This window comes from Paeniglutamicibacter sp. NPDC091659 (assembly GCF_044756805.1).
In the GTDB taxonomy this organism is placed as follows: domain Bacteria; phylum Actinomycetota; class Actinomycetes; order Actinomycetales; family Micrococcaceae; genus Paeniglutamicibacter.
In genome coordinates this window covers 1-47,893 of sequence record NZ_JBIVTO010000019.1, presented here as the reverse complement: position 1 = coordinate 47,893, position 47,893 = coordinate 1, and the positions used below count along the sequence as shown (strand labels likewise).

Genomic DNA, 47,893 nt, shown 5'->3' with positions numbered 1-47,893 from the left:
ACCGCGGCGATCTGGCACAACCTGAACACCGGCCGTCATCCGCTGCGCTCACTGACCGCCTATGACCACTGAGCCCTTGGAATCAATCATCTAGGGGTAGGGCAGAGCAAAGCGTGGGTAGCGGACGTATCCTTATGTAGAACTAAATTTCTATAAATTGGGGTGCAATGATGACTGTGCAGAATATAAGTTCCATAGATGGTGACAGCGACCAAACCATGCTGCCGGTCGCCGAGACCTCCGTCGCCGCCGGGTACCCCAGCCCGGCCCAAGACTACTTCCTTGGGTCCATCAACCTCAGCGAACACCTCATCCACGACAGCACCAGCACCTTCATCGTTCGCGTCTCCGGCCATTCCATGCAGGGCGCCGGAATCGCGGACGGCGATGAACTCATCGTGAACCGCGCCCGCAAACCCGTTGACGGATCCGTGGTGGTGGCCATCCTGGACGGCGAAATGACCGTCAAGCGCCTACGCCTCACTCCGCAAGGCGTCGTCCTGCAGGCCGAAAGCCTGGACTACCCGGATCTGGCCGTGGGGGAGTTGGCTTCCCTGACGGTGTGGGGAGTTGCCGAAACATGTCTACACCGCCTGTAAACGGCGCTATTGCATCCGATGCGGGATCTTGCGGGAGCCCGGAAGAGTACATTGCGCACGTGGACGTGAACAGCTTCTATGTGAGCTGCGAACGGGCCTTTGACCCGATGCTCATCGGGCGGCCGGTCATCGTGTTGAGCAACAACGACGGCTGCGCCGTCGCACGCTCCGAGGAGGCCAAGGTCCTGGGTGTGGAAATGGGTGCACCCTGGTTCAAGCTGGAAACAGACGCAACCTTCCGCGGGGCGGGACTGGTCGCAAGATCGAGTAACTACGAGCTCTACGGCGACCTCAGTTCCCGCGTGATGCAGCTGCTGGGCCGGCACTCGGCATGGGTCGAGGTCTACAGCCTCGATGAGGCATTTCTCGGTCTCCGGGGCACGCTGCCCGAGCTGCGGCGGCTGGCCCGGCGCATGAAGCAAGACGTGATGGACCACCTGGGGCTGCAGTCTGCGTGGGCATTGCCAAGACCAAGACCCTGGCCAAGCTGGTCAACCGTTGCGCGAAGAAATTTCAGAATCTCGAGGGTGTCTGCGTGTGGGAATCCGTCACCCCGGCCGACCGCGAGCAGCTGCTCGGCCGGCTGAGCATCGTGGAGACGTGGGGGATAGGTCCGCGGTTGACCAAGCGTCTGAACGGCTTGGGGATCTGGACCATGAAAGACCTTCGAGATGCTGACGCGGTCATGCTGCGCAACCGCTTTTCGATCGTCATGATGCGCACCATCCTGGAATTGCGCGGCATCCCGTGCATTCCGATGGAGGAGGACCGTGAAATCAAGGACCAGCTGATTTTCAGCCGTTCCTTCTCCACGCCCATCACCGACACCCACGGCATGGAACAGGTCCTGGGGATCTATGCACAACAGGCCTCGGCACGCCTGCACAAGCACCAGCGCCAAGCCAAGGTGTTGAGCGCCTGGGCGATGACCAGCCACTACAACACCAGTGACAACCACCAGCCGGCCGTCACCGTTGCCCTGCCCGGCCCCACCGCGGATCCGCTGTTGTTGACCCGGGCTGCCAAGGAACTGCTTCCCCGGATCATTGAGGGCATCAAGTACGCACGTGCCGGAATCGTGGTGACCGACCTTCGCCCGACCGGAGCCCAGGAAACGTTCGAGCCGTTCGTGAACCCGCACGAGGCCAAGGACATCGGCCCCCTGATCCAGAAGATCAAGCAGCGCCACGGCGTCAATGCCGTGGGCTTGGGGCTGGCCGGGATGAAGGCCGGCCCCGAGTGGACGATGCGCCGGGACATGATGTCACCGCGCTACACCACGCACTGGGACGAACTGCTGATCGTCAAAGCCAGCTAACGGCCCGTGCCTCGGGCGGGTGCTTTTGGGTACCACGGACGGTTTCGCGCCCCCAGATCGCGGTGAAACCGCGTTTTTTACTCACGCAGTTCCGTGAGTTGTGGCCTCGCGGTGTCTCTGCCGGAGGCCGTGTCCGTGAAGACCCGGTCCAGAACCTGGAGGTCGAGCTGGCGTTTTTCGTTCTGGTCCAGCGTGCTTACGTTCCCCGGATCTCATTGAGAACTAGCAGCCACCGGCTTCGGGCCAGCGGCGCCTACAATGCAGGACGCCAAACCTCGCTCCTTCCCCACCGTCTTGACTCGCAGCCCGAGGATCACGGTTTACTGCTGTTCGGACATATCGCTGAGTTTCCCTATCATGCTGCTCGTGTTGGGCCTTGACGCAAATCAGGATTTCAGTAACCGATCCGTATTAATACGGATCACTGGGCGGCTCGGAGCGTGCAACCTAGTATTCAACCGGCTTGTGTGCCGGAAGGTTACGACAGAGAGCTGATACTAATGCGCTTCATCCTGATGTCCGAATGCGGCACGCTCCCAGGAACGACCCACCATCGACGCTACTTCGACATGATAGAGGAGGCTGTGTTCGCGGAAAAGATGGGGTTCTACGGCTGGGGCACCTCTGAGCACCATTTCTTCAACGACTTAGCAGTGACACCGTCTCCGGAGGCTTTGTACACCGCTGTGGCTCTCAATACGCATAAGATCAAGCTGCGCTACATGAGCCGCCTCGTCTCGGTGATCCACCCGGTGCTCATCGCCGAACAGACCGCGACGACCGACATCCTCTCTAACGGGCGCATCGAACTCGCGACTGCCCGCGGCAACACCCTTCTTCAGTTGGACGCGTTCGGCGTCTCGCTGGAAGACACGAAGGGCCGTTCAGAGGAGGCCCTCGAGCTCATCGTCCGTGCGCTGAGCAACGATACCTTCAGCCACGACGGCAAGCATTGGGGCAAGATCCCCGAGCGCCGGCTGACTCCAAAGGGTGTCCAAGAGCCGCATCCGCCGCTCTACAAGGTCGTTCAAGGCGAAGAGTCCGCAGCCGACGCGCGCCGCCGCGGACTGGGCATGTTTACCTCCGACCTTTACCTAGGCTGGGACGTTCTCCAGTCCTACCTTGACGGATACAACAATGTATGCGAATCGGAGGTTAAGCCCGTGGGCGCATTCGCTGTGAAGTCCGCTGGCGCTTCCGTGATGACCGCGCGTTGCGCGAAGACTAACGACGAGGCCATGGCCCATGCGGAGCGGGACTTGCTTAATTTTGCTCGCCTGATCATTAATGACGTCTACGTGCAGCTAGCGGAGCGTTCGCCGGAGCAGTACGGCGGCTTCAGCCGCTTTGCGGAGCTGCGGGATCACGTCGACGATGCTGCATGGCTGCGCGACTGCGGCCCGACGATCCTGGTCGGTGACCCGGAGTATTGCATCGGCCAAGTGCAACGCCTAGCGGATGCCGGAGCGGACGAGGTCATTCTGCGCATTGACGGTGGGACCCATGATGAGATCATGCAGTCCATCGAGAACTTTGGCCGCTATGTGATCCCTTATTTCTCCAATCCTGCGGGCGTCGTGCGCTCCGGCCCGGTCGGCCTTCTCCCTGGAGATCCGCGCCAGCGGGCGAGCTACGAGGTGGCACAATGACACTGACACCGCATTGGCTGGCTTCCGTGCACCGGGCGGTGGTGCGCGCCATCGAGGAGCAGGATGCGGCAGGGTTTGCGGCTTTGTACACGCAAGATGGCACCCTGATGATGCCGGATGGCCAGATCGTCTCCGGCAGGGAAGCCATCGAGCGAAAGTTCGCCGCATGGCTCGACGCGGGCTTCGTCCGCCAGGATGTGGCGGTGACAGACTTCGTCCACAGCGAGGATCTTGCCATCGAGGTCGGGAACGCGGCCGGTACGTTCCAGACGGTGGAAGGCATGAGTGTCTCCCGGAGCAACTACCTGATCGTGCACCGACGTGACAAAGACGGAACTTGGGGGATTTACCGCGATATCTGGACTGCGGTATCCGGCGAGCAAGGAAGCGAGGCGAGTTACTAGTGCTAACGCCTGAAGAATATGCTGCCCAGGACGCAGTTGGTCTGGCAACGCTGATCCGCGATGGGGCAATTAAAGCCGCGGAAGCCCAGCAGGCTGCTCTTACTGCGATTCGGGACCTCGACCCCATTCTGGGCGCCGTGGTCGAGGGGCCGTTCGATCCGCCGTTGGCGTGGTCCCAGGACGGCGAACTCGCCGGAGTACCGATTGTCCTGAAAGATGTGATCGCGCACGCGACGGGGATCCCGGTCCACGCAGGATCGGGCGCGTTCGCGGAGGGGCTTGTATATGAAACCGACTCGACCTTGGTTAAAAGATTTCGCGAGGCGGGTCTAGCTATCGTCGCGACGACTAAGACGCCGGAGCTGGCGCTCAGTGTGTCCACCGAACCGCGCTGGGGCGGGCCGGTGCATAATCCGTGGGATACCTCGCGGGGGGCCGGCGGCTCGAGCGGCGGTTCAGCCGCGCTGGTGGCGGCAGGCGCCGTTCCCATCGGGCACGCGAGTGACGGCGCCGGGTCCATTCGCATCCCCGCGGCGCACAACGGCCTGGTCGGGCTGAAGCCCAGCCGCGGGAGGGTCCCGCTCGGCCCGGGACAGCAGGAGCTCTTTTATGGCAACGCCGTCGAGCTCGCGGTTACACGTAGTGTAAGGGATACGGCGTATCTGCTGGATCTGGTCCACGGGGGTGCTCCGGGCGAGAAATATACCGCGCCGCCTCCGCGACGGCAGTTTAAAGATGAACTGGAAGCAGCATCAACGCCGCTGAGGATTGCGGTGTCTATCGAGACATGGGGTGGCGAAGCGGTGCATCCGGAGGTACGTGCCTCACTCGAATCCGTAGCGCGCACTCTGGAGGATTTGGGCCATCACGTCGAATTCGTTCACCCCGACCTCGATTGGGATAGCTTCCTGAATGCCTTGACGACTATGTGGTGCGCGGGTACGTCTGCAGGGGTGACCCCGTTGCTGCAGGGAGAGGGCGATGAAAGCCGGTTCGAAGCGACCACGTTAACTTGCGCGGCAGCAGGCGCGACGCTGACCCCCGCGGATCTCGGGCATGCCTTCTCGGTAAATAACTTGGTCTCCCGCAAGATGGGGTCCTTCTTTGGCATCTGGGATGTCTGGATAACCCCGACGGCAAATCAGCTGGCGCCTCTGCTGGGTCGCTTCGACGCCGATGACCCGGGTTGTTCGGCTGAGGATTGGGTCCGCCGCTGCGTAGCAGCGTATCCGACCTGCGCCCTGTACAACGTTACCGGCGGCCCTGCGGTGAGCCTGCCGCTGGCGGTCAGTACAACGGGCCTGCCCATCGGCATTCAGCTCGGTGCGGATCTGAATCGCGAGGATATCCTCGTGCGTCTCGCCGCAGAGCTCGAGCGTGCTCTGCCTTGGGCCGGCCGACGGCCGGCGATTCACGCGTCGCATCGGGGGGTGCCGGCGTGATCATTCGGCTCATCCGAAACGAGAACGACAGACCGAGCTACCTGGTCGAGGCCCTCTACGATCTGAAGAGGCTGGCCGTGGCCAGTGATGAAAGTGCGGAGTGGATTGGCGAGGCTGTCGCGTCGCTGAACCTTGGAGAGCGAGACGCAGAACACGTTTGGCTGTCAGCTACAGTTCTTGAAGAGCATGGCCCCCCGGACCCACAATGGCACCGCAACTTCAAGTCGATGATCGACTATGCAGCTCGCAACGGCTGGGTTTCGGAAGTGGGGTGGGTGCGGGCCCACATCATTCCGCCCACCTAGCCCGGAGGAACCAAGGCTCACGTCAGGGCAGGTCGCGCCGCCGCGACCTGCCCTCGCTCTCTCCGGAACTGACGGTCTCACCGCCCGGCTCTACCGGAGATTTGGCGAGGAACGCGGCTACCTCCGAACGGCGCCGAACACCGAACTTCGCGAGAACGCTTGCCACGTGTGAGTCGACGGTTCGACGCCCGATGACCAAAGTGCCGGCGATCTCCTGGTTCGTCAGACCCTTTCCAACCAGCCCGGCGATCTCACGCTCCCGCCGGGTTAGCGTTTCCCACCCCAAATAGGCCTTCCGCCCGGACTTTCTGGCTCCATCCGGCAGATCGAGGGGAAGGACCTCGTGACCGAACAATCCTGAAGCTAGCCCAGATGGGCCGGCCTGGGCGAGCTTCCGGCCAGCGTCCTCCGCGCGCAGCCTATCGGCGGGACGCACGTTCGCTTGGAGCTCGGCCATGGACAGCACCCGTTCATGCACGAGCCTTTCGAACCCGAGGAGTGTTTTGCCGGTCAGGTTCCAGTAGCAACCGGTCGCCGTCAGTGCAGTGAGCGCATCCAAGGGATCGCTCACACGAGTCGCCCATGCGAGCAGCTCGCACGTGAGAGTCGAACCTAAATCGTCCTGAAGCTGGACCATGAGCTGCAGCGCGTCGCGGGCCAAGAGCTTTGCGGATTCCATGTCGCCGCGGAAGTAGGCGCATAGCGACCGAACCCACAGTGTGTAGGCCAGGCACCAGCGGTCACCTTGGGATTCACAGATTGCAGCGCTCTCGGCGCTCATCCGCTCTGCCTCCTCAAGCTCGCCATACACGCTGAGAATCTCGGCCCGGTGCACGAGCAGCATTGCCAGCATGCACGAGTCGCCGCTCCTACGCGCCAGGCGAATGGCAACGTCGTAGTGTTCCGTGCACGCTTGAGTGTTTCCGGCAAATCCGCAAAGTGCACCGAGGAACGCCTGCGCTAGCGCATCCGCGCCCTCGTCTCCATCGCGCTCGGCCAAGGAGGCGCCGGCCATTAGCTGCCGCTCCGCCTCGCCGGGGTCGCCGGTGACGAGCAAGACCCAGCCGCGGATGCACAGGAAGCGGGCGGTGGGAAGCCGGTCGATTGCAGCAAGGCGGGCCGCAGCCTTCTCAAGCCACATGCGGCCTTCTTCGAGATGACCGGAGCCTACCCAGTAGAACCACAGATCAGCCAGGGCCATAGCCGCCGCATGGATCTGCTCATCATCGCGCAGCCCGTTCTCCAGCGCAAGGCGGATGTTGGCCATTTCCTCTCCGATATCCGCGCTAATCTCCGTCTGCTTGCTGCCGAACCACTCACGATCGGCGTCCGCGACGAGTTGGAGGAAGTATGCGGAATGTCGACGACGAAGGTCTGCCACAATTGCGTCGCTGCGCTCACCCTCGATCGAGTGCAACATGAGAGTGCCGAACTCACGAATGGTGTCCAGCATCTTGTAACGAGAACTCTTCCCGGCGGTCGTGCGGCTAAGAACCGAACGCTGCACGAGAGACTCGATGAGATCCATGGCCTGTGCGGGCTCCATCCCGGTGATGCGGGCGATCGCGTCCAGAGAGGCGGAGCCGGCGAAAACAGCAATGCGCGACCAAAGTTCCTGCTCCCCGGGTGGGCACTGTTCCCAGCTCCAATGCAATAGGGCCTGAAGACTCTGGTGGTGCACAGGAATATCGCGCTGGCCACCGCGCAGGAGCTCGAAACGCGCCGCCAGACCGGTCAGGATTTCTGGAACACTCAGGATTCGTGTACGTAGCGCGGCCAGCTCGATAGCGAGGGGTAGTCCTTCCAGACGCGTGCAAAGTTCTATCACTTCGGGCGCGCCTACCTCCAGATGTGCGCGGCTGTCGAGGGCCATGACACGGTCGCGAAAGAGGGCAACGGCCTCCGAAACCACTCCGGGTGCCGGCGAGGAAACGCTCAGCGGCGAGACGGCGTACACATGCTCTGCGGTGACATCAAGAGCCTTTCGTGTGGTTGCGATGACCTTCAATTCGGGGCAGCTACCGAGCAGGTCCATGACCATGCGTCCGACGGCGGGGCCCACTCGGTCGCAGTTGTCCATGATGACGAGCATTGCCCGCTTACCGATTTGGTCCGCAAGCGATGCGGTCCCTAATGGGCCAGGAAAGGCGTCCCGAAGGGACTGCTCAATGACATCGGTATCTGACATCCCGGTTAGGTCCACCAGCCAGACACCGTCGGAAAATGCCCGCCGCAAGTCGTATCCAGCGGCGCGTGCCAGACGCGTCTTTCCGACCCCACCTACTCCTGTCAGGGACAGGAGCCGCGCACCTGACATAAGGGCACGAATCGTACGTAGCTCTTCGCTACGCCCGACGAACGTCGACGTCTCTGCTGGAAGGTTGTCTGGCACTGTTTATCATTCCTACGGCTCGATGCTCACGCTGAGGGAGCGGGATGTGGCGGCATGAACTTAATCGGACCGTCGCCGGCCTTGGGACCTCGCATCTCCGTAATCGATTCAGTAATTTGACCGATCCGCGAAGCCATTGCGGTAACGATACTTCATCTTACGAGGTCGCGTTTGCGGCTTCACAATTCGATGGAGTTGAAAATGGATCTCAGGGATGCACCCTTCGAACACACCGCACTCCGAGCCTTCTACGGACATGTTCCGTCGGCGGTGCTCGCGTTAGCTGCCGAGCGCTCGGGCGAGAGAATCGTCATGGCCGTCAGCTCGTTCACGACCGTTTCTCTGGCGCCGCCGCTATTAACGGTGTCTATCCGCCGAGAGTCGGAGACCTGGCCAGCCTTAAGGGAGGGGCGCATCGGCGGATCACTCCTTGGTTGCGAACAGGCTGAACTAGCCCGCGCCATTGCCAGTGGGCCGATGCAGCGGCGGCTGGACAACGTTCCAGCTGTGACTGCTGACAGCGGTGCAATCTTCATGGCCGGTGCCACCTCATGGTTCGAGGGAGAGCTTGTCGAGGAGTTCCCCGCCGGCGATCACCTCTTGGCTTTGATCCGGTTGCAGGCTATCGCCCAGGAGCCCTCGGTGCCTCCACTCATCTTCCACCGAAGCGTTTTCGGAGCCGTTCACGCAGTGTGAACGGGAGTCGCATCGTAGCCAAGCAAACCAGAGAAAGGAAAAGCAGATCATGGACACAACTGCAGACCAACATGTAGAGCGAGTAAGGGCGGTTCTTGAAAACCACCGCGAGGACATCTCCCGGACCCTCGGTGATCTCATCGAAGTACCGAGCGTCAACCCCAACTATCCAGGAGCTGATCACGACGCGTATATCGGGTACGAGTCCGAGGCGAACCTCCTGCTTAAGGAGAGGTTCAGTTCGTACTTCGATAAAGCGGAAACGCTGTCCTCTGTGGCACGCCGGGAGAACTTCGCTGGACGGATCAATGGCAGTGGCAACGGGCGATCCCTCATCCTCAACGGCCATGTGGATGTTGTGCCCCCAGGAGACGAAGGCAACTGGGAGCGTCAGCCTTTCGCCCCCGAGATCCAGGATGGAAAGATCTTCGGTCGGGGAGCTTCCGATATGAAGTCCGGTGTTGTTTCCGCCTTCTGGGCTGTTCGCGCCCTCCAAGAGGCGGGCGTTCCACTCAAGGGAGACCTCATCGTTCAGTCAGTCGCCGGAGAGGAGCTCGGCGAGCACGAGGTCGGGACCTCAAACGTACTAGCAGCTGGCTACACAGCAGACGCGGCCATTGTGCTCGAACCGTCGGCGAGCTTCTCGACGCCGTTGAACATAAACCCCACGGCGGCCTCCCTATTGTGGGGCCAGGTGCGAGTGGAAGGCCTGGCGGGACACATCGGGCTGCGTCGGGAGCTCGTCCGGGCGGGAGGGGCAGGAGACGCCGCGGGCGTCAACGCGATCGACAAAGGCTATATCGTCCTGCAGGCTCTTTACCAACTCGAGCACAACTGGGGGATCGAGAAACAGGCACCGCTATTCCCCGCAGGGCATTTTTCGATCATGCCAGGCGTGATTAATGGCCAAGGCCGTGATATCAACATCCCCTTCATCTTCTCCGAATACTGCGACATCGACTTCTGCGCGTGGTATCCGCCCTTCGTCGATCCCGAGCAGGTCAAGGCGGAGATCCAAGACTTTATTATGCGGTACGTCTCTCACGACCGGTGGCTAACGGAGCATCCGCCTATTTTCACTTGGAAGCTTGATTTCCCCGGATACCAAACTCCCGTCGAGCATCCCATCGTTGGCGCGCTTGGACATGGCCACCAGCAGGCGACCGGCAGAAACGCGACCATTGAGGCATTTCCCGCCGCATGTGATGCCACTTGGATCGCTAGCAGCGGAATTCCTGTCGTCAACTACGGACCCGGTCACTTGGCAAACGCACACAAAGCAAACGAATGGTGCTCACTGAGCGAGGTACACGATGCAGCGCTGTCTCTCGCCCTGACAGCCATGGACTGGTGTGGCGTCGCGGACTGAGCTGAAGCAACGAATCCGACTGGAGCCTCTAATGAAATCGCCTGAAGCTACTGCTTCTCACAAGGAAAGCACTGTCTTGCGGTACGTCGACTACTACGCCACTTTGTCCCTAAAGGACTTCATAGACCTTGTTGAATCGGGATGGAAGGGTGGCGTCTATGACATCAGTTCCCGAACGCACTAACACGAAGTCAGGTGTGTCAGGCTACCGTGGCCGGGGTGCGGGTGACCTGATAGCCGAGGGCGTTGAGGCGTTTGACGGCGTTATTTTCGGCTTTGGCCGGGTCGCGTCGGGTGGAGAAGTTGACTCCTTCCATCCTCGCCGGACGGCGACGCTCTTGTAGCGGGTGGCGAGGTAACAGCCCTGGGCCTACCGGCGATTGACATCGCCGCCATGCCCAGGGCTGCCTTGAGGTAGGGATTCCCCGGCCGGGTGCGCATTGAATTGGCTCTGACGGCGGATTCGTTGGATCCGGAGTTTGCACTGGATGAAGGAAGGCTATGAGCATCGAAAACCCATTGCCAGACGTTACCGCGCCCAGTGCAGAGACGTCAGGGCTCATCCCCGGCCACACAACAGTCGTTGCGGTTGTCATCGAATGGCGAGGAAAGATAGCTCTGTTCAAGCGAAGCCAACACCTCCACCACGACAGAGGCTTGTGGCACTGCATCACGGGTTACCTCGAACCCGGCGTAACGCCGAAGCAGCAGGCACTTGACGAACTCTTGGAAGAAACGGGTATTCACCCGACAAATCTCCTCGACCTCCGGGCGGGGCCTGATTTAGTCATCAGTGATGATGACGGACAGCCCTGGTTGGTTCACACCTTCACGGCCGTCACCTCCAAACGCCGGCTTCACATCGACTGGGAGCATGATTCCTACCGCTGGACAGCCCCAGGCAAGATGAAACGCTTTGCTAACCGCGTCGCTTGGCTCGACCTCGTGCTTCAGGCAACACTCCCTCACTCCGAGCCTTCAATCTCAGGAAGGGAGCCACCTCCAGAAAGCTGACACGGTATCGGCACGAATAGGAATTGCACACAACGTGGTACCGCTCCAGCCTGACACGTAGGGGCTCCGCCGACGAAGGGAATCAAGTTTAAGAGGGGACTTGCGATGGTGGCACATGTTCCGAGTGCTGTGCGAATCTTCTTTCCCGTCTCCCTTTTAGAAGGCAGAGCTTCGGACAAGCAAGCGAAGAATTCCTGGGTCAGGGAGGCAACGTCACTGGTGGCCCACGGCGTGAAACGGGCTATGACCCATTTGAAGTCCTTGCAATCGAGCTGTTCATTAATCAGGGAAATAATCGATGATATCCCGCTGCCCCATGCGCCAGTGAGTCCGAATACGATACTGGTATCCCAGGAGTGCGCCGCATTAATCAAGCTGGCCCCATGCCAATGTCTCAAAAAGCCTTCGATTTATGGGACATGGGATGGGCTGTGACCGAAGCGAATGCTTCTGTTCGTCGACGGGTTCCTGTTGAACGTCAAATTCGGGCATTCAAACTGGCGTTGCGTCGTCGATCCGGATGCCTCGTATCCCTCGAAAACCCTGTCCAGTTCGAGATGCTGCGCGACGGAAAGCTCCCTCTCACAGCATGCATGCAGCGGCCGCCGCCAGAACGCCCGCCTCAGAAAAAACGTCCCGAGAAGAAACGATCCGGGTAAAGGGCACGGCCCCGGACTACCCCGGCATCCTTCGGACCATGAACTAGGATTATTCACAGACTAATCCAAGTGATTGATAAACCAGTTGGGGGCTCCTCATTAAATCTTCGTCGAATCCAAGGCGTAGCATCCAGCGCGCGTCGCGGACCCGGTCCCTTTTGGCTTTCGGGGTTGCCTGCACCGTGATGTCCCTCGGGCTGACCTCCTGCATGCCTTTGTCCCCGCCGACTGCCGTGCAGCCCTCGAGCGCAGCGGCATCCCCGGCACCGGTGACTGTTCCCCTGGTGTGGGCCGATGGCACCAGGGTCACCGCCCATGTCCAAGGTATCGAGCATGCCCGTGCGGCAACCAAAGACGAGGACTTCACCGAAGAATCCTCGACGCGTGGCCTCGTGAACTCGAAAACGGCGTTCCTGGTCCAGGCGGTGGACTCCTCCGGAGCCTTGGTGGGAATCTATGGACCTCGCCAATCGGTTCAGGAGCAGGAGAAAAACGGATATGTCATCGATCCGGAATCCCAGCGCCTCGGGCGCTACGTTTCGGGGTCCCTTGAGCCGTTCACCGTCGCGGGACCTTCAAGGAAGGATTATCTGCCGCAAGAAATTTCCGGTATGACGGTTACCGATGCAGGGATAATTTGGGGCGAAATCCATTCCGAGAATGCCTCGAGCAGGGGATGGAAAATCCTCAGCGTCTCTCCGGGAAGCACCGAGGTCCGGGTGCTGGCAACGCGTTCATGGAAAAAGGGTCCCAACGATATCTATGAACACACGATGCTCCGCTCTCCCGTACTGGTCGACGGCAGGGTCTATTGGAACTTCGAGCGCAGTAACACCGAGGATGACTTCTATGAAGAGAAACTGTTTTCCGTCGACCTTGAAGACCCCGGCACCGTGCGGGACGAATTCGATCCGACCCTCATCGATGAGAAGCCGCCGACAGGTCCCCTGTATGTGTGGGAAGACAGGGTACTGGCTGCGGTCGATGTCCCGAACGACAGCGAAAAGGGCTATACGGAAACGATCAGTTCCTACGTGCCGGGAGGAAAACGGGATGAAATCCTTCGCGTGGCAGAGGACTCCACCGCGGAATATGCCATGTGGTTGTGGGGCTCCGATGAACGTGGGTTCGCGGTGGAATACGACAAAAACCTTTACCTCGTTGACCCCCGCACCCGCCAAACAGAGATGTTCCAAACTCCCGAAGATGCTGAAATTTCGTGGCTGACCCAATGCGGTCCCCTGATTTCGTGGACGTACCAGGGTGGATCCGAAGACCTCGCCACCAAACACTACGTGTACGACCGCGACTCTAGGGACCTGTCGGTGGTGGCAGCTTCGCAGGGCCAAAACATGGACTATTGCTCCGGGGACTACCTGAGTTGGTCCACGGGTGACCCCAAGGACCGCGAAGCCGATTCGGGGGACGTCGTTGTCCGCTGGAAGAACTAGCTTCCCGGCGGGTTGTCGGTGTCGTCCCCGGTTATGTGGGGCAGTTTTCCGTGCCGGGGCGGCCTCGATCTCGCAGTCGACCCTTTCGCTGGCGGCGCGAACGAAAATCTTGCGGATCGCCTAGCCCTTTGTTCACGTCCTTCTCCGGGTCACGGAGATTCTCTGGAAGGGGTTTTGGGTCTGGGTGCGCATCGCACGAGCCAACGGTCGGTGGTTCGAGACAACACACGTGGAATTCTGATACGAGTTTCGGTCGCGTTTGCACCGTCGGCGGCCACCTGTTCCGGGACAGCGACCCCGCGATTCCTGCGACATTTATCGCTGGCAAGAATGCGACATTTAGCGGGTTCTGGCACAAATTTCGTGAATGGTGAGGGACTGTCGCTTCGGTGGGATCGTTGTGACTGTGTGAGGAATTGCTGCGGGTGGTGTTCCCGTATTTGAACGACGTGCTGGTGGAACGTGTCAGCCGGCTGGATGGAACGGTCCAGGTCTCGGCCCGGACCCGCGAGGATAGTGTGTTTCCTTGCCCGGGCTGCGGGGTGCTGTCGCGACGGGTGCATAGCCGTTACCGGCGCCGGATCGCCGATACTGCCATCGGCGGGCAACCGGTTCTCATCGAGCTGTCGGTGCGGCGCCTGTTCTGCGACGAGTCGGGTTGCCCCCGGCATACCTTCTGCGAGCAGGCCGACGGCATGAGCATCCGCTATGGAAGGCGTACCCCGACCTTGCTGAAGGTTCTCCAGGCTGTCGGACTGGCCTTGGCCGGGCGGGCCGGGGCTAGGCTAACCACCGTCCTGGGTGCCACGGTGAGCAGGATGACCCTGCTTCGCGTGGTGATGCGGTTGCCCGCACCCACTCCGGTCGGTGCCCCAAACGTGCTGGGGGTGGATGACTTCGCGCTACGCAAACGTGAGGTCTATGGCACGGTCCTGGTGGACTGCGGTGCCCGGCGTCCCATTGATTTGTTGCCGGACCGGCAAGCCGGCACTTTTGCCCGATGGCTGCATGAGCACCCGGGCGCACGGTTCATCTGCCGCGACCGGGCAGGGGCCTATGCGGAGGGTGCCCGTACCGGAGCGCCGGAAGCGGTGCAGGTCGCGGATCGCTGGCACCTGTGGCACAACCTGGGCGAACACGTGGAAATGGAGGTCGCGCGGCACCGGTTGTGTCTGCCCGGACCTACCGTGCACCCCAGTACCGATGACCAGCCAGAGCCTTCCATGGAGTTCGCCGCCGCCCATGCCGCGGCCTACGCAGCCGGCCACGTCCTGCCCGAGCGGACGCACGCGCGCTACCGGCGCGTGCACGAGCTCCTGGCGCAGGGCGCCAGCATGCATGAAGCCGCACGCGAACTGGGCCTGTGCTACAACACGGTGCGCAAGTATGCGCGGGCCGACAGCGCGGACACGCTGACCGGAGCGTCCTGGGCCAACCGGGGGACGATCCTCGATGCCTACAAGCCCTACCTGCATCAGCGGCTGGGCGAGGGGCCGGCCAGCACCGCCGCGCTGCACCGGCAGATCACCGCGAGGGGCTACCGGGGCAGCTACGGCACGGTCTTGGCCTACCTGCGGGCGATCCGGGCCACCGGAATCGTCCCCGCCCCGGGCCCCGCACCGCCGACGGTACGGCAGGTGGCTGGGTGGATCATGTCTGATCCCGCCGTGCTGGGCGAAGAGGTGCGGGCCAAACTCAAGGCCGTGCTGGCCAACTGCCCGGAGCTGGAGCCCCTCACCGCGCACGTCCGCGGCTTCGCCGCCATGCTCACAGAGCTGCGCGGCGACCGGCTCCGGGACTGGCTCGGCAAGATCTACATCGATACCCTGCCGAGCCTGCACTCCTTCGCCAACGGCATCGACCGGGACCGTGACGCGGTGATCGCCGGACTGAGCCTGCCCTACAGCTCCGGCGTCGTTGAAGGGAACATCAACCGGATCAAAATGCTCAAACGCCAGATGTACGGCAGGGCAGGCTTCCCGCTCCTCAGGCAGAGAGTCCTGCTCTCATGACCGCAACCATGGCCGATTCTCGATTCACGAAATGTGTGCCAGAACCATTTATCGTCAAAAACCACAGACTGCGGTTTTCCGCGGTCCATTCTGTTGTTGGGAAAGTGTCTCACGAACGATCGTTATCGGACGCTAAGCAGGCTCAGTGTCGGATTTTCGACGAATTCACCAACCGCCCTAGGTAGTCCGCTAACGGCCAGCTACAAACGATCATTTTCGGTGTGCGCTTGGAGGTCTTCGTTGAAATCGAGACACGCCGAAAAATTTCCAACCAAAAACCTGAACCGAAATCTCCCTGAACCCAAAAGGATAGATGCCCGTTTCTGGGAGAACCAAAGTCAGGCCAGAAAGCTCTTTCTAATCCAGGGAACTGTCCAATTATCCAGACACTGTCTGGACCATTGAGCAGGAGCGGTAGCGGCTCCAACTAGTGTTGATGTATGACCCAGCTCGAACCGGAACTTCCCGGAGACTACTCCGAGGCGCTGACAACCTTGAAAGGGCTCGTGCGGGAGGCCCAGCACCGTGCCCAGCGCGTCGTGAACACCTCGATGATCGAGCTGTACTGGAACATCGGCCGCACCATCTTGGAACGACAGATTGACCAGCCGTGGGGAAGCAAAGTCCTGGATCGGATCGCACAGGACCTGCGCTCCGAATTCCCACACATGAAGGGATTCTCCAGGACCAACGTCTACAACATGCGGGCCTTCGCCGCGGCATGGAGCGGCGCGGAACTAATTGTCCAGACGCCGTCTGGACAATTGAGTTGGAGCCACAACGTCGCGCTCCTGAACAAATTGGACGACCAAGAATTGCGTCGATGGTATGCCTCACGAGCCCTCCAACATGGTTGGTCCGTAGCCGTGCTGGAACACCAAATCCGCACCTCGCTGCACACCCGCACCGGCGCTGCTCCAAACAACCTCGAGGCACGGTTGCCGGGCGAAGGCACCGACCTGGCGCGGGAGGTCGCCAAGGACCCTTTGATTCTGGACTTTCTGGGGCTCACCGAGGACGCCCAGGAACATGCCATGGAAGAGGCCATGACGCTGCGACTGGCCCAGACCCTGGCCGAGTTTGGTCCGGGCTTTGCCTTCGTGGGCCGCCAGTACCAGTTCGATGTCGACGGGGATGATTTCTTCATCGATCTGCTGCTGTATCACGTACCTTCGGACCGGTACGTGGTGGTGGAGCTGAAGGCCGGCAAGTTCAAGCCAGAGCATCTGGGGCAGTTGAACTTCTACGTCGCAGCCATCAACGACACCCTCCGGTTGCCAAGGCAGGCCCCGACCGTCGGGATCCTGGTGTGCGGTTCAAAGAACGCTCGCACCGTGCGCTATGCACTGGATGGATCGACCCAGCCCCTGGCCGTGACGTCATACACCTACGATGCGCTTCCCATCGATGAGAAGGCGACCTTGCCGTCCCCGGCTGCTATCACTGCAGCCCTCGAACACGATGCAGGGGAATGAACCGGAAGTACGGTGAGGTGATCTAACCTCTTCCAAGGATGAGCGACGATGCTCGTTCAGTGGAGGTTCCCCCTTTTTTTCGACAAAGCGCACTTCCTGCACTTTGCCTGTTTATCCGGCTTCATATGTGCCATTATCGGCGTTGCTTCTGGATCGTCTATGAAATTCCGCTTCTCACAAAACGGCGGCAATTTGAACCGTCCTGATCGTCACGTCGGCTGGCGCCGATGTTCAGGCCCGCGTGCGCTTGCCGGCGCGTAGTGCGAACTCGTCGAGGGCTTCAATGACGGCAGGTGCGATCCATACCTTGCGGCCCTTGATGTGGCTGCTGGCCTTGAGTGCACCGATGCTTTCCAGCGTGGCAATGTTCCGGTAGGCAGAGCTTGAGGATTGGCCCGTCATCTCGATCAGGGATTCGGCGCTCAGGGCCGGTTCTCGGACCAGATAGCCGATGGTTGCGCGCAGGCTTTCGCTGGGGCTATGGGGGAGAGCGGCATGAATCTCCGACTGGACCTGGTCGATGCTGGCGGCCAGGAGCCTGCCGTTGTCCGTGGCGGCGAAGGTTGATTCCGCGAACATTTCGGTGATTGGTTCCGGGTCGCCCTGCTGGTAGGCGCTCAGCGACTCGAAGTAGGACTTGGTGTTGGCCAGGAGCCCGGAAGAGACGGGGATGGTCACCTTCTGGGTCACGCCCTTGTTCCGCAGCAGCGCGCCGACCAGGGCCCTTCCGGTGCGGCCGTTGCCGTCGGGGAACGGGTGGATCGTTTCGAACTGGGCGTGGGCAATGGCGACCTGGGTCAGGATCGGCATGTCGTCGCGGTGCATGAAGGCCACCAGATCGTTAAGTGCGGCCTCGACCCCTTCATGGCGCGGCGGGACGAAACTGGCCGAATGCGGAGAGTTTCCGCCGATCCACACCGGTGCGGTACGCAGCTTGCCGGCGATGCCCGGGTGCGATGCCTCCAGCAGGGCTCGGTGCATGGCCAGGATGTTGGGCAAGCTCAGGTCATCGGACAGCGCGATCGCAGCGTGCATGGCGGCCACATTGGAAGCGATCAGGGAGGCGTTGGTGCTTGAGTGGTCTCCGAGTTGGGCCAGGGCGATTCGTTTGGCACCGGCGGTGAGGTTCTCGATCTCTGAGCTGGCCACGGACTCGCTGCGCAGCAGCAGTGCCGCGAAGGGGGCCGCGCTCTCGCCCAAATCGCGGTCGAAGCGGACCATGTCAATGGTCGCTTCCTCTGCCAGGGCAAGGACCCGGGTGCTGATGGAGGGACTGCGGCCCGAGATGGCTGGCACGACGGCGGCCTCGTATGGGCCTCGGGCACGCAGGCGCTGCCGGCGGGACTGGCTGGCATCGGGTGCTGCGTCCCATTGGACTTCCTCGAAGCCGATCGAGGGCCATGCGTTCTCTTCGGTGCTCACGGCAGCCCTTCGAGGTCGTTGTCGGTCGGGCGATTGGTTCCGGCGTAGCGGTGGGAAACCGACCGGTCTATTTTCCCAAGAATATCTTATCTTGGGAAAATGCGTTGTTCGGTTTGCCGATGGATCCCCCTTTGCGCTGGTGCGACGGCGTACAGATCTGTGCGGCAGCGCCATCGAATCGGGGCCGGTGCAGGAGAGCGCCGTCTTCCTCCCCCGGGAGGGATCCTGCCGGCGGGTTAGAGGTTGACCTCGCCGTTGACGCAGCTTGTGACATCCCCGCCAACCCAGATTTCGCCGTCCTCAATGTCGAGGTGCACCCGCCCGTGGTATCCGATGGCGGTTCCCTGGGCCGCAACATAGCGCCGATCCGAGATCCCGGCGGCGGACAGCCACCGAGCCAATCCCGCGTTGAGGCTTCCGGTGACCGGATCTTCCCATACCGGATCCCCACCGAGGAAGGCACGCACTTCGAACTGGGTGTCATGCCCCGGCAGGTGCGGTCCGACCACGCCAATGGAGAGCGAGCCCAGGTCCCGTGGGTCCGGCTGCAGCGAGAGCACTTCTTGCGCGGAGGACAATCGGACACCGATCCATTCCGGGCCGTTGACCAGCCACGAGGTATCAATGATGCGCTCCCGGGACACCCCCAATGCCGTGGCGACTCGCTGTACCAGCGGCTCCTCGACGGGTTCAAAGCGGGTCAAGGGCGGTGCCGCGAAGGCAAGGCGTTGGTTCTCCACGCGCACAGTCACCAGCCCTGCACCGCATTCCTGAACGATGGTGCAGTTGTTTTTCGGTGCGCCTCCTGCCTTCAGCCACGCAAAGGCCGATCCCAGGGTCGGGTGGCCGGCGAAAGGGAACTCCTGGGCAGCGGAGAAGATCCGTAGCCGGTAATCGGCTGCGGGATTCGTGGGTTGCAGAAGAAACGTCGTCTCGGCCAGGTTCGTCCATTTTGCGAAGCGTTGCATGTCTTCGCTGGTCAACCCTTCCGCATCGTGAACGACCGCCAACGGGTTGCCGAGGTAGGGCTTTGGGGAAAAAACATCGACTTCGCTGTACTGGTGCATGGTCACGGCACCACCTTAACAGCCACGGGGTATTCCACGCCCTGTCGACCGATAAATCGGGCCATTCAAGGACTAGGAGCGCATCTGTGTATCGCGTGGATCTTCCGGGCAGGTCCGGTAACGGGTGCGTCGCCTCCACGTACTATCCAATCGGATTATCCATTCGGAACCGGGGATATACCGCCACACAAGGAACTAACAGTCACTCGTCGGTTTCGTTGTCGAATGTCATGTAAGCGAACGTCTGCAGCGAGAAATTCGGAGTCCACGGATGTTTGCACGTTGGTGCGAAAGTGCAACACAAGTGCAGTTATCGGCGTTTGGGGCGTTCTTCCCTCCTACAGCAGGGCATGATGAGTGCTCCTAAAAGACACACGAAGAACGAGCAAATCCGGTGTGATTTGATTCCCTCGCACGAGAGTGTGGCGCAGTGCGTGACCGAACGGGGTCTTTATTGCCTGGCGATTGGTTGAAGCGTCTATGATTGGCCGTTCTGACTGATTCTTGTTTCGCTGGGGGAACTTCTCATGAATAATGCCTGGGGGCCTTTGCCCGACCAAAAAACTTCACGCACGCTCAAGTGGTGGCTTGTTGCTGCCGCCGTGGTCATCATGCTGATTCTCTTGGTGGTGTTCGCGCCGCTCCTGGTGTTCCTGTTGAGCATCGTTGCCTTTATCGTGGGCCTAATTGCCTTGGCTTTGGGGCGTGTTCGTTGGGCACGCATCGCCAACCGCAAATCCGCGGCCGGCCTCATCGGCGGGGCCTTTGCCATGTTCATCGTCTCCACCGTCGTCTTTGGACTGAGTTTGCCCACGGAAACCAGCAAGGTCCAACCCTTTGCCGACACCGCGGCTTCGGCTCCCGCTCAGGAACCCACCCTGGCCAGTTTCGTGGACCAGCCCTGCGAAGCAGACCACCTGGTGATGACGCAGGGAGGCGAAAGCAACTACTGCGACAAGAACGACTCCGGGGCTTTCATCTGGGTCGGCCAGACGACGCACGATCAGGCGGTTGCCAAGGCGGCGGAACAAGCAGAAAAGAAAGCCGCTGCGGAAGCCAAGGCCAAGGAAGAGGCCGCGAAAAAGAAAGCTGCGGCGAAAAAAGCCGCACAGGAAAAGGCAGCCACCGAAGCCAAGGCCAAGAAGGAAGCCGAACGGAAGGCAGAGGCAGCTGCGGCAGCGAAGGAGGCTGCTGCCGTGCAAGCGGCAGCCGACGCGGCCGCCAAGGAGCTGGCCGAACAGCAAGCCGAGGCCGAGTCCTTCACCGAGGACACCGCCGGGTCTTCCGCCTACTACGCGAATTGCACCGCAGTTAAGGCGGCCGGCGCCGCCCCGATCCACTCGGGAGACCCCGGGTACAGTCGGAAGCTGGATCGCGACGGAGACGGCGTCGGTTGCGAAAGCTGATCCGCCCACAGGGATCGCAGTTGGTTGTCCTTGGAATCGCTCTCGTGTGGTCCCTATCGGGCTGCGGCGCCCAGAGCACCGCGGCCCCGGCGGCAGAACCGCTGAGCATCCACTCGGAGGTAGCGACCCGCGAACCGATCATCATCTGGTCCGAGGCGCCGACACCCGAGGCTGCGACCGAGCCCCCTCCAGGAACGCCGAGCGGCGGTTCGGGCACGCCTGCACCGACCCCTACTCAGGCCAAGGTCGGAAGCGGTACCGTCTTGGAGCAACTGGAAAACATTGAAGTCAAGGGTCGGGCATCGAAGACCGGGTACGACCGGGATCTCTTCGGGGCAGGGTGGAATGATCCGGACCGCAACGGATGCGATGCGCGCAACGACATTCTCGGCCGCGACCTTCAGAACGTGACCGCGAAACCCGGGACGCAGGGATGCGTCATTACCAGCGGAACACTCCAAGACCCGTTCACCGGCCAGATGATCGACTTCATTCGTGGACAGGGAACCAGCACGAAGGTCCAAATCGACCACCTTGTCGCGTTGTCGGACGCGTGGCAGAAGGGTGCACAACACATGAGCCCGCAGGAACGCCTGGCTTTCGCCAACGATCCGCTCAACCTCTTGGCCGTCGATGGTCCATCCAACGCGTCCAAGGGTGACGGTGACGCCGCGACCTGGCTGCCGCCCAAGAAGGGGTTTCGTTGCGACTATGTCGCCCGGCAAACCGCGGTGAAGGCCAAACACGGGCTATGGATGACGAAGGCAGAACACGACGTGATCCAACGCATCCTCACCATCCAATGCCCCGGTAAAGAGGCCCTCCCCACGACCGGCTGAAAAGCCCGGAAATGCCTTACCGGGATTGGATGCCGTGCATCTTCAACGCGGTTTGGTAGGCCGGAAGATTCACAGCGATGCCCTGTGCATGGGACACGCGCACCGGGTCGTCGTCCAGACCGACGTCCCGGCGGCGCATCCAGAAAGCGTGGCAATGCCCGTGTCCCGCCCCGGCACTGCCGTGCTTGGACGGGAACCGAATGCCCAGTGGATAGGACCCGTCATCCAGCACCTGCTCACGCAGGTAGGAAGCAAGCAGCGTGGTGCTGCGGCGGTCCCCGCCGGTGACCTCCGACAGGGTCAGGGACTCGGGCAGCACACCCTCAGCATGCAGGTCCCGCCCGATGGACTGGTTCAACACTGTAAGGGTTGCCGCATGGGCGATGTCGATCCACCACCCGGCCCCGAACTCCAGGGTGTAGAGCAGGCGTCCCTCGCGCCAGTTCGCCGGGATCCAGCCCGGCACCATGCTGGAGTTGGCCGACCATTCCTCCTCCACGATCCGACGCAACTGGCCCACGGGCAGCCCCATGAACCTGGCCGTCTTTGCCAGGTAGGTGCGGTGGCCGTGGGTCATGCGCGCCCAGGAGAGGGCCTCGATGAAGGCGCTCTCGGGATCGGCCGCGGCATAGAGCGTCCGCCCGGCGGTGTCGAAGCGGTACCAGCCGGCACGGTCCTCGTCCAGGGAACCGCGCTCCTGCGGGTTTAGCGGACCGTAGGATTCCTTGGCCACCCGATAGGCAGTGAGCGGTCCCTCGATGAGGGCCAGGCCCGTTTTCTGGCAGATGCGGTTCAACCGGAGAACCCGTCCTCGACCATGGCCGTGGCGGCCGCGGCGACTTCCTTGAAGCGGTCCTCACGGATCGCATCGATGGGGGAGTCGTGCTCGAGCCAGGGGTTGGAGCCGATGAACCACATGCGGGCCACGTGTTCGCCCTCGGCCTCGGCCACGAGGCTCCACTGGGTGTAGGCGAACTGGAGGCGCTTGACCGCGGCCGGCTTGGGCGTGGGTCCGTCCTGCTGGGCCCAGCCGTAGCTGATCTTGCGGTCCTTGCTTCCGGCCAGGCCGGCCACGAGAGTGGCACCGAGGGCGGCATTGAGCCGCCGGACGACCTCGCGGATCCCCAGCCGTGCCGTACGCGCATGCGCCGCCCCGGCGATCGTGGCAATGCTCATGGGAAGATTCCCTTTCCGTGTGTCCGGATGGTCCGCAAATTTGCGACTGTACTCCCAGACTACCCTGCATGGACACTAAGGAACCTGTATAGAGACTAAAAATAGACAAAAAACCAACTTTTCGCGTGTACGCGGATGGGTCTCGCCCGGCGGGAGGGACACCATCACGAACCGGAACCCCTCAGCGGAGCAGACCTGCACAGCTTGAGGCGATGCAATATGGCCCGTTCATGGGCGTGAAAAACTCGCCGCATGTGCTGTTATCGGCGATTCAACCTAAAAGCTCGGGCAATCCGCCCCGCATAGAGCGGCGGCAGGATTACCGGGACCGTTCCATATCGACATTGAGATCAATAGTGGCCAATAACGCCAAACGCCCGTATTGGAGGGCACTTTGGTGCTTTTTAGCCTGTGCCGATCGGGCCGCCCCCAGCCCGGGGTCCCTACGGCCTCGATGTAGCTGTGGAATACTGCCACTATGGCAGGCAAGGGCAACACGGCAAAGCTTCACCACTACGTTCCGCAGGCGTACCTTCGGGGATTTGCTACCGATAAGGGACGAATCAGTGTCATACCCTTCGACGACTCCCGGAAGCCTTTCATTTCGTCCGTGAAGAACGTGGCTGCGCAGACGCATTTCCACACGATAGATGGGCTGGAGGAACCTGACGAGTTCGAGAAGGCACTGAGCGGGGTCGAAGGTGACGCCATCAGCATTATCAGGAAATTCGAGAGGGGTAAGTTCCCGCCGTCAGAGGCGGACCGCCAAACACTCTCGTTCTACATGGCCTTGCAAAGCGTGCGCGGACCGGACACGCGCAAGACGATGGAACACCTTCACGCAAAGATGATCAGGGTCGAGGTTGGGGCAGGCGGGCGGAGGAACGTAGGTGGTTGGATCAAGAAAAACTATGGAATCGACCCGACCCCCGAGCAAGAAGATCGCATCTGGGAGGAAGCCACGCAGCCTGGCGGCCCCCCAATCACCTTCCCGAACCAAGCCCATATTCAGCACATGGTAAAGACCGCCGAGGAACTGACTCCCTTCATAGCAACCCGCCCATGGATCCTCGTACAGTTCGACCGACGCTCCCTCATCACCTCGGACGCCCCGGTAAGTTTGATTCGCAATCCCGGCAATGAGCCATGGGAGGGAGTGGGCTTCGCAACCGCCTGGGGCATCACGCTCCCGATCACCCGGAAGCTGGGGCTACTCATGAACGATCCCATGGTCATGCTTGAGGGATTAAAACCAGGTGACCCTCGAGTCCAGACGAGAAGAGCCGCCATCCTTCGCGGGGCATGCGACCAGAAGCAAGCGGGCACAACAGCCATGGAGAGGCTCTTCAACGAGCACGCGGTGGGTTCGGCAAGTGAATATGTCTATCATCATCCCGATGACGCGCAATTCGTGCCCGATGATCTTCCGGAACCAAACCTCATTAACATGAGCGTGGGTGGCTTCACGGACGCGGAGTTCGACGGCGAACCGTGGTTTGGGAAGACGGATGGACACGGAAATGGCGCGGAAGATTTTGTTGATTCGTGAGAGATCTCGACGGTATCGCTCCTGTCAAGCATTGTCGCCATCAGCGTGATCACCTGAAAGTGATCAGTCGCGCAACCTGGTGGATTTCAGATTCAGCATCAGCTCTATCGCGAAGGCAGTCTGCCTAGGCGTGGATCAGTCGGATCTTGGGTGTGCACACGTCGTGCCCATCGCTGGAGCTGCTACGAGCATTCCAAATTTCTGGTCGGGCTGTTTCCAGCTGCCCGCTGGAAACATTCGGTAGCCCGTGCTTCTTGCGACTCTACGAAGTTCGGCGATTTCCACACTCTCTAATCCCGATATTGCAAGGAGGCTCGCAAGGGCTCTCGTTGGAAAGCTAAACCGCCAGACTCCTGTTTGTTCGAACCATCTCAACAGAGAATGGGTGAAAGAGTCGTCCGCTCCGCCGGCTTTCCACGATACGATCTTGTCGTATTGCCCGGCCTCGACCGGACCTATGTAACGGAGATTGAATGTACAGGCGAACGGATCTCGAATGGGAGCAGCTACATAACGCGGCCGTGTACCACTTGGTCACCCTTGCTCGGGAACAGAGCAGATGCGACTACACCGAGCTGAACCGAGAACTGACCTTGGCCACCGGGCTGCCCGGATTCGACTACAGCCAGGGGGCCGAGCGTGCGGCTGTTGGTCGATTGTTGGGTGAAATTTCCCGGCAAAGCCACGCAGAACACGGGATCATGCTCTCGGCTCTGGTCACACACAAAGGCTCCAACGATGAAGGTGCCGGGTTCTACAAGCTCGCCGCCGACCTCGGAGAAATGCCTACTCGGCCAACGGCCGACCAGAAACTCCAAGCGATGTCGATCCAAGTGAACAAGGTCTACGCCCACTACCGCCATTGATCGTTTGACTGTCGGACGAGTCAAATCACAGGCGGAGACGGGGCCGCGGCCGGTATCTCATCCGCCCGTCACCGGCGCACAATATTACGCGATCCAGGAGATGCATGGCCCAGGAAAATAGCTCGGTGTCACCTCCCGGTTATGGTCTGACTATGTACAACACAACAGGGCGCCTCAGCAAGGACGTCAAAGACCCCAAAACCTCCATTGGCCAGTACCTGCGCAGCACCTTTCCCAATGTGAAGCCACTCCAAGCCGAATACAAGGCCCTTGTCGGTGACCTCGCCATCGACTCCATGGGAGCCAACGCAGGAAACGTCGGCACAGCCCTCGATCTGATCATTCGGCTGATCATTGAACCTGACGAGACGCCGATGTCGGCCCTCATCCTCTTTCCGTTGAATACGACCTACCACGAGGTTGTCAACGAACTGGCTACAATCGTTGGTCGATCGGTCGACAATGATCTCGCCGCCCGGGCCGCCTGGGGCCTCGCACTCTGCGTCAATGCCTACCGGGCCGGTGCGGCATGGGCGCCTCTCGTCCCGGATTTGGTGTATGGCGGCGAATTCACCGTGGACACGATGCTTGAACAAGCCGATGATGCCGCTGTCATGGAGTTGGTTGCATTGAAGGAGCTCTCAGAGGAACGCCTCATCGCGAAACTCACAGGTCCGTTTAGCCTCGGCCCCACCTTCGATCTCTCCAAGCCCGGCCCCAACCAACGTATCGGCGCGGAAGCTGACCTCGTAGCAGGAGGATTGCTGCTCGACATCAAGACCATCCTCGCTCCCAAGAACAAGGCAGGACTCCGCCCCGATGTGCTGAAACCGGATAACGTCTATCAGCTACTTGGCTACGCACTGCTGGACCACTCAAACCAGTACAACATCGACCGGTTAGGCATCTACTCGGCTCGCTACGGCACGCTGACCGAGTGGCCGCTCGAACAAGTCACTTCGCTGATGTCTGGTCGAAAGTTCGACTTCCCCGCGGCGCGCCAAGAAGTTTGGAACATAATGCAGCAGGATCACGCCTAGCCTGCCACCCAGTGCCTCGAAGCACATGCGACGCCAAACAAACCGATGCCCGGAGGTGCGATACCAGCCGATTCCAGAACACCATCACAAATCGGTGAACTCCGCATACGCATGACCGCACCAAAGGGAGATGTCCAGTCAAAGGATCCTTTGATGAGAACTCGGCATGTCTGTCGCAGGGTGAACCTGAATTGAATTCGAATCGCTGTATCGCGCGAAATTTCGACAAGGCTCAGATTCTCAACAATGTGTCTCAGGTAAGCTTTCTCAGGAAAGTTGAAATTTAACCTTTGATGAGATCTTGGAGTTGGGATTGGCCAGTATCGGATACGCACGCGTCAGCACGGTGGACCAGAATGCCCAGTTGCAGATGGACGCCTTGAAGCAGGCGGGGTGTGAACGGGTCTTCGTTGACCAGGGTGTCAGCGGAACCCGGGCCAGCCGCCCTGAGCTGGACAGGATGCTTGACCACCTGCGCCCGGGCCAGGACGAGGTGGTGGTGTGGAAGTTGGACAGGCTGGGGCGCAACACCCGCAACCTTTTGGCACTCATCGACGACCTGGAATCACGCGGGATCCATTTCCGGTCGCTGACCGAGGGGATCGCCACCACCGGCCCCATGGGCACGGCGATGCTGACGGTGATGTCGGCCTTCGCGCAGCTCGAACGCGACCAGCTGGCCGAACGGACCCGCGCCGGCATGGCTGCGGCGGCCGAACATGGACGGAAGGCCGGACGGCGGGAAGTGACCACCGCGCATGCGAAGGTCAAGCGGACCCGTGAGCTGAAGGACCAGGGGCTTAGGCCTGCCGACATCGGAAAGGTCATCGGGGCAAGCCGCGCCACGGTCTACAGGTACCTGAGCCTGGGTCGGGAATGAACCGCCGGAGCTCCCTCACACAAAATAGCGGCATGACTTCCGGGATGCTTCAATTCCGTCCTCAGCGGTGCTGAGCGTCGTATTGGTTGAACAGTAGAGGTCGAGAACGATGCCGATGAACGGTATTTCAGCACATCCGGTGCTTGGAGACCTCGGTGTGGCGTCCGGACACCGGGCAGGCCATTACCCAAGAGAGATAGAGGGTGGTGTTTGGATATTAATGCGAGACCGGTTCCCAGCCTTCTTTGAGAATGCCGCGGGGGCTGGGCCAGGGAGATCACACTTCGCGCCCAGGGGAAGGGTGTGTCCGGTGGGCCCAGTCCCCGGGGCTGGCCGTGGGACGGCCCAAGAAGTAGCCCTGGCCGGCGTCCATGCCCAGAGCCGTGACCGTGGCGTATTCGGCTGCGGTCTCGATGCCTTCGGCGACAATGACCGCACCGATTTCCCTGGCGAACCCGACCATTGCTGCTCCCAAGGCCCGGTGCGCCGGATCGGTATCAATCCCCGCGATGATGTCCCGATCCAGCTTGATCACCTCTGGTCCCAGTTGAAGTATGTGGCGCATCGAAGCGTACCCGGCCCCGGCATCATCGATGGCGATCCGCACCCCGGCACCACGCAGTGGATCCAGGGCAGCGGCCAGTGGTGCGTAGTCCTGGACCTGATGGCGTTCAGTGACCTCCAGTACGATTCGCCCTGGCTTGATGCCCGAGCCTTCGAGAAGTCCGCTCAGGCGCGGGTCCAGACAGGCCTCTGGAGAAACGTTCAGCGCTATATACAGGGGCTCCGGCAGCATCATGGCCGCTGCGCGCAGCGCGGTGCCCAGCGCGAGGATTTCCAGTTCCACTCCGAGCCCGGCCATGGCCGCCTGTGTGAACCAAGTTTCCGGGGACAGGCCGGATGAACCGGGAAAGCGTGTCAAGGCCTCAGCGCCCAGCACGTTTCCGGACGGCAACGACCTGATGGGCTGGAACACCGTGCTCAGGGATTGTTCGGCGAGCAGGGCGCTGACCCGAGCTTTGGCCTTGTTGATCGCCAGGGTATCCGCGGCACCATTTCCCAGGACGCGGGTCGTTCCCTCAAACCCGGCGTGGTGCCCGGTGGCGTCGTGCAACGGGCGTGCGGAGACTTCCACCGGGATCGGGTGTCCGTCGCAGTGGCGGTAGGTGGTGATCAGGCCGTCCCAGCCTGTTTCTTTTGATGCGCTGCCCACTTCATGCAGCGCGTCAGTCAGATCCTGTTGAGTCATCACCAGATTCACATTCCGGCCCAACAGCTCGACAGGTTCGTAGCCAAGTAGCTCCCGGCTCGCCGGGCTACAGAATGTGAAGCGACTGTCTTGGTCGATGGCCCAGAGAAATTCCCGGCTGGTCGCCAGCACCGTATCCATCAACCCCTTGGTCTTGGATGCGGCGGCCCGGTCCCTGCGCTGCTGGCGCGTCAAGCGCCAGGTGGCATACACGACCACCGGGACCACCAGCAACGCCAGAACCTTCGGAATCCACCACATCCCGCCGAGGGCAGCCCACGGTATCTGGCCGAAGAACAGCGGGCCGCGGATGGACAGCGTCACGACGGCATCGATGCAGATGATAGCCAAGAGCCACCGGGCGGTCCGGGAGGACAGCGTCACCCCACGCCGGGGTGGTGCACTCTTCTTTTTTCTGGGCATACTCCACCTCATCTGGCAGGATGCCTGCCCGCTTTCTGGCTACTTGGTGTTGGAAAATTCCTGCTTTTTACTCCGGGGTAACTTTATTTGCTGGGTTCCGCGCCCCATAGGAGCAATCCACCAATAGCTATGATGTATGCCAATACCACGAGGATAATCATTTTCGCGTTGACAGGATCTTGAGCGGCATTGGCCTCTCCTGTCACGGCATCGGGGAAGGGACTCATGGTGGCTGTCGGGTCCCCACTGGAATCGTGGCCGGGTGTTAGTGAACCGGTGGTGGAGTTTCCCGTTTGCCCCTTTTCGGGGCCAACCGAGAAATTCATTCGAACGCCGGTCTTGCTGGCATGCACGATGCCGGTGGCGCTTTCCGGAGATTGGACTTCTGCCCAAAGGACTGCGTGTTTTTCACCCTCCGAGGCATCTGCCGGAACGTCGATGGTGACCATGGCACGCGCACTATTTCCGGGCTTGATAATTAGTCGTGGCTTGTCCACTGAAGTCCACGTAGTCAGCTCATTGGACAGGTCTCCCGGTGCGTGGGAAAAGGAGCCGTTCTTCACTACTGCGGCAGGGTAAAGCCAAAATTCCCGTGTATGCGCAGTGCCATTGACGATTTCGACTCGTCGTTTAATCGTCTTGCCCGGGTTTATATCTTCGATGATGGATGAAAGAGCATGGGGATCGTTTTGGGCTGCAGCAGGGTTATCTAAACTTCGGAGTCCTATGCCGGATTCCGCAGGAGAGTCTTCCGGGGATCCATTCTCCATATTGATATTAGTCGCTGCAAAGGCTGGGACAGCCGGAAACAAGAAACATATCAGCAGGGCAAAAAACGGTAGCCTGTAGCGCAAAGATAAACCTCTTAACGTGCAATAAATATTGCGATTTTTGCAGCAAAAGTAACGAATTTTTAAGGGCATCGCAACCTACGTGTATGTGATTATTGAAGCAACGAGTGGTCAAGGGCTCCAGGTGCCCTTCGATAACAACCAAGCCGAACGGGACCTGCGGATGATCAAACTCCAACAGAAAATATCGGGGTCCTGGCGCAGCCACGAGGGTGCCGAAGCGTTCCTTGCCGTGCGCTCCTACCTGGCCACAGCCCGAAAACAGGGCAAGAATGCCTTCGATGCGCTTACCGGACTTTTCGGCGGGGACCCTTGGCTACCGACCACCACCTGACCTTCAGCAGTTTTGGTGCGGTCCGGGTGCCAGAAGCAGGGCATGCGGCCATCAAATCTTCTGTGTGTCTTTCACCATTAAGGTGACAGGGTCGGTGCCGACCCTCCTGGGTCGGCACCGACCCTTTAGGTGAGAATCGGCTAGGCTCGGACGCTGGTCTTGGTGCGGATCAGGTCCAGGGCCTGGACGAGGTATCCCTTGAAGACCGGGTAGTTCTCGCTCATCGGGAAGTGCCCGATGGCCTTCATCTCGATGAACTCGGCGTCCGGGATCTGGCTGGCGGTGCGGGCTCCGTCTTCAGGTGTGGTGAGGTAGTCGTACTCGCCGGTCATCAGGACCACCGCGCATTTGTCGGTCTGGATTTCACCGAGTTTGCCGCGCAGGTCGTGGTCCACGGAGTAGAAGTACAGGTCACCCTTGAATGCCTCGGAACCCTGCGTGTAGTAGAACCAGGTTTTCCAGCGGTCTGCCTCCGGTGACTGGGGGGCCATGAGATCCCAGGTGCCGCTGCCGCACACCTGGGCGGCATTGGCGTGGGGGTGCTGCCACCAGTCGAGGTAGAAGCCCGGTGAGTGGTCCGCCCCCTCAACAGGGATGACGGCGTCGAACCTCTCGGGGAAGCGGTGCGCGAGCTGCAGTGCCACGTTGCCGCCGAAGGAGGATCCCATGAAGATGGGGTCAACCAGTTCCAGCGCATCGACCAGGGCGATGATGAAGTTGGCGTAGTGGTCAGCTGTGAGCTGGTATTCCTCGGTCCACCACTGGGTGTTTTCCGGCGGGTCTGATTTGCCGTGCCGGGGGAGGTCGTAGGCGATGACGCGGTAGTTGGCGGTGATCTCCGGGTCCTCCAGCAGGCCGCGCCATTGGTGGTTGTGGGCTCCGGCGGTGTGCTGGCAGACCAGGGGCTGCCCTTGGCCGTTTTCGAGGTAGAAGACCTTGTATTCGAGGCCGTCCACGTCGACGGTGACGTAATGGCCGGTGACGGGGGAAATTTTGCTCATGGCAGGAACTCCTATGGTCTAGACGGGTGCGCCGGTAGAGCGCAGCAGTTCGATCTGGCGGGTGATGCAGCGCAAGTTCTGCATCAGGACCAGGACGTCGCCCTCCAGCTTCATGTCGCGCTGGAAAGAGGCTGCCCAAATGCCGTGGTACATGGGAGCCGGGACGGGCTTACCGAATTCGCTCCAAGTGTGGGCGCTGGCCCGGATGGCGAACTGGTAGGGCACGTCGATGGGGCCCGGGTCCACGGAAATCTGGGCGATGGTACCGGACACCACCCGGACGACAAAGGTGTGCGCCTCCATGTCCAGCAGGTAGGAACAGGTGAAGTACTTTCCGTGGGCCTGGATTTCCGGGTCCTGGTTGTTGGCCTCGGTGAAGCTCTGAACCCAGGCTTCTACAGAAGGGGCACGTGTTGCGACCGTCATGTCGTTGTTCCTCTCATTGGACTCGCGGAGGGTCGGACTTCTCTGTTCGAGCCTCGAAAGCGGGGTTCCTGGAGTGCCTTGGCGGCTGTCTCCGTTGGCAACCTTTCGCTGCTTCCATTGCAGCCCCGGAGGCCCCCTACGGTCCAATACCTGTCCCCTAACCGCCGATAGCCTCAAACTATTGGACCCGGGGTTGTGGCGGAGCTTATAGTTGGCGGATGCACCAGCCACAGCTTGACCTGCGCGTCCTGCAGTACTTCGTCGCTGTTGCGGAAGAACTGCACTTCGGTCGAGCCGCTGCCCGGCTTCACATCGCGCAGCCGTCCCTCAGCGTCCAAATCCGGAAGCTTGAACACTCGCTGGGCACCCCTCTGCTGATCCGGACGAGCCGCAGTGTAGTGCTGACAGGCGCCGGCGATGTCCTGCTGAGCGAAGCCAAGCGCCTCTTATCCGCCGCTCAGCGCGCCGTTTCCTTGACCAGGGAGGCTGCCAGCGGTGTAAGGGGAACCCTGATTGTCGGTTTCCAGGCCAACGCTGCTGCTGAGCTGACGCCGCGGATCCTCGCCGCTTTCAAGAACAACCACCCGGAAATCCACGTCCAGATGAGGTCTTTCGATTTCGCCGATCCCACCGCGGGGCTTGCCGACGGAAGCGCCGACGTGGCATTTGTGCGGCCGCCTCTGCCTGCATCGGACTGGCTCGCCATGGAAACACTGTTCATCGAGCCGCGGGTCCTCGTCGTTGCCAGCAGTTCCCGCTTCGCCGGGCTGTCCGAGGTCTCGGTGGAACAGGTCGTTGATGAGCCTTTCGTCGCCCGCAAGGCCCCGGAGAAGTGGAGGGATTTCTGGCTCGCAACCCATGCCCGCGGCGGCCAGCCGGTCCGTCTGGGCACTCAGGTAGCCACGGTCGAGGAGTGTTTCGAAGCCATCTTGGGCGAGCGGGGCATTGCGTTCACCCAGACCTCCACGCAGCGTTTCTACGACCGTCCCGGGCTGTCTTTCATCCCGGTAAGCGATGTCCCGCCGTCTCCGCTGTCGATTGCATGGCGCACCGACGTCAATGACGGGCCGGCACGCGAATTCGTGGAGACCGCCCGGACCCTGGCCTCCTTCGGAGGCGTCCCGAACCTCGTCGACCCCCGCCTGTCTGCCGCGCTATCTTCTTCGCACCAGTTCAATTAGCGCCATTGCAGTGCAGGCAGGAAATGCCGCCGAAGTCGTGTCTGGTGTACGGGCTGCCAGCACAGGCACCGGCCGAGGGTGCGCTCAAATTGCACTGTAAGGTCAACGAACCCAATAAAGGACCTCGGGAGCTCCCGCATTTCTGCCAGTCCAACTCCCAGGATGAACCCGAGCGGTTGCGGAGTTTCTTGCCTTCCTAGGGACGGAAAGCGGGCATGCCGAGGTTGGTGGGGCCGAGCGTGACGAGTCGTTCTGCGTCCGCGCGCTTGTCCTGGAGGAACCGGAGGGTGAGGTCGATACCCTCAAGTTCGCCAAGCCACCCCCTTGGTTTCGGCGAGCCCGCGTCGGGCGAGGAGGTCGGTGTTGATCTCGTCGAATCGGTCGATCATGACAGGGTCCACCTGGTGCATATTGCGCCCGGCGAGGGCCGTGGTTCCGCTGCCGGGTGAGCCGGTGTTCCGGTGTGGACTGGGCCACCGCGACGCTGGCGGGTGGGCCGCGGCGCCGTTGGGTGTGACTGTTAACTTCGTTTGGTTCTGGCACGAATTTCGTGAACGGTAACGGTTCGTCGCTGCGTGCGATGTTCCCGCACCAGGACAAGGCGCTGGTGAAGCAGTTGCGCCGGGTATAGGGGACGACGCTGACTTTGCTCCTGACTTGCGCGAACCGTGCATTCCCGTGCCCGGCTGCGGGGCGCTGTCGCGGCGGCATGCAACCGCTACCGGCGCCGGATCGCGGACACTGGTCCCGATTCACGAAAATTATGCCAGAACCATTCAGCGTTGAAAACCACACGTTATTCATTGGGGTCCAGATATGTTGCGTTGGGGTGTACCCCAAAAAGACATCTAAAACTTGGCGTGCTGTACAAAGCGTGGGACACGCGACAGCGGAACTCGTCACATTCCTCTTGGTAGTATGTTCAACCGTTTGCCGCGCTATCAAACGCGCCGGCGAGATCACCGGACAGATCCTCAAAAGGTGACCGTCCGTATCATTTTCTTTAATGGATATTGGACGGCCATGCTGATCGGATGCATGCGGGTGTCGAGGACAAACGGGTCGCAAAGCACCGACCTGCAACGTGACGCACTTCTGGCGGCCATAGTCAGACCCAGGAGCTCGGGGATTGGTGTTGTGCGGTGAGTTCCGGCTCGAAGTGGTGACGATAAGATCCAGCTTGATTCATCGTGAATCACTGGCGTAGGCTCTCACTACAGGATCTGCACGAGAATAGGAGCTGATCGAAATGCTCGTCATGGACTCAAACCTTCAAGCCCTCCACCACCAAGCCCTTCAGCGTCAGGCACGCAAACTTGTGGATGACCTAGATGAACTGAGGGCTGCCCAAAATGCGGCGAGCCGCGGCCTGTCCCAGAGGGAAATCGCAGGACTGCTGGAAACCAGCCAAGCCAAGGTGCACCGCTTGCTCAAGGCGCTTGAGCGCCGCGGAGGCAACCTGGAAGCCGGCCCCGAGGAGATCGCCCTCAGGGCTTTCGCCTACGACACCAGCCGGCCAAAACTCATGCGAACCCTCAAGGCTTTTCCCTACACCGAGGGCCAGGACGCCCCCTACCCACATGAGGGACGCATCCCCGGCACGTGGGATCAGGTGGTGACCTCGTTCGCCAAGGGACTACTGAGCATCGAAGAGTTCGAAGAGATTAAGGGAGCAGTTGGCAGATAAGCAAGAGCTGGTTCATCAAGAACTCACCCAGCTCACCAGCCCCGGAAGCCCGCTGCACCAGGCGCCGCCTCATCTGCTCGCGTACTTCAATGATCGAATGGTTGTTGACGTGGCCAACAGGTACTTGGCCTTGCAGACAGAGGTCAAGGTCGAAGGTCGGGCCGTCGTTTACAGTGCGGGGCCTCCGGGTGCCGGGAAGTCCTCGGCCCTTCAATCACTCAATCTCGAGGGCTACCGCAAGATCGATCCCGACGAAGCCAAAGATCTGATCCTCGACGAAGCACACCGTCACGGGCTTCTGACATATCGTGAAAGTTTCATGCTTGCTGACGGCAATGCAGTGAGCATCCGGGAGCTGGTTGCCCATGTTCATGGCATTTCCAATCGGGTCACCGATCTCGTGAGAAAATTGTCCTTGGGCGCAGGGGAGAACCTCATCATTGATGGAACTCTCTCTTGGGCGCCGTTGGGAAGCCTGTACGTGGATGAGCTCTACACGGCTGGTTATGAGGGGCTTACGGTCGTTGACGTGGAACTGCCCCTCGTCGAAACCTTGCGGCGCGCCAAGAAGCGCTGGTGGGATGGGCGACAGAGTGACCCGATATGGGGTGGCCGGTTCATGCCGGAATCAGCGATCCGAACCTGTTATCAAGCAGGAAACGACGAGGAATCCGTGTGTGCACTGAACGCGGCGAATCTCGCCATCCAGGCTGCAGATGAACTGGGTAATGGCACTTTGATGCGGTTCGAGGTAGATCAAAGTACCGGAAGTCCGATCAAGAAATCGGAAACCCACTACGGTCACTAGGAATGGCGCCGACAACGCGGCACTCGACGTCGTTATGGCTACAGGGAGCCGACTGGTTTCGGCTTCAGCTGCTGTCTCGAGCGTAGCGTTTGTCCCACCTTGGCGAGACAGTTTCTCCGGCAGGGCAAACGCGAATCGGGAGGCCAAGAATGTCCCCGGATTTTCAGCGTATTTAACTGGCGGATTCTTGGTGCCAGGGTGTCGCGGTGGGGGATCGGCCTACGGGACACTCACAAGTGGCAATACGGACAAGTCCTTTAAGAGACTGCGCCGATTTCGGCAGCAAAGAATGGGCTCTTGGTAGTAACGGAACGGAAACACGCAATGGGCCGCTGCTGCTACGTCGCCCCGGGGCATCCCGACGGGACCATGCTGTAAGCCAGCGATCTCGATTGCTTGGCGTCCAATCATTCCCGCAGACCCAGAGAAATTTGAGGATTTTATTTTCTCAGTAAGCACTACTATATTTTTTTGGCATGCGGGGAGAAGAGCGATTTACCTCCCCCGATTTGGGAAGGTGCAGTTGCTTCCTTTTGGGGGAAACTCGCACAGCAGTACCCGGCCGTCGGACAGCTTGAGACAGCCACCGCAGTATAGAAGTACCAGCAGTGGCTGGAGTGCGTGGTCGTCGGACAGCTTGAGATGGCCACAGCAGTAAAGCAACACCCTATGGGGTGGGCTAGAGATGAACCTGTATTTATCACTAGCCCGCCCCATACCCTTCTTACTAGAGTTTGCGTCGCTCACCGCAAGATCGGAGCTGACACGATCCAAGAACTCACCCCAGGAGTTCCTCGGGGTCCCACGGCCTCCCGCTAAAGGGCCCCGAGGGTTCGGATGCGCCAAGCCGACGATAAGACCAGGGCGAAGCGAGAACTTGTCGTGTCATTCGGATCATTTGTTTTTCGGTTGTGGCTTGAGTTGTTTCCTGTGTAGGCGCCGGGACAGCAGAACCACAAGCCAAGTCACGAAGCCGGAGATGCAGACGCCCCAGAGAATGTCCGTGATGGCAATGATCGGGGGAAAACCCTTGAGTATCGTGAGCGCGGTTAGCGCCCATGTTGCGTAGGTGAAGAGGCCGAACAACGCTGCGCTAGCCACCCTTTTGCTCAGGGATATCTCTTGGTTGTTGGGTCGGATCCCATAGTGAACGATCCCGGCGATATAGATGAAATAGAAGGCTGCGGCCGCCGCAATGTTGGGTTCAGATGCGAGTATGTGCCCAATGTGGTTTTCGTATTGTTGTCTCGCCACGGTGAGGATCCAGAGTGCGTCGATCAGGGCGAAAAGTAATGCGGCGACTACGTAGTGCAGCAGCCATTTCTTCACTCGGATTCTCATGTTTGGTTCCTCGTGTCGGCGTATATTTTTTCGACAAAGAAGCGGGATCGTTCGATGAACTTGTCTCGTTTGAGTTTCATGGTCGGGGTGAGGATTTCGTTTGATTCACTCAGGTCGGTGAGAAGTACAATAAATCTTCGAACTTGCTCGCTACGTGCAATTTTCGCGTTGGCAGCGCCGACTGCCTTGAGGATGGCTTTAAGCAGTTGTTCATCATCGATCTCAACGGCTCCACCGTCGTCTGGAATTCGCAGTCGGGCTATGTCGGTGATACCTTCGCGTGTCGCCCACTCTTGAAAAGATTCTGGGTCTAGTAGTACTAAGCCACCAAGGAAGGGCTTTCCTTCGCCGACCATGACTGCGTGCGCAATGAGCGGATCGCTTTCGACGTAGCCCTCCCAAATGGTAGGGGAGACGGTTTTACCGCCGGCAGTGACGATAACGTCCTTGATTCTTCCCCTAAGGGTAAGGCGGCCCTGTTCGTCGAACTCACCGAGATCGCCGGTGCGAAAGAATCCGTCAGTAAAGGCGTCCAGATTGTCCGTTGTGTTGGTATATCCGGCAAATACACCAACGCCACGGGCAAGAACTTCTCCATCGTCTGACAGCCGCACGGTAGTTCCCGGCATCGGGACTCCTACGGATCCTGATTTGATTGACCCGGGCATATTTCCGGTCAGCGGAGCTGTTGTTTCCGTGAGTCCGTAACCCTCTATCACGGGCAGACCTATGCCTCGGAAGAAGAGAGAGAGCTCGGCATCCAATGCCGCAGCCCCGGACAGCAGATAGTCCAGGCGCCCACCGACCAGTGTTCTCAGTCGGGTGTAGAAAAGGCGGTCAAAAATGGCATGTCGTACCCGGAGGCCGAGTGTGGCCTGGGCTGCGGGGTTTGTCTCGCGGGCTTCGGCGAGCAGTCCCCAGTCGATCGCGGTGTCCTGTGCTAAATGCCAGAGCTGCCCGAGATGTTTCTGGGCAGCGGCTGCCGCTGCCGAAGCCTGGATCTTCTGCAAAACGCGGGGAACCACCACTAGGAAGGTGGGTTTGAGGGCCCCCAAAGATGGCACCACCTCCCGGGTGTCGGCAAGATGCGCGATCCGCATGCCGTTCGCCAGACAGGTTAGTTGAAGACCGCGTGCCAGGACATGTGCCATGGGGAGGAAGATGATGGTGTTCCCCGATTCTTTGACCACCTCCGTGTAGGCGGCTGCCACGTTCAGGACCTGACCCACGAAGTTGCCATGCGTAATGAGTGCGCCCTTGGGTGCGGCTGTGGTCCCGGATGTGTAGACGATGGTTGCCGTCGATTCGAGGGTTGCCAAGAGGCGTCGTTCCTCCACGACGCTGTCGGCCACGCGTTTGCCATCGTCAACGAGATCCGCTAAATCCGGTTCTACGCGGGTGTCCATGGTCCAGACCCTCGAGCCAGGGATTCCCGCCTGCTCGAATCCCCGTTCCAATATCGAGGCTTCATCAGATGTGCCTGCAATCGCGAAACGCACTGTAGCGTCGAGGAGGACTGCCATGACTTGCTCGACTGCCGAAGTTTCGTAAATGGGGACAACAATCGCCCCAGCGAACCACGCTGCCATGTCCGTCAGTGCCCACTCGTACCGGGTGGCCGACATGATGGCCAGCGATTCTCCGGGCTGAAGACCTGCGGCAATGAAACCCTTGGCCAGGGCACGTACCTCGTTGACGAACTCCCGAGTGCTCACTTGGCGCCATGGGTCAGTGACAGCACCGTCGGCGGAGCGGATCTCGAAGGCTATGTGTTCGGGCGAAGTCCTAAGGCGCTGCATCAGCAGATCCGTCGCGTTCTGGTGCATGGACGGCGCAACCAACAGCGGCGTAGTGAACTCTCTCATCGGGCTTCCTTCTGTGGAAAGGTCTGCAGGTGGTCGCGCATCAGATGCTGAGCAACGTCTAGAAAGCTGGCAACGGCTGCCCGCTGGTCAAGGGGCAATGCTTGCAGATGGCCATCAATTGCGGTTGCAAGTGGGCACATCAGGTCCAGAATCTTTTGTGAGGACGCAGGTGTAGAGCTCACAAGGACTTGGCGTCGGTCAGCTGTATTGCGACGGCGTACCACGTAGCCGCGCAACTCTAGCCGGTTGGTGATAGCAGTGGTTGTGGCAGCAGTGGAACCCAAGTCCTCCGCAAGTTTCCCTGCTGTCATCGGCCCGAACTGGGCCAGCACCGAAAGGGCACGGTAATCGGTGAGATTCAGGCCTAAATTCAAGGCGATTTCTCGTTCGCTCTCACGGACGATGGCATACAAGCTCTGCAGGGTCTCGAAAACAGGGCGGGAAGACGAAGTGTTCACCTGGATTCCTCAAAATCGCTAGCCTGGATTATAGTCAATACTATTTGAACATCATACATAATTGAACAAGATAGCCTGCAGGAAAGAACCCTCGCGGAAGCCCGCGCCGGTATTCGGGACCGCATGCGTGAAGGGAATTGCCTGATGAAGGACTCAAACCGCAGGGCTCTGATCGCCCTGCCCGTGGTGGTGCTGGTCGGCGCCCTGCTTGCACTTGCTGGCAGTGACGGTGGTGCCGTCTGGGGAACAATCCCCGTCTTCACTCTTGCCGTCGTCGCGGCCTTCCTGATCCAGTGGATCGCGTTCATTCCGTCGTTCCTGAGTCAAACGGAGAAATACTACGATCTGACCGGCACGGTCACCTATACCGCCATCACTTTGCTGGTTCTCTTTGCGACGCCCGGGATTCACGCCAGGTCGCTGCTGTTGGCAGTCATGGTCCTCGCTTGGACGCTAAGGTTGGGGATCTTTTTGTTCCGGCGTGTCAGCAGGGCTGGCAAAGATGATCGTTTCGACGAGATCAAGCCGTCCTTCGTCAGGTTTCTAAGTGTCTGGACCATTCAGGGACTCTGGGTCACCTTCACGGCTGCCGCTGCGTGGGTCGCCATGACCTCTGCCAACCGGGTTACGCTGGACGGTTTCGCATTGATTGGCTTCATCGTCTGGGGGATCGGATTTGGTTTGGAGATAGTGGCCGATCAGCAGAAGGCCTGTTTCAACTGCGATCCCGCCAACAAGGGAAAATTCATCTCCACAGGTCTGTGGTCCAAGTCGCGTCACCCAAACTACTTCGGCGAGATTCTGCTGTGGATCGGTGTCGCAATCGTTGCCTTACCCGTATTGCAAGGGTGGCAGTGGGTCGCGGTGATCTCACCGGTGTTCGTTGCTTTGCTGCTCATCAAGATCAGTGGCATTCCGCTCCTGGAAAGGAAGGCTGAGTCGAAATGGGGAGGTCAACACGATTATGAGTCATATAAGGAAAACACCCCCGTGCTGATCCCAAAGTTCTGGTAGAGGCACGAAATAATCGGATGGGTCCTGACCGAAGAAGGAAAACGCTGTGAAAGTAATTGTGATTGGTGCGGGACTAGCGGGGCTGCGTGCCGCAGGATTTGCCTCCGCACAAGGGCACGACGTCACGGTCTTGGAAGCTTCGCAAAGAGTCGGTGGCCGCGTCGATACCGAGCTGATTGACGGATTTCGGTGCGACCGGGGGTTTCAGCTCATAAATCCCGGCTATCCGGAGGCCCGGCGGGCCCTGAGCCTCCAGGACCTGGACCTCCATGCGTCAGGACGCGGTGTCGCGGTTCGGGATGAGTCTGGTGTTCAGATATTGGCGGACCCTTTCCGCCACCCCTCATACCTGAGCGGACTGTTCAGCGATACGTTGAAAGCAGCCGACCTTTCTGCGTTGCTTCGTTGGAACCGTCTTGCACACGCTGGATCGATGACACTGCACCAAGTCATCGACGACGCTGGTTTCTCTGCGCCCTTACGCAAGATCATTGAAGGATTCTTTTCGGGTGTGGTGGCAGACTCGGATCTAAAAACCGCGGCTCCCTCGGCTCGAACATTGGCCTGGTATTTCGCCAAGGGTATCCCGTCGTTGCCGGCGCAAGGGATGTCGGCCGTGGCACATCAGTTGGCCGAACCGGTCTTGGATCGCATCCGATTCTCAATGACCGTAGAATCCCTCACCAGCCACAATGGCCAAGTGACAGTGGCCTGTACCTCAGGCGAAGAGTTGATAGCGGACCGGGTGGTGGTGGCCACAGGCCCCCGGGTCAGCGCCCGGCTCACGGGGCAGCCAGAGCCGACCATGAATTCCATGACCACCTGGTGGTTCGACGCTCCTCGTCGTCCCAGTAAGTTGCCTTTCCTCTACCTTGATGTCCGAGAAGATTCCCGGCTGATCCACACCTCGGTGATCTCCAATGTGTGCCCGTCGTACGCACCTGCCGGACGTCACCTGGTGCAAGCAACCGCTGTAGGTGCGCACGATTTAGATGACAGCGAAGCCATGGCCCAAGCCGCCAGCATCATGGGGGTTCAGGATCCGGACTGGAGATTGCTGGTGCGCCACGATGTTCCCGATGCATTGCCCTCCATCGAGCCTGGGCATCGTCCCCTGGCTAGTGGGATCCCTGGCGTGATCATAGCCGGTGACACGGCAGAAGCGTCCATTCAAGGCGCATTGGCCAGTGGGGTTGCCGCCGCACGCGCACTTGGTGATACCCGAGAAATGGTCAATGCGCGTGAGTCCTTCAACGATACGTTTACCCTTCGGATTTGGTGTATCGGGGATGCCAAGGACATATGGGATAAGCTGACCGACCTGGATAGCCATACCAGCGCCATTCCCCTCACCACGGTGACGCCAGCCCAACGCCGGATGAGCGATGGCCTGCGATTTGTCGGACTCACGTCTTTGGGGCCAGTGAAAATAGCAGACCGCATGCTGGTACGCCGAGCCGACGCACCTACTGAGGGAAACCCTGGACGTCTAAACGTATCGAAATTTGGTCCGGTAGCAGGTGAAGTCGAGGCCATCATCGAGCAGCATGGCTCCGAGGTCGTGGTTATCTGGCGGCAGAGCCTCCGACCGGCGTGGCTGCCACGCTGGCTCAGACCCCTTGGCGCTGTTGTCGCACGAGCAGGCTACGGCATTGGACTGCGTAAACTGCTGACTTGAAAAACGCCTTTACCGAAGAAGGGTTGCGAGATAGCCACTGGCCATGTTGATGACCATGGCACAGTTCATCACCGTTTTCCTTGGACACCGGGTGTGCTTGCGATGACCGGTCAGCGGGACCACCAGAGCCTCCCTGTGCCGCTTTGGGCGTTTCTGCCAGCGGGTCCCAGGAGCTAACGGAGCTACCTGAACGAGGAACCAACGAAGTTTTCATCAATATGACGCAGCTTCAGCACCTCAACCAATGGTGAGTGTTGGCCCCCGGCGAACTTCTTCAGGCCGGCCTGCAGATCACCCACCGTTGCACAAGGTCATACGCATCCGGGGTTGGGCACTCGCGGAAGCCACCGTAGGCGGTTAGGCACTTTGATGGTCGTGTCCGCGCAGTGTCCCTCCCGTGTCGCGATGGCCGCCTATGACGGAACACCGCAATCCCCGGCGGTGTTCTGATCGAGTTCCAGCAGGATTCCCGCCCAGCGCACTTCTCGCGGTGGGTTTTGGGTGGCTCCCGGTCCCATGCATTCAAATACATTCGACGGGACTTCAACCTTGCCATGCTCGCTCAGTTCGACGCGGGAGGGATCGTGAAAATACCACTACAAAATCCTCACCACATGAAACCGGGTCACCTCGCTAGAGCACGAGGAGGGGACTGGTGCAGCATTTCTTCACGTCTCAAAAATCCTGCGAAGGGAATGCCGCCGACCGCTACTCGGGAGGCAAACCCGGGGAAGTGTTCAGCATGGCCCGAAGACGCGAATGTCCGGAGCCCTCGCGCAGACTCTTTCCCAGATCATGCAATTCATTCCGAGTGTGTTCCGGGAGGGCGAGCATGGCAGCCAGTGCAGCCTGGAGTTCTTCGACGGTCGCGGTGTTCGGTGCCAAGGCGGTGCCGAAACCGATGCTTTCTAGGGCGGCGGCCCCGGCAAACTGGTCCGTGGAGAAGGGGAGAACCACCGTGGGCACCCCGAAGGTCAGTGATTCGGTCACCGAGTTGTTGCCGCCGTGGGTCACCGCGGCGGCGGCCGAACCTAGCAAGGTGACCTGCGGCAAGAATTCCCCCACCAGCCAATGCTCCGGCAGCTGGCCCAGCGAATCACGGCCCGCTGAACCGTATGCCACCGCGGCCCGCAGACCCATTTCCTTCAGCGCGGTGACGACCTTGTTCAGCACATCGCCACGCACCGAGAGGAAGCTGCCGAAGCTGACGTAGATAAAGGGTTCATCGCTGGAGGAAATCCATTTCTCGATGTGTGCTTCGGTGGGTTCGGAGCGCACCGAAGATCCCATGAACACGTGCGGGGGAAAGTGTTCGAAGCGATCGGCACCGACCAATTCGCCGGGGTAGTTGAACACCAGCATGTCACCGTGTTCGGCAAAAGCATCGGAGGAGGGCGGAAGATGAGGGGCCAATACGGCCAGAGCCGCATTCCACTGGGTGGTGAAGGAGTCGGCGACCCTGGCGCAGAGGTTCCGCAGCTCCTGGACCTCCTGCGCGGTGGGGCTGAAGGCCGCCGGCCACGTCGGGGGAAGACCGTAGACCTCGGCCGCGGCGGGCAGGGGCAAGGCCGTGGGATGTCCCAGCACCACGTCGATGTGCTCGCGGCCGGCAGCCACCAGACCCAGACGAGCACTGAAGGCCAAGTGGTCCACGATGATGATCTGCGGGTCTACCGTTTCGATGATTTCCTGCACGGCACGGGCCGTGGCGACCGGTTCCCACATAAGGTCGTTCATGCGGGCCTCGGCTTGGAAGGACAAGGTTTCGATCATGCCTAAGCGGGTGGCTGCGAAGAACCCACGCAGCGCGTCATCTTCGCCCTCGGGCTGCTCTTCGGCGCGGATCACCCCGGGGTTCGAGCCGCGGCTAAGTGACAGGGGCACATGCTCGAAACCGAAGGACTTCACGATCCCGGCGGTGGCGTCGCCGGTGGCGACCACCACCTTCTCCCCGGCCTCGAGCCAGCTCGCGCCCAGAGCTGCTAGCGGGTAGAGGTGCGATGCGTAATCGGGGCTGATGATCAATAGCGTCATGGGGCGGAAACCAACTCTCGTTGAAGTTCAACATCGTCGTGGTGCACGGTGGAGTATACGTTCGTCAAGGCGTTTGCCATGGCTTCGATGGTGAAGTCGGCCTCGACGACGCGTCGGGAATATGCGGCGCGTTCAGGTGTGGTTTCGGCAGCGGCGCAGGCCAGCGCTTCGTTCATGGCGGCACGCAGCCGTGCGGTGTCCCAGGTGGAAGTGAGGAATCCGGTGTGTCCGTGTTCAACGTAGGTTGCCGGCCCGCCGGAGTCCGGGGCCACCACCAGCAGGCCCGAGGCCATGGCCTCAAGCAGCGCAATGCCGAACTCTTCCTTGAGGCTTCCACAGACGTAGACACCGGCCCCGGTGGCGTAGCCGGGAATACCGGTGCCTGCCGCAGCCACCCAACGGGCCACGGTGTCATTGGGGCGGTGCCCGGACAGGAGCAGGCCGGCAGTTCCCCGCGCTTCCGGATCGATCAGCGCATCGATCCGCTCGAGCTGTTCGCGTTCGTCCGGGGACGGGTGGTGCAGGTTCCCTCCGACCAGCAGCAGGTTGGCCTTGTCGTGCAGATCCGAGCCGATCCAGGCCTCCACGATGGAGGCCATGCCCTTGACGCGATGGAACCTGCCCACGCTGATCAGTAGCGGCAGGCCGCGGCGTGCGGTGGGGATGTAGGCCAGGAGGTCACGCAGCTTCGCCAATGGTTCACTGGCTGGTTCTCCGGCCGAGAGTTCTTGGGCCTCGGCCACGGCCTGCTCAATGACGGTCAGGTCGATGCCTTCGGGGACCACTGTATGGCGCTCGGGTTCCAAGGTCATGTCCAAGCCCACAAGTTCCTTCATGTCCTGAGCGAGCTCGGGGCGGGGGAAGAACACGGTGTGTGCCGCGTTGGATGCCATCCGCTGCACCAGCCGGGCGCGGAACCAAAAATGCTCGACCTCGTCGATGCTTCCGAAGTTCTCCCGGGTCAGTTGCCCCGAACGGTCCATTGAGTTGATCACGGCGTGGGGGTCCGGTGCCACGGTGAAGACCACCGGGATATCGAGTTTGCGCGCCACCTCGAACGCGGCAAGGCTTCCAACGTCGGCCATGCGCAGGTGCAGGGCATCGACCCGTCCCATGGCCTTGAGGATGCGGTGGATGCCGCGGCGTGCCGCCACCCGCAGCGGCCATGCCGTCGCCGAGGGCATAGGACCCTGCAACAAGGGAACGCGGGCATAAACATGGCCGGAGGCGGCTTGCTTCAACGTTTCCATGCTCTGGGCCGCTTCGTGCAGCCCGCCGCGTGAAAGCGTCACCACGCGGTTGACCGTGGAGGGGGTGCCGGCATCGGGTCCACGTGCGCCGGAAGCCTTCTGGTTTCGGTGGGCTTCCACCAGCGCATCGCCCAGGCGCACCAGCAAGGTGGCGATCCCGCCGGTATCCCCGCTGCCTGCCTGGCTCAGTTGCGCGTCGATGTCGGCATGCAAGAACAACTGGGCGATCGTGAGTTCGTTTTGGGGAGCCCAGGCGGCGGGCCGCGGAGAATGGGTTTCGGAGAGGTCGGACCGACAGAGCCGAGCGGCCTCGGCGAGCAGGGTGCTTTCCTGCGTGATTTCTTCGAGCAGCTTGACGGTGTCTTCGGAGTCAGCGTGCTGACCCAGGGCCATGACAGCTGCAATGCGGACCGTTTCTGCCTCATGGCTGTCCCGCGCGATGCGTTTCAGGGGGTGGACCGCCACTTCATGTTGAACCAGGCCCAAGGTTTCCACCAACCGGTAGCGCCCCGCCTCATCCGTAACGCCCAAGAGCGAGCTTTCCAGACCCACGGCGATCATTTCTGGGGCGGTGACGGCCCAGTCTTCGAGGGTCCGTTGCGCGAGCATGGCGGCGAAACCGCCGCCGCTTACTAAGCCGATGAGCCGGCCGATGGATGCGGTGCGCGGAGTCCGAGACCCGTGGGCCCAGGCGGCGTGTTCCCGGATAAATCCGTGTTCGCTGGAGAGCAGTTCCGAGAGGTGTTCGTCGGCTTCCTCGTCGGTGACTTGCGCGAGGGCATGGATGGCCGCAATAGCCGCGACCTGATCCGACCCTGCAATGGTGTTGCGCAGAAGGCGCAGGTTCCTCACCCCACCGTCCCGGCTGGCCTCCACGGCCAGTTCGTCGGCTAACCGCAAGGCATCGACCAAGCGGTCGGCTTTCTTTACGGCATCGAGACAGCTTTGGATCTTCATGTGTACACCTTGTCAAGAAGTGGTCCGGTTGGAACAGCATGTGCCCTGCAAATCCCAACCTATCCAATTGCTAGCCTGTCTAGCGATATTTGTTGGATGATTTCTCGCGAAGAAGAATATGCTTTCTCGTCTGCTTCTGCGCCGTCGGGATTCCTGGTGGCGAAGAGCCCAAATTGGTTCGACCGCTCCGGGATGAAGACTACTCTTTGGCTCGTTGCATTAACCACTTCACGCGGCCTAGAAATGCTGATTCAATCTTCACCGTACCTCTACCGGCGAACGATCCCGGAACGCCCACGCGCAGGGGGCGAATGGGCGTTCTTGGTGACAAAAAGCGAAACCGCCCCAGCTGACGAAGAGTCACAAACGACAGCCTTTGGCGGATCGATAAATTCATTTCTAGACGCTGGATGCAACTTCCCATGCCGGGGCGATGGGTTTCTGGCGACTGCCCAGGCAGCATGTGGTGGAGCAAGCACCGCTGCCGGGAACGAGTGCTCCTTCCGGGGTCACGGCAGGGGATTGGACGGCTTCGCCTCGGTACTGGGCTGCGCGCTCCAAAGCGGCATCGATGAGTCCGGCGACAAATTTCGGATCGGTACCCACCGTATCGGCTCGCACGTATACGAGCCCGAGGTCCTCGGCGGTTTGGGCAGCTTCGGTATCGAGATCATATTTGACTTCCATGTGATCCGAGACGAACCCCAAGGGAACAGTAATGACGCCTTCGACGCCTTGTGCGGCGAGCTCTTCCATTCGGTCGTTGACGTCGGGTTCCAGCCATGGCGTCTGAGGGGAACCCGACCGGGAGCAGAAGACCAGTTCGGTTTCGAGGGGTTGTTCGTCCCCAAGTTCGCTCCCGATCCAATCTATCAATTGCTGGTGCTGACCGCGGTAGCCGGCGGTCCAGCGTTCGGAAGCGTCCTGCATCGTTTGAGGAATTGAATGCGTGACGTAGAGCAGGCGATGTCGGCGGACATCCAGGCTGCCTACCTGTTCGGAGAGTTCTTCCAAGGCGCGGCGCACGCAGGCCAGTTCCGCCTGGGCGAATCCGGGATGGTTGTAGTACTGCCTGATCTTTTCGAAGGAAACATCGATTCCCTCGTGGGACAGCGTGTCTATGGTGCTGGCAAAGTCTTCCCGGTATTGCCGGCAGGAGGAATAGCATGAGTATGCGGAAGTGTCGATGGCAAGAAAGCGTGTGCCACCGGTCCGAGTGGCGAAGTCGCGGACGACATCGGTCAGGAAGGGATCCCAGTTTCGATTGCCCCACAGCAGTGGAGTCTCAAGACCACGGCGTTTAAGTTCCTGTTTGAGGGCATCGAGTAGGTCCCGGTTCTGTTCGTTGATCGGCGACCGCCCCCCGAATCCGTAGTAGTGTTCACCTACTTCGACCAGTCTTTCATCAGGTATGCCACGACCTCGAGTCACGTTTTGCAGGAAAGGAAGAACGTCAGCGTCTTTCTCTGGGCCTCCGAAGGACATCAGTACCAGGGCATCGAATGGGTGAAGGTCTTTGGCTGTCATGCAAGAAATTGTACAAGGTGTAGAAAACAACGCTGATCTGACCATAAACGTCCCTCGGACAGGAACTGAATTGGAGCCCGGGCGCGTGAATTCTAGAGCCAAGATGCTTCTTTCAGAGGTCGTTTGTACTTTTGAGGCGCGCCTGCGCGTTGCGCGTGCGGGGCTGATCTTGTTAAGTTCCTGCTGAGTCCGGCCCTTCTTCAGGGCGTTGGTGAATGCGGCCTTTTCGTTGGCCTTGCCTCGTTGAGGGCGTCCTCTGCATTGACCCGTGAGGCGACTGCCTGGGCGATGTCGTTGGCGGCTTGCATGCGCAGATCGTTTTGCGCCTGGAGCTGTTTGAGAGCTGGAACCCTTCCCTGTGGATTTCGAGGCATTGCCGTACTGACGGAAGGACATCCGGCCCCGCTCGACCCGGGTCTCCTTTCAGGGGCGTTGGAGAACATGGCGGCCGATGGACGTCGTGTGTGGCTCTACAGCTCGTGGGCCCAGCGTGCGACATCAGACGGCCCAGTATGGCCTCCTGACATCGACACCCGGGTCGAGTTGCGCCGTGGATAAAGCGCACTTTCTGCGTAGGTGACGGCGGAAACCGACATTAGTGAGTGCCTGATTTTCGTGGGGGAGTGCTGCGTTAGTGGATCGGCTTACGGGAACCGACCTGCCTATGCAGATGTGTGCTGATATTTGACCAGAAGACTTCTGTCAGGGTCCTGTGCTGTTAGTGTGCGGTGCGTGCGCATCCTGTGTCGAAAGCTCAAAAACCGGGGTGCGTTTTCCGT

Annotated in this window: 38 protein-coding genes and 4 pseudogenes; 25 read left to right on the top strand and 17 right to left on the bottom strand. The window is 60.4% G+C overall.

Annotation, left to right across the window (positions count from 1 at the left end; genetic code table 11):
* The first annotated feature begins 218 nt into the window (after positions 1-218).
* Positions 219-599: a LexA family protein gene (locus ACIQLF_RS21380; RefSeq protein ID WP_400303125.1), complete on the top strand. Its 381-nt coding sequence runs from the start codon at positions 219-221 to the stop codon at positions 597-599.
* Positions 600-706: 107 nt separating this feature from the next.
* Positions 707-1,917, top strand: a pseudogene (locus ACIQLF_RS21375) (Y-family DNA polymerase).
* An 86-nt stretch (positions 1,918-2,003) separates the two neighbouring features.
* Here ACIQLF_RS21375 and ACIQLF_RS21370 read toward each other — a convergent pair.
* A pseudogene (locus ACIQLF_RS21370) lies at positions 2,004-2,108 on the bottom strand (recombinase family protein); the annotation flags it as partial.
* A 309-nt stretch (positions 2,109-2,417) separates the two neighbouring features.
* On the opposite strand from ACIQLF_RS21370, the gene ACIQLF_RS21365 reads away from it, so the two are divergent.
* Genes ACIQLF_RS21365 through ACIQLF_RS21350 form a run of 4 tightly spaced genes read left to right on the top strand, consistent with a single transcriptional unit; the run spans position 2,418 to position 5,717 of the window.
* The gene (locus tag ACIQLF_RS21365; RefSeq protein WP_400303119.1) at positions 2,418-3,566 is read left to right on the top strand and encodes an LLM class flavin-dependent oxidoreductase; all 1,149 of its coding nucleotides are present in this window, start codon (positions 2,418-2,420) and stop codon (positions 3,564-3,566) included.
* Positions 3,563-3,970 carry a YybH family protein gene (locus tag ACIQLF_RS21360; RefSeq protein ID WP_400303116.1) on the top strand — a complete coding sequence of 136 codons (408 nt, stop codon included), beginning with the start codon at positions 3,563-3,565 and terminating at the stop codon, positions 3,968-3,970. The genes ACIQLF_RS21365 and ACIQLF_RS21360 overlap by 4 nt, the downstream gene beginning before the upstream one ends.
* Complete coding sequence (locus ACIQLF_RS21355; protein WP_400303113.1) at positions 3,970-5,412, top strand: amidase; 1,443 nt, start codon at positions 3,970-3,972, stop codon at positions 5,410-5,412. The genes ACIQLF_RS21360 and ACIQLF_RS21355 overlap by 1 nt, the downstream gene beginning before the upstream one ends.
* Entirely contained in the window at positions 5,409-5,717 is a 309-nt protein-coding gene (locus tag ACIQLF_RS21350) for a hypothetical protein (RefSeq protein WP_400303110.1), read from the top strand. Before ACIQLF_RS21355 ends, ACIQLF_RS21350 begins: the two co-directional genes overlap by 4 nt.
* Positions 5,718-5,739: 22 nt before the next feature.
* Here ACIQLF_RS21350 and ACIQLF_RS21345 read toward each other — a convergent pair whose 3' ends face one another.
* Positions 5,740-7,797 carry an ATP-binding protein gene (locus ACIQLF_RS21345; RefSeq protein WP_400303107.1) on the bottom strand — a complete coding sequence of 686 codons (2,058 nt, stop codon included), beginning with the start codon at positions 7,795-7,797 and terminating at the stop codon, positions 5,740-5,742.
* Between the two features lie 513 nt (positions 7,798-8,310).
* Here ACIQLF_RS21345 and ACIQLF_RS21340 point away from each other — a divergent pair.
* The 3 genes from ACIQLF_RS21340 to ACIQLF_RS21330 all read left to right on the top strand — a co-directional run bounded on the left by ACIQLF_RS21340 (position 8,311) and on the right by ACIQLF_RS21330 (position 11,188).
* Positions 8,311-8,805 (top strand): flavin reductase family protein, encoded by a 495-nt coding sequence (locus ACIQLF_RS21340; RefSeq protein WP_400303105.1) that lies wholly within the window; start codon positions 8,311-8,313, stop codon positions 8,803-8,805.
* Between the two features lie 49 nt (positions 8,806-8,854).
* Positions 8,855-10,174 (top strand): M20 family metallopeptidase, encoded by a 1,320-nt coding sequence (locus ACIQLF_RS21335; RefSeq protein WP_400303102.1) that lies wholly within the window; start codon positions 8,855-8,857, stop codon positions 10,172-10,174.
* 501 nt (positions 10,175-10,675) lie between these two features.
* Positions 10,676-11,188, top strand: a complete 513-nt coding sequence (locus ACIQLF_RS21330) for an NUDIX domain-containing protein (RefSeq protein WP_400303100.1) — start codon at positions 10,676-10,678, stop codon at positions 11,186-11,188.
* Here ACIQLF_RS21330 and ACIQLF_RS21325 read toward each other — a convergent pair.
* Positions 11,140-11,562, bottom strand: a complete 423-nt coding sequence (locus ACIQLF_RS21325; protein WP_400303098.1) for a P-loop NTPase fold protein — start codon at positions 11,560-11,562, stop codon at positions 11,140-11,142. The two genes, ACIQLF_RS21330 and ACIQLF_RS21325, sit on opposite strands and share 49 nt — an antisense overlap.
* A 494-nt stretch (positions 11,563-12,056) precedes the next feature.
* Here ACIQLF_RS21325 and ACIQLF_RS21320 point away from each other — a divergent pair, with 494 nt between their 5' ends.
* The 3 genes from ACIQLF_RS21320 to ACIQLF_RS21310 all read left to right on the top strand — a co-directional run bounded on the left by ACIQLF_RS21320 (position 12,057) and on the right by ACIQLF_RS21310 (position 16,785).
* Positions 12,057-13,298: a hypothetical protein gene (locus ACIQLF_RS21320; protein WP_400303095.1), complete on the top strand. Its 1,242-nt coding sequence runs from the start codon at positions 12,057-12,059 to the stop codon at positions 13,296-13,298.
* Between the two features lie 425 nt (positions 13,299-13,723).
* The gene (locus ACIQLF_RS21315) at positions 13,724-15,310 is read left to right on the top strand and encodes an ISL3 family transposase (protein ID WP_400303093.1); all 1,587 of its coding nucleotides are present in this window, start codon (positions 13,724-13,726) and stop codon (positions 15,308-15,310) included.
* A 440-nt stretch (positions 15,311-15,750) separates the two neighbouring features.
* A complete protein-coding gene (locus ACIQLF_RS21310; RefSeq protein WP_400303090.1) occupies positions 15,751-16,785 on the top strand; it encodes a YhcG family protein in 1,035 nt (344 codons plus the stop codon).
* Between the two features lie 231 nt (positions 16,786-17,016).
* Here the strand turns inward: ACIQLF_RS21310 and ACIQLF_RS21305 are convergent, their stop codons facing one another.
* Both ACIQLF_RS21305 and ACIQLF_RS21300 read right to left on the bottom strand, forming a co-directional pair.
* Positions 17,017-18,207: a Fic family protein gene (locus ACIQLF_RS21305; protein WP_400303087.1), complete on the bottom strand. Its 1,191-nt coding sequence runs from the start codon at positions 18,205-18,207 to the stop codon at positions 17,017-17,019.
* 236 nt (positions 18,208-18,443) lie between these two features.
* On the bottom strand, positions 18,444-19,274 hold the full coding sequence (locus tag ACIQLF_RS21300; RefSeq protein ID WP_400303122.1) for a PhzF family phenazine biosynthesis protein: 831 nt from the start codon (positions 19,272-19,274) through the stop codon (positions 18,444-18,446).
* 527 nt (positions 19,275-19,801) lie between these two features.
* Between ACIQLF_RS21300 and ACIQLF_RS21295 the strand changes: the two genes are divergently transcribed.
* Positions 19,802-20,680 (top strand): excalibur calcium-binding domain-containing protein, encoded by an 879-nt coding sequence (locus tag ACIQLF_RS21295; protein ID WP_400303084.1) that lies wholly within the window; start codon positions 19,802-19,804, stop codon positions 20,678-20,680.
* 263 nt (positions 20,681-20,943) lie between these two features.
* Complete coding sequence (locus ACIQLF_RS21290) at positions 20,944-21,519, top strand: HNH endonuclease family protein (protein ID WP_400303082.1); 576 nt, start codon at positions 20,944-20,946, stop codon at positions 21,517-21,519.
* A 16-nt stretch (positions 21,520-21,535) separates the two neighbouring features.
* Here the strand turns inward: ACIQLF_RS21290 and ACIQLF_RS21285 are convergent, their stop codons facing one another.
* Both ACIQLF_RS21285 and ACIQLF_RS21280 read right to left on the bottom strand, forming a co-directional pair.
* Positions 21,536-22,315 carry a hypothetical protein gene (locus ACIQLF_RS21285; protein WP_400303080.1) on the bottom strand — a complete coding sequence of 260 codons (780 nt, stop codon included), beginning with the start codon at positions 22,313-22,315 and terminating at the stop codon, positions 21,536-21,538.
* Positions 22,312-22,695: a hypothetical protein gene (locus ACIQLF_RS21280; protein ID WP_400303078.1), complete on the bottom strand. Its 384-nt coding sequence runs from the start codon at positions 22,693-22,695 to the stop codon at positions 22,312-22,314. Before ACIQLF_RS21280 ends, ACIQLF_RS21285 begins: the two co-directional genes overlap by 4 nt.
* 478 nt (positions 22,696-23,173) lie before the next feature.
* Here ACIQLF_RS21280 and ACIQLF_RS21275 point away from each other — a divergent pair, with 478 nt between their 5' ends.
* The 4 genes from ACIQLF_RS21275 to ACIQLF_RS21260 all read left to right on the top strand — a co-directional run bounded on the left by ACIQLF_RS21275 (position 23,174) and on the right by ACIQLF_RS21260 (position 27,030).
* The gene (locus tag ACIQLF_RS21275) at positions 23,174-24,244 is read left to right on the top strand and encodes a DUF4238 domain-containing protein (protein WP_400303076.1); all 1,071 of its coding nucleotides are present in this window, start codon (positions 23,174-23,176) and stop codon (positions 24,242-24,244) included.
* A 473-nt stretch (positions 24,245-24,717) separates the two neighbouring features.
* On the top strand, positions 24,718-25,110 hold the full coding sequence (locus ACIQLF_RS21270) for a hypothetical protein (RefSeq protein ID WP_400303073.1): 393 nt from the start codon (positions 24,718-24,720) through the stop codon (positions 25,108-25,110).
* 104 nt (positions 25,111-25,214) lie between these two features.
* On the top strand, positions 25,215-26,150 hold the full coding sequence (locus ACIQLF_RS21265; RefSeq protein WP_400303071.1) for a hypothetical protein: 936 nt from the start codon (positions 25,215-25,217) through the stop codon (positions 26,148-26,150).
* Positions 26,151-26,463: 313 nt separating this feature from the next.
* The gene (locus tag ACIQLF_RS21260; RefSeq protein ID WP_400303068.1) at positions 26,464-27,030 is read left to right on the top strand and encodes a recombinase family protein; all 567 of its coding nucleotides are present in this window, start codon (positions 26,464-26,466) and stop codon (positions 27,028-27,030) included.
* A gap of 277 nt (positions 27,031-27,307) precedes the next feature.
* Here ACIQLF_RS21260 and ACIQLF_RS21255 read toward each other — a convergent pair whose 3' ends face one another.
* Positions 27,308-28,630 carry an EAL domain-containing protein gene (locus ACIQLF_RS21255; protein ID WP_400303065.1) on the bottom strand — a complete coding sequence of 441 codons (1,323 nt, stop codon included), beginning with the start codon at positions 28,628-28,630 and terminating at the stop codon, positions 27,308-27,310.
* A 155-nt stretch (positions 28,631-28,785) separates the two neighbouring features.
* Positions 28,786-29,625, bottom strand: a complete 840-nt coding sequence (locus ACIQLF_RS21250; protein ID WP_400303062.1) for a hypothetical protein — start codon at positions 29,623-29,625, stop codon at positions 28,786-28,788.
* Between the two features lie 49 nt (positions 29,626-29,674).
* On the opposite strand from ACIQLF_RS21250, the pseudogene ACIQLF_RS21245 reads away from it, so the two are divergent.
* Positions 29,675-29,887, top strand: a pseudogene (locus ACIQLF_RS21245) (transposase); the annotation flags it as partial.
* 140 nt (positions 29,888-30,027) lie between these two features.
* On the opposite strand, the gene ACIQLF_RS21240 reads toward ACIQLF_RS21245, so the two are convergent.
* Both ACIQLF_RS21240 and ACIQLF_RS21235 read right to left on the bottom strand, forming a co-directional pair.
* On the bottom strand, positions 30,028-30,888 hold the full coding sequence (locus ACIQLF_RS21240; protein WP_400303059.1) for an alpha/beta fold hydrolase: 861 nt from the start codon (positions 30,886-30,888) through the stop codon (positions 30,028-30,030).
* Between the two features lie 18 nt (positions 30,889-30,906).
* A complete protein-coding gene (locus ACIQLF_RS21235) occupies positions 30,907-31,314 on the bottom strand; it encodes a hypothetical protein (protein WP_400303057.1) in 408 nt (135 codons plus the stop codon).
* A 218-nt stretch (positions 31,315-31,532) separates the two neighbouring features.
* Here ACIQLF_RS21235 and ACIQLF_RS21230 point away from each other — a divergent pair, with 218 nt between their 5' ends.
* From ACIQLF_RS21230 to ACIQLF_RS21215, 4 genes and pseudogenes are all read left to right on the top strand, one after another.
* Entirely contained in the window at positions 31,533-32,495 is a 963-nt protein-coding gene (locus ACIQLF_RS21230; protein ID WP_400303055.1) for a LysR family transcriptional regulator, read from the top strand.
* Positions 32,496-33,518: 1,023 nt separating this feature from the next.
* A pseudogene (locus tag ACIQLF_RS21225) lies at positions 33,519-33,611 on the top strand (recombinase family protein); the annotation flags it as partial.
* Between the two features lie 202 nt (positions 33,612-33,813).
* Positions 33,814-34,182 carry a helix-turn-helix domain-containing protein gene (locus ACIQLF_RS21220; protein WP_400303052.1) on the top strand — a complete coding sequence of 123 codons (369 nt, stop codon included), beginning with the start codon at positions 33,814-33,816 and terminating at the stop codon, positions 34,180-34,182.
* Complete coding sequence (locus ACIQLF_RS21215) at positions 34,172-34,990, top strand: zeta toxin family protein (RefSeq protein ID WP_400303050.1); 819 nt, start codon at positions 34,172-34,174, stop codon at positions 34,988-34,990. The genes ACIQLF_RS21220 and ACIQLF_RS21215 overlap by 11 nt, the downstream gene beginning before the upstream one ends.
* A gap of 894 nt (positions 34,991-35,884) precedes the next feature.
* Here the strand turns inward: ACIQLF_RS21215 and ACIQLF_RS21210 are convergent.
* From ACIQLF_RS21210 to ACIQLF_RS21200, 3 genes are read right to left on the bottom strand one after another with little or no spacing between them, the layout of a single operon-like run.
* Positions 35,885-36,331 carry a DUF2177 family protein gene (locus ACIQLF_RS21210; protein ID WP_400303048.1) on the bottom strand — a complete coding sequence of 149 codons (447 nt, stop codon included), beginning with the start codon at positions 36,329-36,331 and terminating at the stop codon, positions 35,885-35,887.
* The gene (locus ACIQLF_RS21205; RefSeq protein WP_400303045.1) at positions 36,328-38,196 is read right to left on the bottom strand and encodes an AMP-dependent synthetase/ligase; all 1,869 of its coding nucleotides are present in this window, start codon (positions 38,194-38,196) and stop codon (positions 36,328-36,330) included. Before ACIQLF_RS21205 ends, ACIQLF_RS21210 begins: the two co-directional genes overlap by 4 nt.
* On the bottom strand, positions 38,193-38,654 hold the full coding sequence (locus ACIQLF_RS21200) for a MarR family winged helix-turn-helix transcriptional regulator (protein ID WP_400303043.1): 462 nt from the start codon (positions 38,652-38,654) through the stop codon (positions 38,193-38,195). Before ACIQLF_RS21200 ends, ACIQLF_RS21205 begins: the two co-directional genes overlap by 4 nt.
* A 144-nt stretch (positions 38,655-38,798) precedes the next feature.
* On the opposite strand from ACIQLF_RS21200, the gene ACIQLF_RS21195 reads away from it, so the two are divergent.
* Both ACIQLF_RS21195 and ACIQLF_RS21190 read left to right on the top strand, forming a co-directional pair.
* Positions 38,799-39,668, top strand: coding sequence for a DUF1295 domain-containing protein (locus ACIQLF_RS21195; protein WP_400303040.1), 870 nt, complete (start codon positions 38,799-38,801; stop codon positions 39,666-39,668).
* Positions 39,669-39,714: 46 nt separating this feature from the next.
* Positions 39,715-41,346: an NAD(P)/FAD-dependent oxidoreductase gene (locus ACIQLF_RS21190; RefSeq protein WP_400303037.1), complete on the top strand. Its 1,632-nt coding sequence runs from the start codon at positions 39,715-39,717 to the stop codon at positions 41,344-41,346.
* A 708-nt stretch (positions 41,347-42,054) separates the two neighbouring features.
* On the opposite strand, the gene ACIQLF_RS21185 is transcribed toward ACIQLF_RS21190, so the two are convergent.
* From ACIQLF_RS21185 to ACIQLF_RS21175, 3 genes are all read right to left on the bottom strand, one after another.
* Positions 42,055-43,380, bottom strand: a complete 1,326-nt coding sequence (locus ACIQLF_RS21185; RefSeq protein WP_400303035.1) for a glycosyltransferase — start codon at positions 43,378-43,380, stop codon at positions 42,055-42,057.
* Positions 43,377-45,587 (bottom strand): glycosyltransferase, encoded by a 2,211-nt coding sequence (locus ACIQLF_RS21180; protein ID WP_400303033.1) that lies wholly within the window; start codon positions 45,585-45,587, stop codon positions 43,377-43,379. Before ACIQLF_RS21180 ends, ACIQLF_RS21185 begins: the two co-directional genes overlap by 4 nt.
* 399 nt (positions 45,588-45,986) lie before the next feature.
* Positions 45,987-47,114 carry a ferrochelatase gene (locus ACIQLF_RS21175; RefSeq protein WP_400303030.1) on the bottom strand — a complete coding sequence of 376 codons (1,128 nt, stop codon included), beginning with the start codon at positions 47,112-47,114 and terminating at the stop codon, positions 45,987-45,989.
* Between the last annotated feature and the right edge of the window lie 779 nt (positions 47,115-47,893).

Excerpts from the sequence above, each read along its gene's own strand:
- ACIQLF_RS21380 (WP_400303125.1), top strand. The coding sequence starts at position 219 with ATGCTGCCGGTCGCCGAGACCTCCGTCGCCGCCGGGTACCCCAGCCCG.
- ACIQLF_RS21365 (WP_400303119.1), top strand. The coding sequence starts at position 2,418 with ATGCGCTTCATCCTGATGTCCGAATGCGGCACGCTCCCAGGAACGACC.
- ACIQLF_RS21360 (WP_400303116.1), top strand. The coding sequence starts at position 3,563 with ATGACACTGACACCGCATTGGCTGGCTTCCGTGCACCGGGCGGTGGTG.
- ACIQLF_RS21345 (WP_400303107.1), bottom strand. The coding sequence starts at position 7,797 with ATGGACAACTGCGACCGAGTGGGCCCCGCCGTCGGACGCATGGTCATG.
- ACIQLF_RS21340 (WP_400303105.1), top strand. The coding sequence starts at position 8,311 with ATGGATCTCAGGGATGCACCCTTCGAACACACCGCACTCCGAGCCTTC.
- ACIQLF_RS21335 (WP_400303102.1), top strand. The coding sequence starts at position 8,855 with ATGGACACAACTGCAGACCAACATGTAGAGCGAGTAAGGGCGGTTCTT.
- ACIQLF_RS21330 (WP_400303100.1), top strand. The coding sequence starts at position 10,676 with ATGAGCATCGAAAACCCATTGCCAGACGTTACCGCGCCCAGTGCAGAG.
- ACIQLF_RS21320 (WP_400303095.1), top strand. The coding sequence starts at position 12,057 with ATGCCTTTGTCCCCGCCGACTGCCGTGCAGCCCTCGAGCGCAGCGGCA.
- ACIQLF_RS21310 (WP_400303090.1), top strand. The coding sequence starts at position 15,751 with ATGACCCAGCTCGAACCGGAACTTCCCGGAGACTACTCCGAGGCGCTG.
- ACIQLF_RS21300 (WP_400303122.1), bottom strand. The coding sequence starts at position 19,274 with ATGCACCAGTACAGCGAAGTCGATGTTTTTTCCCCAAAGCCCTACCTC.
- ACIQLF_RS21295 (WP_400303084.1), top strand. The coding sequence starts at position 19,802 with ATGAATAATGCCTGGGGGCCTTTGCCCGACCAAAAAACTTCACGCACG.
- ACIQLF_RS21280 (WP_400303078.1), bottom strand. The coding sequence starts at position 22,695 with ATGAGCATTGCCACGATCGCCGGGGCGGCGCATGCGCGTACGGCACGG.
- ACIQLF_RS21275 (WP_400303076.1), top strand. The coding sequence starts at position 23,174 with ATGGCAGGCAAGGGCAACACGGCAAAGCTTCACCACTACGTTCCGCAG.
- ACIQLF_RS21270 (WP_400303073.1), top strand. The coding sequence starts at position 24,718 with ATGTACAGGCGAACGGATCTCGAATGGGAGCAGCTACATAACGCGGCC.
- ACIQLF_RS21265 (WP_400303071.1), top strand. The coding sequence starts at position 25,215 with ATGGCCCAGGAAAATAGCTCGGTGTCACCTCCCGGTTATGGTCTGACT.
- ACIQLF_RS21250 (WP_400303062.1), bottom strand. The coding sequence starts at position 29,625 with ATGCCCTTAAAAATTCGTTACTTTTGCTGCAAAAATCGCAATATTTAT.
- ACIQLF_RS21240 (WP_400303059.1), bottom strand. The coding sequence starts at position 30,888 with ATGAGCAAAATTTCCCCCGTCACCGGCCATTACGTCACCGTCGACGTG.
- ACIQLF_RS21235 (WP_400303057.1), bottom strand. The coding sequence starts at position 31,314 with ATGACGGTCGCAACACGTGCCCCTTCTGTAGAAGCCTGGGTTCAGAGC.
- ACIQLF_RS21230 (WP_400303055.1), top strand. The coding sequence starts at position 31,533 with ATGCACCAGCCACAGCTTGACCTGCGCGTCCTGCAGTACTTCGTCGCT.
- ACIQLF_RS21210 (WP_400303048.1), bottom strand. The coding sequence starts at position 36,331 with ATGAGAATCCGAGTGAAGAAATGGCTGCTGCACTACGTAGTCGCCGCA.
- ACIQLF_RS21205 (WP_400303045.1), bottom strand. The coding sequence starts at position 38,196 with ATGAGAGAGTTCACTACGCCGCTGTTGGTTGCGCCGTCCATGCACCAG.
- ACIQLF_RS21195 (WP_400303040.1), top strand. The coding sequence starts at position 38,799 with ATGAAGGACTCAAACCGCAGGGCTCTGATCGCCCTGCCCGTGGTGGTG.
- ACIQLF_RS21185 (WP_400303035.1), bottom strand. The coding sequence starts at position 43,380 with ATGACGCTATTGATCATCAGCCCCGATTACGCATCGCACCTCTACCCG.
- ACIQLF_RS21180 (WP_400303033.1), bottom strand. The coding sequence starts at position 45,587 with ATGAAGATCCAAAGCTGTCTCGATGCCGTAAAGAAAGCCGACCGCTTG.
- ACIQLF_RS21175 (WP_400303030.1), bottom strand. The coding sequence starts at position 47,114 with ATGACAGCCAAAGACCTTCACCCATTCGATGCCCTGGTACTGATGTCC.